Raw genomic sequence first — 57,214 nt, 5'->3', positions numbered from 1 at the left:
TGGTCAGCTTCACGCGCGAGTTGCCGATCGGCGAGCCGCCGAACTTGTGCAGGACGTGAGCCTGCTTGCGAGCCTCGTCGTCGATCTCGATCTTGTTGCCCGTCAGCAGGCCGTGGTAGCCGTGCAGGTAGGCAATGATCTCGATCTCGGGGTCGAGCTCGGTGTAACGCTCGATCAGACCGCCGACCGAGGACGACAGGCAGGGCGCGAAGCCGCCGGCGGTCAGCAGGGCCACACGACGAACAGCCATCGGAGGAGCACCTCTCATCAGGGAACTTTCGGGGGCGCCGCCGCCGGCGATCGCCCGCGCGGCACCCTTCGTCGTCATCCTACTGAGCGCCGGGGGCAGCGCTCGGCACGTCCGGTGACTGAGCACGTCCGGACGGGCGCTGTCGGACGGCGTCCCGCGCATGAGAGAATGGCGGTGAGCCTCCCGGCGCCCAGCGGCCCGGGAGGCTTTCCGTTATGACGAACTCACCACGCACGGCGAACTCACCAGGCACGACGAACTCACCGCAGACCCCGCCGGCACGACTGACGATCCGGCCCACCACCAGCAGCGACCAGCCGGTCCTGGAGCGGCTGTGGCTCCTGTTCCGGCACGACATGTCCGAGGTCTCGGGCGCGCTGCCCGATGCGACCGGTCAGTTCCGGCGCGAACGGCTGGACGCGGCGTTCACCGACCCGGGCTGGCGCGGCGTCGTCGCGCACCTGGAGCCCACCGGCGCGGCGCCGTCGCCGGTCGGATTCGCCCTGGTGCGCGGGCTCGACGGGCCGACCCGCGTGCTCAGCTCGTTCTTCGTGGTGCGCGGCGTGCGGCGCATCGGCGTCGGGCGGGAGCTCGCGGCCCACGTGCTGGCCGCGTTCCCCGGCCGCTGGGACGTCGCTTTCCAGGACGCCAACCCGCCGGCGGTGCGCTTCTGGCGGGCGGTGGCCACGGACGCCGTCGGCGCGGCCTGGACCGAGGAGCACCGCGCCGTCCCGGGCCGCCCGGACCTGCCGCCGGACACCTGGATCTCGTTCACGACGAGCTGACCCCGCCCGCTTCAGACACGCCTCAGACACGTGTCAGACCCACAGGTCACCCAGGTGACCTGTGGGCCTGACACATGCTCCGACACGAGCGAGGGTCGGCCGGCCTCAGTTGAGGAGGTGCAGGCTGTCCTTGTTCTTGTCCGCGTACAGGCGCTCGACGTCGGCGTCGAAGTCCTTGAGGAACACCGCCCGCTTCACGCTCTGCTTGGGGGTGAGGTACCCGTTCTCGATCGTCAGGTCGCCCGCCAGCACCGTGTACTTGCGGATCGACTCGGCCTTCGAGACCGCCTTGTTCGCCCGCTGCACCGCGCCGTCGAGGGCCGCGAGGACGTCCGGGTCCTTGCGGGCCTCGTCGACCGACATCACCGGCTTGCCGTGCATCTTCAGCCAGCCCGGCAGGCCCTCGGCGTCGAGCGTGAAGAGCGCCCCGATGAACGGCTTGCCGTCACCGACGACGACGCACTGGCTCACCAGGGCGTGCGCGCGGATGCGGTCCTCCAGCATCGAGGGCGCCACGTTCTTGCCGCCCGCCGTGACGATGATCTCCTTCTTGCGGCCGGTGATCGTGAGGAACCCGTCGTCGTCCAGCACGCCCAGGTCGCCCGTGCGGAACCAGCCGTCCTCGGTGAACGCCTCCGCCGTGGCGGCCTCGTTCTTGTGGTACGCCCGGAAGATGTGGTGGCCCTTGAGCAGGATCTCGCTGTCCTCGGCGATCTTGACGCCGCAGCCCGGGAGCTGCAGGCCGACCGAGCCGATCTTCGTCGCCGTGGGACGGTTCACGCTGGTCGGCGCGGTGGACTCGGTGAGGCCGTAGCCCTCGAGCACCTTGAGGCCCAGGCCCCGGTAGAAGTGGCCGAGCCGCTCGCCGAGCGGGCCGCCGCCGGACACCGCGAACTCCGCGCGCCCGCCGAGCTTGGCGCGCAGCTTGGAGAAGACCAGCGCGCTGGCGACCGCGTGCTGCAGCCGCAGGCCCAGCCCCGGGCCCGACGGCGTGTCGAGCGCCCGCGACCACGCGATGCCCGTCGCCGTGGCCCAGTGGAAGATCTTGGCCTTGCCGCCGGCCGCCGCCGTCTGCTCGGCCGTGTTGTAGACCTTCTCGAACACGCGCGGCACCGCGAGGATGAAGGTCGGCTTGAACTCGCCCAGGGCGTCGACCAGCGTGGACGTGTCGCCCCAGTGCCCGGTGACCACACCGCCCGCCACCGCGAGCACGTGGATGTAGCGTGCGAACACGTGCGCCATCGGGATGAACAGGAGGGTGCGTCCGCCCTCCTTGGCGAACACCTCCGGCACGGCCTCGACGGCGTTCACGGCGAGCGACGCGAAGTTGCGGTGCGTCAGCTCGGCGCCCTTGGGGCGACCCGTGGTCCCCGAGGTGTAGATGATCGTGGCCAGGTCGTCGAGCCCGGAGAGACCCCGGCGCCGGGCGATCTCGTCGTCGGGCACGTCCGCACCCTCGGCCGCGACCGCGTCGAGCGCACCGTCGTCGATGACGAGCACGTCGGTCACGAGCGGGACCGCGTCGCGCACCTCGGCGACGGTGGCGGCGTTGGCCGGGGTCTCGGCGAAGACCACCTTCACCTCGGCGTCGGACAGGATCCACTCGACCTGCTCGGCCGAGGACGTCTCGTAGACCGGGACGGGCACCGCGCCCGCGGCCCACGCCGCGAAGTCCAGCACGGCCCACTCGTACCGCGTGCGGCACATGATGCCGACGCGGTCCCCGGGCTCGATCCCGCGGGCCACCAGGCCCTTCGCCACAGCGACCACCTGGGCGTCGAACTCGCCGGCACTGACGACCCGCCAGGGCTCGCCCTTCCCCGCAGGAACCTCCATCATCGGCTTGTCGGCGCCGGCGCCGACCCGCTCGGCGAGCACATCGTTGAGATTGGAGGTGGGGGGCAGCTCGATGAGGATCGGGCTGAAGATCTCGTCCATTCTGACTCCAGTGGCAGTACTGACCGTGCCTGCAAAGATACCGGGAAACGGACTCCGCGTGTTGCACTCCTCGCGGTCGCTACCCTGGGTGTGCGCACCTTCTCGGTGCAGCCCCCTTCTGGACGGTCCTCGCGGCCGTCGCGCAACGAGAGAACGTGAGGACGAATGCACGCCATCGGGGTCGACATCGGCGGCACCAAGATCGCTGTGGGAGTCGTCGACGAGGAGGGCAAGATCCTCGCCCAGGTGCGCCGGGAGACCGACGCCGACGACGTCGCGCACATCGACCGGGCCATCGCGGACGCGTGCAACGAGCTCGTCAAGGAGCACGAGGTGGGAGCGATCGGCCTGGCCGCGGCCGGCTTCGTGAGCCCCGACCGCACATCGGTGAACTTCGCGCCCAACATCGCCTGGCGCGAGTACCCGCTGGCCGCGAAGGTCGCCGAGCTCGTCGACGCCGACCTGCCGATCGTCGTGGAGAACGACGCCAACGCCGCCGGCTGGGCCGAGTTCCGGTTCGGCGCGGGCCGCGAGGCCACCGACATGCTGATGCTCACCGTCGGCACCGGCCTGGGCGGCGCCGTCATCTCCGAGCGGGAGCTCGTGCGCGGCAAGTGGGGCATGGCCGCCGAGGTGGGGCACATGCGCGTCGTGCCGGAGGGCCACTACTGCGGGTGCGGCCACGAGGGCTGCTGGGAGCAGTACGCGTCGGGCAGCGCCCTGGAGCGTGACGCCCAGCACGCCGCCGTCGCCCGGGTGGACCAGGCGGACCGCCTGCTGGAGCTCGCGGGCGGCGACCCGGAGAAGATCCGGGGCAAGATGGTGACCGAGGCTGCCCAGGAGGGCGACGAGCTGTCGATCGAGCTGCTCGCGACCCTGGGCCGCTGGATCGGCGAGGGATCCGCGTCGGTCGCGGCCCTGCTGGACCCCGAGCTCATCGTGATCGGCGGCGGCGTCGGCGCGGCCGGCGACCTGCTGCTCGGCCCGGTGCGCCGCGGCTTCGAGGCGCAGCTCTCCGCGATGGGCCACCGGCCCGTGGCCAAGATCGAGCTGGCCGAGCACGGCAACGAGGCCGGCATCGTCGGCGCGGCGGACCTCGCCCGGCGCTAGTCCCCCCTGGGCCCGTACCGGCCCGGAACGAGTCAGACCCACAGATCACCCGGGTGATCTGTGGGTCTGACTCGTTGCAGCCTGCGGCTCCGCTCCGGGCGAGATGCCTCGTTCCTCGGCCCTCACCCTGCGCTGCGCCTCCGGCTCACGCGATATTTTCTGTCGTCCGAACCTGCGGCTCCGCTCCGGGCGAGATGCCTCGTTCCTCGGCCCTCACCCTGCGCTGCGCCTCCGGCTCAGACGACGGCACCCGGTCCGTCGTCGTCGGGGTCGCGCTGGTGCGGCATCCGCCAGATCAGCACGCCCAGGCCGGCGACGAACAGGCCGAGCCCGATCTGACCCGCCAGCGGCGGGATCGAGACGGCCGGCACCGCCGCGGAGACGATCATGCCGATCACCGCGAGCACGGGCACGCCGACCACGAAGCTCCACGCCATGGTGAGCAGCGGGTCGCGCGACAGCAGCGCGGGCGGCTCGGGCGGCGTGAAGTGGGACTCCGCCTCCTCGAGCGCCTCGGCGTCGGGCGACAGGGGCCAGTCGCGCGGGCCCGAGGGCGTGCGCGACCCGGACGCGTCCGACGACGAGCCCGGTCCCGTGCCCGGTTCGTCGGCCGCGTCACCCGTGCTCGTCCAGTCGCCGCCGGCCCAGCCGCCGTCCGACCAGCCGCCCACCTGGCGGCCCTTGCCGACGCCCCGGTCACCGGTCTCGTCGTCGGCCCGGGTGCCGGGCGCACGACCGCGAGCGCCGTCGTCGTCGCTGCCCTCGTCACCGGGTCGCGATGTCTGAGAGGATTCGGCGGACTTCTCCGCGCCGTCGGTGTCCCCGTCGGCCCGAGAGACGTCCATGTCGCCAAGCGTGGCGACGATGTCGGCCCAGCGCGATGCCACGTCGTCGTCGCCCAGCTCGCGTGGGGTGTCGCCGGGCACGTCGTCGTCTCGGTCGTCGGTGTTCGATGCGGCCATGGGCACACTCTATTGTCGTCAGGGGGCCCGCGGGGGCGGGTCTTGAGGAGGAATCTTGTTCTACTGGGTGATGAGGAACGTGCTGGTCGGCCCGCTGCTGCGCCTCGCGTACCAGCCGTGGGTCGTCGGCGGCAAGAACGTGCCCCGGACCGGCGCCGCGATCGTGGCCAGCAACCACCTGGCGGTGATCGACTCGTTCATCCTGCCGCTCCTGATCTCGCGCCGCGTGACCTTCCTCGGCAAGTCCGACTACTTCACGGGCAAGGGCCTCAAGGGCAAGATCGTGGCCTGGTTCATGACCGGCATCGGCGTCATCCCCGTGGACCGCTCCGGCGGCGCCGCCAGCGAGGCCGCGCTGCGCACCGGACTGCGCGTGCTGCGCGAGGGCAGCCTGTTCGGCATCTACCCCGAGGGCACCCGCAGCCCCGACGGCCGCCTCTACAAGGCGAAGACGGGCGTGGCCCGGATGGCGCTCGAGTCGGGTGCCCCGGTCATCCCCGTCGCCATGGTCGACACCGACGTCGCCCAGCCGGTGGGCCGGACCATCCCCACGTTCATGCCGCTGGGCGCCGTGATCGGCGAACCCCTCGACTTCAGCCGGTACAAGGGGATGGAGAGCGACAAGTTCGTGCTGCGCGCCGTCGCCGACGAGATCGAGTACGCGATCCTGGCCCTGTCCGGTCAGGAGTACGTGGACGCGTACGCGGCCAGCGCCAAGGAGCGCGCGGCCCGCGGCGAGCCCGCGATCCCGACGGCGGAGGAGGGCCCGGGCGGCCTGCCCCTGCCGGAGGTCGAGAAGCCGCGCCGGCCCAAGCGCTGACCGGCCCGGCCTCCGGCCCGAACGCCGCTCCCCCTACTTGATGCCCGTGGTCGCGATCCCCTTGACCAGGTACCGCTGTCCGAGCAGGAACGCGAGGAACAGCGGCACCAGCGACAGCACCGACATCGCGAACATGCCGCCGAAATTCGACTCCGACGTCGCGTCGAGGAACGCGCGCAGCGCGAGCGACACCGTCCAGTTCTCCTGCGACGTCAGGTAGATCAGCGGCCCGAAGAAGTCCGACCACGTCCAGATGAACGTGAAGATCGTGGTGGTCGCCAGCGCCGGGACCATCAGCGGCAGGATGATCTGCCCGAAGATCCGAAGGTGGCCGGCGCCGTCCAGCCGGGCGGCGTCGTCCAGCTCGCGCGGGATGCCGCGGATGAACTGGACCATCAGGAAGACGAAGAACGCGTCGGTGGCCAGGAACTTGGGCACCACGAGCGGCAGGAACGTGTTGATCCAGCCGAGCTGGGCGAAGATCACGTACTGCGGCACGATCACCACGTGGACGGGCAGCATGATCGTCGCCAGCATCACCGCGAACCACAGGGTGCGCAGCGGGAACCGCAGGCGCGCGAACGCGTAGGCCGCCAGCGAGCAGGAGATCAGGTTGCCGAGGATCGCCCCGACCGAGAGCACCGCGGAGTTCAGGAAGTACCGGGTGAACGAGTACCGGTGGGCGTCCCAGCCGGAGGCGTAGTTCTCGGCGGTCGGGTCGGTCAGGAGGATCGAGAGGTCGCGGAAGATCTCGTCGTCGGGCCGCAGCGACGCGACCACCAGCCAGATCAGCGGGTAGACCATCAGCAGCGAGAGCACCAGCAGCCCGGCGTGCTTGAGCACGCTGCGGACCTGGCGGCGCAGCACCGGTGGCCGCGGCGCGGGCACCCGCGCAGGCGCCGACCGGGAGACAAGGGCGGGGTCGGTCGTCTCAGTCGTCATAGAACACCCAGAACCTCGACAGCCAGAAGTTGAACGCCGTGAAGGCGCAGATGATGGTGAGCAGGAACCACGCCATCGCGCTCGCGTAGCCCATGTTCAGGTTCCCGAAGCCCTCGCGGTACAGGTACAGCGTGAAGAAGAGCGTCGAGTCGCTCGGCCCGCCGGTGCCGCCCGAGACGATGAACGCCTGCGTGAAGGTCTGGAACGCGAAGATCACCTGGAGCACCAGGTTGAAGAAGATGATGGGGCTGAGCAGCGGCAGCGTGATGGACACGAACCGCCGGCCGGGCGAGGCGCCGTCGACCTGCGCGGCCTCGTGGTACACGGCCGGGATCTGCCGCAGGCCTGCCAGGAAGATCACCATCGGTGACCCGAAGGTCCAGATGTGCAGCACGATGATCGTGCTCAGCGCGGTGGACGGGTTGGAGATCCAGCCCGGGCCGTCGATGCCCACCAGTGCCAGCACCCAGTTCACCAGCCCGTCCGTGCCGAACACCTGGCGCCACAGGATGGCGACGGCGACCGACCCGCCCAGCAGGGAGGGCAGGTAGAAGACGGACCGGTAGAACGCCAGCCCCCGCATGCCGCGGTCCAGCAGCAGGGCGATCGCGAGCGCCAGCGCGAGCTGGAGCGGCACGGACACCACCACGTAGACCACCGTGACCCGCAGGGAGGCCCACAGCCGGCGGTCGCCGAGCATGTCCGCGTAGTTCTCCAGCCCGATGAACTGGGCGGGCTGGAGCAGGTTGTAGTCGGTCAGCGACAGGTACGCCGAGGCCAGGATCGGGCCCACGGTGAACGTCACCAGACCGATCAGCCAGGGGGTCAGGAAGGCGTAGCCCGCCTTCGCGTCGGGGTAGCGGATCTTCCGGGCGGCGGTCCCGTCCGGCCCGGGTGCCGGACGGCGCCGTCCACGCGCCAGGGTGCGCAGCTCACCGATGCTGCTCACGCAGGACCTCCTCGTCCTCGACGTGCCCCCGTTCTTGGGCGCCCGCCTTCGAAACCGTTCTGGATAACGATTGCGGGAAGTGAAGCACAGATCGTTGACACGATTCAATAGCCCCGCATACGTTGACGCCCACCATCACGGACCCGATCGCAATGAAGCGAGGCGCAGGGATGCGAAAAGCACGTGCAGGTTCCAGGCGCACGACGACGGCGCTGGTCGCCGCCGGTGCGACGCTCACCCTCCTGACGGCCGGCTGCGCCGTCGACCCGGCCGGAGCCGGCGGAGGCGGGGGCGGCGAGTACGACCCCGACGAGGAGGTCACGCTCCGGCTGAGCTGGTGGGGCGAGGCGGACCGGAACGCGACCACAGACGACGTCGTGGCCGACTTCATGACCGAGCACCCCAACATCACCGTCGAGACCGAGCCCAGCGACTTCGAGTCGTACTTCGACAAGATCGCCACCTCCACCGCCGCGAGCGACGCGCCCGACGTCATGGCCCTCGGCGGCGCCTACCCGCTGGAGTACGGGGCCAAGGGCGCGCTCGTGGACCTGGGCACCCTGGGCGAACAGCTCGACATGTCGGCCTTCAACGAGGCCGCCCTGTCCGGCGCCACGTACGAGGACGCCGTCTACGGGGCCCCGACCGGCGGCAACGCGATCGGCCTGCTCGCCAACCCCCGGATCTTCGAGGAGGCCGGCGTCGAGCTGCCGGACGACGAGACGTGGACCTGGGACGAGTTCGCCGACCTGGCCGCCGAGATCTCGGACGAGCACCCCGACGACGACACCTACGGGTTCGAGATGCAGGTGACCGACATCCTCGGCAGCTACGCCGGGCAGCGCGGCACGGGCATCTACGACTGGGACGGACAGCTCGCCGTGGACACCGACACCCTCGTGGACTTCTGGGACCTGGAGCTGGGCCTCGTCGAGTCGGGCGCGCAGCCGTCCGCCGAGGTCACCACGGAGTTCCAGGGCCAGTCCCCCGAGCTCACGCTGATGGGCACCGGCAAGGCCGCGATGGGCTTCGTCTACTCCAACCTGCTGGGCACCTACGCGGACGCGTCCGGCGACGACCTGGTGCTGCTGAAGATCCCCGGCGAGCAGGAGTTCGAGCACCCCGGCGTCACCGTGCTGCCCTCGCAGTACTGGGCCGTCTCGTCCCAGTCGGAGCACCCGGAGGCCTCGGCCCTGCTCGTGGACTACCTGGTCAACAGCCCGGAGGCGGGCAGCAAGATCCTGGCCGACCGCGGCCTGCCGTTCAACACCGAGGTGTTCTCCGCCATCGAGGGCGACCTCTCGCCCAAGGACGCGGAGTCCGGCGCGTACGTGCAGGAGATCGGCGAGACGGCCGAGCCCGCTCCCCCGCAGCCGGAGGGCGGCTCGATCCTCAACGACACCACGATCCTGTACGACTCCGAGGTGCTCTTCGGCACCATGACACCGCAGGAGGCGGCCGAGGCGTGGACCGCGGACATGTCGGCGGCACTCGAGTAGCCCGGTGCCCCTGACCCCCGAACGGCTCGCCGCCGGTACGTCTCTGCGCGTCACCGGCGGCGAGCGCGCCGCGGCGCTCGCCGCCACGTGGCACGCGGCGCTGACCGACGTCGCCGCGTGCGTCCGCCCGCTGCCCGGCTCTCCCGCCGGGGCGGACGGCGGCGCGCCCACCGAGCCCCTCACCGAGCCCCTCACCGCGGCCCTCACCGAGGGCGGCCCCTACCCGGGCTGCTGGCTGGAGAGCACGGGCAGCATCAGCACCGAGGTCCTGGGCCGGTTCGCGCCCGGCGTCGCCCGCGACACCCACCTGCTGCTCGCCCGCGGGGCGCGTGACGACGGCCTGCTGCCCTACAAGGTGACGGACGACGGACCCGCCCACGCGCAGATCCAGCGCGTCACACCGCTGGCCAGGAGCGTGTGGGAACAGTACCTGCGGACAGGATCGGGCCCCGGGGACAGCGGCGCCGGAAATCGCGACACCGACTACCTGCGTGAGATGTACGCGGCCCTGGCCGCGGACGACGCCTGGGTCGCCGAGCACCGGGACACCCGCGGCACCGGCGGCGTCGAGGCGTTCTGCACCTACGACACCGGGCACGACGCCTCGCCCCGGTTCTGGCACGTCCCCGACACCTGCCCGGACGGCGACCCCGCGTGCTTCGACGCGGCGCACCCCCTGCTCCCGTTCGTCGCCCCCGACCTGACCGCCGAGGCCTACGCCCGCCGCGTCCATCTCGCCCGGGCCGCCGAGGATCTGGGCGAGGACCCGCGCCCGTGGCGGACCGCGGCGTCGGACAGCCTCGCGGCGCTGGACCGCCTGTGGCACGCCGGCGACGAGACCTGGTACGACCGGGACGCAACGGGCGAGCCGGTGCGGATCCGCACGGACGTGCTGCTGCGGGTCCTGGCGTGCGGGGTGGGCGACGACGCGCTCTTCGACCGGCTGCTCCGCCGGCACCTGCTGAGCACCCGCGGGTTCCTGGCACCGGCCGGGTTCACCTCCGTGGCCCTGGACGACCCCCGGTTCGACCGCGACGCGACGCGCAACTCGTGGGGCGGGCCCGTAAACTTCCTCGCGCTGCTGCGCGCCCCGCGCGCGTTCGAGGCGCACGGGCGCACCGCCGAGCTGGCCCGGGCGCTGCGCGGGGCGTTCGACGCCCTGCTGCGGGCCGACCGGTTCCCCCAGACCCTCGACCCGTGGACCGGCGACGCCGGGTACGGGTCGGGCTACTCCCCCGCCGCGCTGTTCTTCCTGGACGCGGTCGAACGGTTCTTCGGCGTCCTGGAGCTGCCCGACGGCGGCGTGCTGTGCACCGGCCTGTCCGCCGCCGACCCGGGCCGGTGGCCGGGCGTGGAGTCGCTGACCTACGAGCGGCCCACGCGCTCCGGCGTCTGGGCACAGACCGTCGCGGGCGACCGGGTCGCGGTGACCCGCGACGGCTCGCCGTGGCTCGCCTTCCCGGTGGGCTGGCGGGTCGAGCTGGCGCCGTCGGGCGAGGTGGTGGCGGTGACCGGGGTGTCCGGCCGCCCCGTCGCCGGGACCCTCACCCTGCCCGACGGCACCCGCACGGACCTGACCCTCGCCCCGAACGAGCGCGTGGCGCCGCGCTGACCGCGCCGCGCCGCGCCGCTGCCAGAAGAACCGCCGGCCTAACGAACCGGCGCCGCGGTGGAGCTCCGCACCACGAGGCTGGTCGCGAGCTCGGTGCGCAGGGTGTGCCCGCTCGCGGTGCGGGCGCGGTACACCAGGTCGACGGCGGTGGCGCCCATCTCGGCGAGCGGCTGGCGCACCGTGGTGAGCGCGGGGTCGATCCACGGCGCGATGGGCAGGTCGTCGAAGCCCACGAGCGAGACGTCGCGCGGCACGACGAGCCCGGCCTCGCGCAGGGCCCGCAGCGCCCCGAGCGCCGTGTCGTCGCTGCTCGCGAAGATCGCGGTGGGCGGGTCGTCCAGGCCCAGGAGCCGCTGCGCGCCCTCGTACCCGGAGGTCACGCCGTACGCGCCCACGTGGACGAGGTCGTCGTCGGTGGTCAGACCCGCCCGGATCATGGCGGCGCGATAGCCCGCGAGCCGCGCGATGGCGTTGTCCTGCTCCAGCGCGCCGGTGATGGTGGCGATACGCGTGTGGCCGAGGGACAGCAGGTGCGCCGTCGCCTCCAGCCCGCCCTGGAAGTTGGTGGCGCCCACGCTGAGCATGCCCTCCGGCGGGCGCTGCCGCGGGTCGACGACGACGAGCGGCGTGCCGGTCTGCTCCAGGGCGCGCCGCGCCTCGGCGTCGGGCACCGCGACGATGCTGACCAGGCCGTCCGTCCCGCGTTCCAGCGCGTGCCGCACCCAGGCGCTGCAGTCGTCGGGGTCGGGCTCGACCGCCAGGACCACGTCGAGCCCGAACCGGCGGGCGCCGGCCACGGCGCCGCGGACCACGGCCTCGGACCACGTCCCCTCGAAGTCGACGATGCGGACGTCGATCATGCCGGTGGGCTTGGCCTGCGGCGGGCGCACCTCGTAGCCGTGCCGCGCCAGCGCCTCGGTGACGCGGGCCCGGGTCTTGCCGGACACGTCGGGCCGGGCGTTGAGGACCTTGGAGACCGTCGGGACCGAGACGCCCGCCTCGGCCGCCACGACGGCGAGCGGGATGTGCGGCTGGTCGGTTGCCATGGGTCCTCCGTCGGACATCGGTGAAGCAAGCGTTTCCGAAATCAGGATGGTAGCCCATCCCGTCGCATGCCCCTGTAAACCAAGCGGTCGGAGGCTAGCGGCCGATTGACACCATCCGGCGGCCCGTCTAACCTCCCGGGGTCTTTCCGAGATTCGGCTTCGAAATTTCGGAAGCAGGTCAACAAAGGAGTGATCGTGAACAGGACACCTCGCCTCGCCGCAGCGGCGACGGCGTCGACCCTCACGCTGGCCCTCGCCCTGACCGGGTGCGGACGCAGCGACGAGGCCGGCACCACGGCAGACAGCGCCAGCAGCATCTCGGAGGGTCCCGCGACGGGCACCGTCGAGGTCTGGGCGATGGGCACGGAGGGTGAGCTGCTGCCCGAGCTCGCCGAGCAGTTCGAGGCCGACAACCCGGACGTCACCGTGAACGTGACGCCGGTGCCGTGGGAGTCGTCCACCGAGAAGATCAACACCGCCATCGCCACCGGCGAGGTGCCCGACGTCATGCAGGTCGGCACCACCCTGATGAGCGGCTTCGTGGGCCTGGACGGCCTGGCGCCCACGCCCGAGGACATCGACTCCTCGGCGTTCTTCCCGGGCGCCTGGGAGACCACCGAGGTCGACGGCACCTCGTACGGCGTGCCGTGGTACGTCGAGTCGCGCGTGCTGTACTACCGCACCGACCTCGCCGAGGAGGCCGGTGTCGAGGCGCCCGCGGACTGGGCGGGCCTCACCGACTTCGCGGCCGGGCTGCAGGACGCCGGGGCCGAGCACGGCATCGCGCTGCAGACGCGCGGCAACTCGACCGCGCTGATGTACTTCCCGTTCTACTGGCAGGCGGGCGGCGAGATCCTGGACGACGCCGGCGAGTTCACGCTCGACAACGACGCCCAGGTCAAGGCGCTGGAGTACTACTCCTCGTTCATGCGCGACGGGCTCGCCCCGCCGGTGCTCGTCGAGGAGGAGAAGGTGCAGAACTTCATCGACGGCAAGCTCGGCTCGTTCGTCTCGGGCCCGTGGGAGCGCGCCAACCTGCTGACCACCGCGGGTGACGACTTCGCCGACAAGTTCGGCGTGGTGCCGCTGCCCGCCGACGAGGCGACGGCGTCGTTCATCGGCGGCTCCAACCTCGCCGTCCTCGCGGACGCCGCGAACCCCGACTCCGCCTGGAAGTTCGTGCAGTTCGCCACCGACCCGGCCACCCAGGTCGACTGGTTCGGCATCTCGAACGACCTGCCGGCCGTCCAGGCCTCGTGGGAGGACCCGGCGCTGGCCGACGACGAGGCCGTAGCCATGTACCAGGGCGTGCTGGAGACCGCGCGCTCCACCCCCGCGATCCCCACCTGGTCGGAGATCGAGCACGAGCTCGACCTCATCATCGAGCAGACCATCGCGGGAGACCTGACCCCGGAGGAAGCCGCCGCCAAGATGCAGGAAGCGGCCACCTCGATCGGGACGGGCCTGGACTGACCCGTGGCTATCTCCGCACGCCGCCGCCGCACGGGCCTCGCCGCCTGGGGCTTCGCGCTGCCCTTCACGATCCTGTTCGCCGTGTTCATGCTGGTCCCGGTGGCGTCCTCGCTGTACATGGCGTTCACCGACATGCACGGCGCGGACCTCCGGACGCCCTGGGCCGTGAACTTCGTGGGGTTCGACAACTTCGCGGCCGCGCTGGCCGACCCGAAGTTCCAGCAGGCCGCCGGCAACACGCTCTACTTCGTCGGGGTGGCCATGCCGCTCACGCTCGGGGTGGCGCTGCTGCTGGCGGTCCTGCTGAACTCGGGCCTGGTCTGGTTCCGGTCCGTGTTCCGCGTGGGCTTCTACGCCCCGGTCGTGACGTCGATCGTCGCGGTGGCGGTGGTGTGGCGGTTCCTCCTGCAGCCCGACTTCGGGCTCGTGAACTCGGCCCTCGGCCTGGTCGGGATCGACGGGCCGCGCTGGCTCACCGACGAGGTCTGGGCCATGCCGTCGCTGATCATGATGGCGACCTGGCGCAACGTCGGGTACTCCATGGTGATCCTGCTGGCCGGGCTGCAGGGCATCCCGCGCGACCTGTACGAGGCCTCGGCCATCGACGGCGCGGGTGCCGTGCGGCAGTTCCGGTCCATCACGGTGCCGCTGCTGCGGCCCACCCTGCTGTTCTGCGCCGTCATCACCGGCATCGGCTACCTGCAGTTCTTCGAGGAGCCGTTCGTCATGACGCAGGGCGGGCCGCTCGGGGCCACCAACTCGGTGGCCTACGAGGTCTTCAACCAGTTCGGGTTCGGGAACTACGGCCTGTCGGCCGCGATGAGCTACGTGTTGTTCGTCGCCATCGTGATCCTGTCCTACCTCCAGTTCCGCCTGCTCAGGACGGAGAAGTGATGACGGTCCTGTCCGAGCGGTCCGGCACGCGCCGCACCGCCCCGCGCCCCTCCGCCCCCAGCCGGCCCGCCGCCCGCCGCTTCACGCCGCGCGCGATCCTCCTCAACGTCGTGCTCCTGCTGGGCCTCGCGGCCTCGTTCGGGCCGCTCGTGTGGATGATCGTCTCCTCGGTCAAGCCCGAGGGTGAGATCCGGCAGTTCCCGCCGACCCTGTTCCCCGAGCAGCCCACGTGGGACAACTACACCGAGCTGTTCGCGACGCTCGACTTCCCGCGGTTCTTCGCCAACTCGGTGGTCGTGGCGCTGGTCGTCACCGCCGGGTCGGTGCTGTTCAGCGCCATGGTCGGCTACGCCCTGGCCAAGCTCGACTTCCCCGGCCGCCGCGCCCTGTTCCTGCTGATCATGGGCACGCTGATGGTCCCCGGCATGGTCACGTTCGTGCCGCTGTTCGTGCTCGTGGCCAACCTGGACCTCATCAACACCTACGCGGCGCTGATCCTGCCGTTCCTGGCGGCGCCGTTCGGCGTGTTCCTGATGCGGCAGTTCATGCTCGACATCCCGGACGAGCTGCTCGACGCCGCCCGCGTCGACGGCGCCGGCGAGTTCCGGACGTTCTTCGCCGTCGTGCTGCCGCAGACGAAGCCCGCGCTGGCGACGCTCGGCATCCTGACGTTCCTCGGGTCCTGGAACAACTTCCTGTGGCCCCTGGTCGCCGTCCAGTCGGCCGACAAGTACACGCTGCCCGTGGCGCTCGCCCTGTACTCCACGGGCCAGAACACCGTGCAGTACGGCCTGCTGGTGGCGGGCGCGACCGTCATCGTGCTGCCCATCCTCATCGTCTTCCTGGCCCTGCAGCGCCACATCGTGCAGGGCATCTCGACCACCGGGCTCAAGTAGCCGCACCACCCAGCCCCACCACGCCAGCCGCACCACCCGAGGAGTTTCTTCCGTGACCGAACAGATCACGCTGCCCACCGCACCCGAGTTCCTGTGGGGCGCCTCGACCGCCGCGCACCAGATCGAGGGCGGCAACACCAACAGCGACTGGTGGGCCAAGGAGCACGTCGCCGGGTCGCTGTGCGCGGAGAGCTCCGGCGACGCCGTCGACAGCTACCACCGCTACCCGGAGGACATCCGGCTGCTGGCCGACGCCGGCCTGAACGCCTACCGCTTCTCGATCGAGTGGGCGCGGATCGAGCCGGCCGAGGGCGAGTTCTCGCGGGCGCAGCTCGACCACTACCGGCGGATGATCGACACCTGCCTGGAGGCGGGCGTGACGCCGATGGTGACGCTCCTGCACTTCACGCTCCCGCGGTGGTTCGCCGAGCGCGGCGGCTGGTTCGCGCCCGACGCCGTCGACCTGTTCAGCCGCTACGTCGAGACGGCCAGCCAGATCCTGGGCGACGTCCGCCACGTGGTGACCATCAACGAGCCCAACATCACCTCGATGATGCTCGGCGCGAGCCGGCGCACCAACCTGGACGCCGCCGGGCTCGCCGCCCCGGACCAGGCCGCCTCCGAGATCCAGGCCACCGCTCACCGGCGCGCCGTCGACATCCTGCACGGGCTGGGGCACGTCAAGGCCGGCTGGACCATCGCGAACCAGGTGTTCCAGGCGGCGCCCGGCGCCGAGGAGGCCCGCGACGCCTACGCCTACCCACGCGAGGACTTCTTCCTGGAGGTCGCGCGCGGCGACGACTTCGTGGGCGTGCAGAGCTACCTGCGCACCATCATCGGGGCGGACGGCGAGCCCATCCCCTTCGGCGACGACGTCGAGAAGACGCTGACCGGCTGGGAGTACTACCCGCAGGCGCTCGGGGAGGCGCTGGAGTACACCCACAAGATCACCGGCGGCGTGCCGATGATCGTCACCGAGAACGGCATGGCCACGGCCGACGACGCCCGCCGCATCGACTACACGACCGGCGCCCTGCAGGGCATGGCCCGCGCGATGTCCGCGGGCTGCCGGGTGGACGGCTACCTGCACTGGTCGCTGCTCGACAACTACGAGTGGATGAGCGGCTTCCGGCCCACGTTCGGGCTGATCGCCGTGGACCGCACCACCTTCGAGCGCACGCCCAAGCCGAGCCTCGCGTGGCTCGGCAAGGTCGCGCGCACCGGAGAGCTGCCCGCCTGACCCGCCCGGCACCGCCGGGCTGATGCACCGCTGGACCGCTGGACCGCACAGCACTGCCCCGAACTGTCACGACTACGACGACGTAGAAGGAGACACACCATGAGGAGAATTCGGACAGCGGTCGCCACCGCCGCCGTCGCCGCGCTGGCGCTCACCGCCCTCCCGGTGAGCGCCACCGGCGCGGCGCCGGACCGGGGCGCGGCCCAGGCCGAGGCGCAGGCCGAACGTACGGCCCAGGCCGCGGGCGCCGCCCAGGACCGCCGCCAGCTCCGCACCTGGGCCGCCGACACCTGGCGCTCGTTCGAGGCGCTGGTCGACGAGGAGACGGGCCTGCCCGACGACAACATCGGCGGCGACCTGGACCCGGCCAGCCGGGGCGGCTACACCTCGCCGACCAACATCGGCGCGTACCTCTGGAGCACCGTCGTGGCCCGCGACACGGGCCTGATCGGGCGCAAGGAGGCCCGCGAGCGCCTGGCCACCACGCTGCACACCGTGGCCGGGCTCGAGAAGCACGAGCCCAGCGGCATGTTCTACAACTGGTACGACCCGGCCACGGGCGCCATGCTCCTGACGTTCCCCACGAGCGGCGACCCGATCAAGCCGTTCCTGTCGAGCGTGGACAACGGCTGGCTCGCCACGGGCCTGCTGCTGACGAGCCGCGCGGAGCCGTCGCTGGCCGACGAGGCGGACGCCGTCCGCGAGGCCATGGACTTCGGCTGCTACTACGACGCGGCGCAGAACCAGATCCGGGGCGGGTTCTGGGACGTCGACCCGCAGGAGACCGCGCCGGTGGCCGGCGACTACTGCGAGATGGGCGCCGACGTCTGGTACACGGGCCACCACTACGGCGCGTTCAACACCGAGCCGCGGATCGCGTCCTACCTGGGCATCGCCGAGGGGCAGATCCCGGCGGAGCACTACTTCGGCACCTACCGGACGTTCCCCGACACGTGCGACTGGTCGTGGACCGAGACCCGGCCGGTCGGCGAGTGGGCCGAGTACCTGGGGGTGCCGGTCTTCGAGGGGGCACTGCCCTACCGGGGCATGCGGGTGGTCCCGACCTGGGGCGGCAGCATGTTCGAGGCGCTCATGGTGCCGCTGTTCGTGCCCGAGGAGAAGTGGGGTCCGCGGTCGTGGGGCCGCAACCACCCCCTGTACGTGCAGGGGCAGATCGAGCACGGCCTGCGCGAGGCGGACTACGGGTACTGGGGCTTCTCGCCGTCGAACAACCCGGCCGGCGGGTACCGCGAGTACGGTGTGGACCAGCTCGGGCTGGACGGGCCGGGCTACACCTCCGACCAGGAGCGCACGACGGTCGACCAGCCGTACGAGGGCTGCCGCGAGGGCTCGCCGGAGCCCACGGCGTACGGCGACGGCGTGGTGACCCCGCACGCCTCGTTCCTCGCCCTGCGGTACGCGCCGCGGGAGGCGATGACCAACCTGCGGAACATCGCCACCGACTTCGACGCCTATGGCCCGGGCGGCTTCTACGACGCCGTCGCCGTGCGCAGCGGCCAGGTCTCCCAGCGCTACCTGTCCCTGGACCAGGGCATGATCATGGCCGCGCTCGGCAACGAGCTGGCCGACGACGCGATGCGCCGCTACGTCGCGCCCGGCGCCCTGGAGCGCGAGGTGCGACCGCTGATGGCGATGGAGACGTTCGCCGTCGGCCGCGACTGAAACCCCCGACGTGTCAGACGCTCAGGTCACCGGAGTGACCTGAGCGTCTGACACGCTGGACCTCCCGCACCATCTACGAAGGGGTAGTTCCTTGGCCTCCGTCGACCTCGCCCCGCGCCTCGGGCGCACCGTGCTCTACCAGATCTACCCGCAGTCCTTCGCGGACGCGAACGGCGACGGGATCGGCGACCTCGCCGGGATCACCGAGCGCCTGGACTACCTCGCCTGGCTCGGGGTGGACGCGATCTGGCTCAGCCCGTGCTTCGTCTCGCCGTTCGCCGACGCCGGGTACGACGTCGCGGACTTCCTCACCGTCGCCCCGCGCTACGGCACGAACGAGGACATGGCGCGGCTGACCGAGGAGGCCGGGCGCCGCGGCATCTCCGTGCTGCTCGATCTGGTGGCGGGCCACACGTCGGACCAGCACCCCTGGTTCCGCGCGTCGGCCGACGACCCGGACGACCACCGGTTCGTGTGGAGCGACGTGCCCGCCGAGGGCTTCCAGCCCGGGCCGGGCGCACGCGGCGGGTACTACAAGCCCAACTTCTTCCCCGTGCAGCCCGCGCTGAACTTCGGGTACGCCCGCCTCGACCCGGCAGAGCCGTGGCGGCAGCCCGTCGACGCCCCCGGTCCCCTGGCCAACCGCGCGGCGTTGCGCGAGATCATGGCGCACTGGTTCGGCCTCGGCGTGGCCGGGTTCCGCGTGGACATGGCGGCGTCGCTGGTCAAGGACGACCCCGGCCACGTGGAGACGGCCAAGCTGTGGCACGAGATGCGCGCGTGGCTGGACCGCGAGTTCCCGGGCCGCGTGATCATCAGCGAGTGGGGCGAGCCGCGGGTCGCGGTCCCGGCGGGTTTCCACGCGGACTTCTTCCTCCAGTTCGGCGGGGACGACGACGGCCTGCCGCTGCGGTCGCTGTGGAACAACGGCGCGGGCACGGTGAGCCCCGGCTGGGGCGAGCTGTCCCCTTGGGCGGGTGCGGACGGGACCGGCGACGCCGCCACGTTCGTCCAGGCGTGGCGGGCCGCGACGGACGCCATCGCGGCGGCCGGCCGCGGCGGCGTGGTGGGCCTGCCGACGTCGAACCACGACTTCACGCGGCTGGTCGCGGGCCCACGCGACGCCGAACAGGCCCGGGTGGCGCATGTGCTCACGATGACGTGGCCCGCCATGCCATCCGTCTACTACGGCGACGAGATCGGCATGCGGTACGTGCCGGGCACGCCGACCCTGGAGGGTTCCCGGCTGGGGCCCGCCTACGACCGGGCCGGCTCGCGCACGCCGATGCAGTGGGGTGACCTGCCCGCGGACCCGTACGGGCCCGGCAAGCCCGCGACGTCCACGTACCTGCCGCAGGACCCCGACCCGGACCGGCCGACGGTCGCCGCCCAGGTCGACGACGCCGGCTCGCTGCTGCGCCTGGTCCGCGACCTCATCGCGCTGCGGCACGACGACGAGCGCCTCGACGTGGCCGCGCCGGTCGAGGTGCTCGCCACCGGGTACCCCCTGGCGTACGTGCGCGGCGGCACGCTCGCCGTGGTGCTCAACCCGGGCCGCGCGGCCGTGGAGCTCCCGCTGGACGGCGCCGGGAAGGCGCGGCCGCTCGTCGCCCGGGGCCTCCGGGTCGAGGCGGGCGACGGCGCAGCGGGCGACGGCGGACCCGACGTCGTGCACCTGGACGGCCACGGCTACGCGGTGCTCGACCTGGCGGGCGCGTAGGGCGCACGACGCTGGTACGCGCACCGGTCCGGTGCGCGTACCGGGTTAACCTTGGGCCCGTGGAACTGATCCGGAAGGGCAAGGTTCGCGAGGTCTACGCGGACGGCGACGATGTGATCCTGGTGGCCTCCGACCGCGTGTCGGTGTACGACGTCGTGCTGCCCACGGCCGTACCCGACAAGGGCGCGATCCTGACCCAGCTCTCGCTGTGGTGGTTCCGCCAGTTCGCCGACCTGGTGCCCAACCACGTGATCAGCGAGGACGTGCCCGAGGAGTGGGCGGGCCGCGCGATCCGCTGCAAGAAGCTGGACATCGTGCCGGTCGAGTGCATCGCGCGCGGGTACCTCGCGGGCGGGGGGCTGGACAGCTACAACGCCACCGGCAGCGTGTCCGGCGTGGCGTTCCCCCCGGGCCTGGTCGAGGCCGACCGCCTGCCGCAGCCCGTCTTCACGCCGTCCACCAAGGCGGACGAGGGCCACGACGAGTACATCTCCGTCGAGGAGATCGCCAAGGACCTCGGCACGGAGACCACGGACCGGCTGCGCGAGCTGACGCTCGCGATCTACGACCGTGGCGCCGAGATCGCGCGCGAGCGTGGCGTCATCATCGCCGACACGAAGCTGGAGTTCGGGTTCGACGCCGACGGCGTGCTGACGCTCGCCGACGAGGTGCTCACCCCGGACTCCTCGCGCTTCTGGAAGGCGAGCGAGTACGAGCCCGGCCGCGGCCAGTGGTCCTACGACAAGCAGTTCGTGCGCGACTGGTCCTCGACCCTGACCGACTGGGACCGCACCTACCCGGGCCCCGAGATCCCGGACGACGTGGTCAAGGAGACGCGCGCCCGGTACGTCGAGATCTACGAGCAGCTCACCGGCGAACGCTGGGCCTGAGCACTCTCGGCCGCCGCGGTGCCGGAGAGTGTCAGTGGCACGCGCTAGCGTGCACGCCGTGAGCACCGCGGCATCCGTCCAGCAGTCGGCCTACCAGGCCACCTTCGAGGAGCTCGGCACGCCGCTGCGTGACGTGACCTTCGTCGTCGTGGACCTGGAGACCACGGGGACCAACGCCAAAGAGGGCGGGATCACCGAGATCGGCGCGGTCAAGGTGCGCGGCGGCGAGGTGCTGGGCGAGTTCCAGTCGCTGGTCAACCCGGGGCAGCCGGTCCCCGCGTTCGTCGCCCGGCTGACCGGCATCACGAATGCCATGGTCGCCACGGCGCCGGACATCGCCCTCGTCCTGCCGAGCTTCCTGGAGTTTGCGCACGACACGGTGCTCGTGGCGCACAACGCGCCGTTCGACGTCGGCTTCCTCAAGGCGATGTGCGCCCGGCTGGACTACCCGTGGCCCGGGTTCACCGTCGTGGACACGGTGCCGCTGGCCCGCCGCCTGGTGACGCGGGACGAGGCGCCCAACCACAAGCTCTCCACGCTGGCGAACCTGTTCCACGCCACCGTCTCCCCCGACCACCGGGCGCTGGCCGACGCGCGCGCGACCGTCGACGTGCTGCACGCCCTCTTCGAGCGCCTCGCGCCGATGGGCGTCACGCACCTGGAGGACCTCGCCACGGCGGCCGACCCGGTGCCGCCCGAGGTGCGCCGCAAACGCCACCTGGCCGACGGCCTGCCCGAGTCGCCCGGCGTCTACCTGTTCCGCGGCCCGGGGGACGAGGTCCTGTACGTCGGCACGTCGGTCAACATCCGCAAGCGGGTGCGCTCGTACTTCACCGCCGCCGAGAAGCGAAAGCGGATCACGGAGATGGTGCGCATCGCCGAGCGGGTCACGCCCGTCGCCTGCGCCACGCCGCTGGAGGCCCAGGTGCGGGAGCTGCGGCTCATCACCGAGCACGCGCCGCGCTACAACCGGCGCTCCAAGTTCCCGGAGCGGCACTCGTGGGTGCGCCTGACCGACGAGGCCTACCCGCGCCTGTCGGTCGTGGGCGGCGTCGTACCGGGCGCCGCGCACATCGGCCCCTTCGGGTCCCGGCGCACTGCCCAGGAGGCCGTGCACGCCCTCCACGACGCCCTGAACCTGCGGCAGTGCACCGCCCGCATCCCGCTGGTCTCCAAGCGGCCCGGCAGCCCGTGCGCCCTGGCGGGGATGGGCCGCTGCTCCGCCCCGTGCGTGGCCACGGAGGCGCCCGACGCGTCCTACGCCGACGTCGCCGACGCCGCGCGCGACGCCCTCACCGGCGACCCCGCCCCGGTGGTGCGGGCGCTCTCCGACCGGATCGCGACGCTCGCCCACCAGGAACGCTACGAGGAGGCGGGCGAGGTCACCCGGCGCCTGCGCGCCTTCGTGCAGGGCGCGCACCGGGCCCAGCGGCTCGGGCCCCTGGCCAGGTGCGCCGAGCTGGTCGCCGCACGCCCGTCGGGGATCGGCGACGCCCCGGGCAAGCCCGGCGGCTGGGAGATCGTGGTGATCAAGCACGGCCGGCTCGCCGCCACCGACGTGTCGGCGCCGGGCGCCAGCCCGCTCCCCCTCGTGTCCGCCCTGCGCACGACGGCGGAGCACGTCGAGCCGCCCGTCGCCCCCGCGCCCGCCGCACACCCCGAGGAGACCGACCTGCTGCTCGCCTGGCTCGACTCCCCCGGCGTCCGGCTGGTGCACGTCAGCGACACCTGGGCGTGCCCGGTGCGCGCGGCGGGGGCGCACGCCGACCTGACCTGGGCGTCGGAGCGGGTGCGGACGGAGATCGCCACGGCGGAGGGTTCGGCCGACGCGGAGCCCTCCACGGACGGAACCGCCGTCGTCCCGGGACCCGAGAACCCGCGGCACGTGGATACGATGACGGCATGCTGACCGCGATCGTCCTCATCGACGCCGAGACGTCCCGCATTCCCGAGGTCGCGCAGGAGGTCGCGAACATCGACGGTGTGAGCGAGGTCTTCTCCGTGACCGGCAAGACCGACCTCGTGGCGATCGTGCGCGTGCCCGAGCACGAGCAGCTCGCCGGCGTCGTGTCCGACACCGTGAACAAGGTGCCGGGCGTGCAGAACACCGAGACGCTCATCGCGTTCCGTGCCTTCTCCAAGGCGGACCTGGAGCAGGCGTTCGCCCTGGGGCTCGACGACTAGCTCGCGCCCCCGACCGCGGCTCCCCCGTTACCGCGGCTCCTCGCCCGGCCCCGCGGCGCCCTCTCCGGAGGTACGCGGCCCGGCCGTCCGCGGGCCGGACGTGCCCTGCCCGGCGGTGCCGGGCCCGACGGCCGCCGGGGTCCTGGCCTCGATCTCGTCGTGCTCGCCGTGCGAGTGGGCGGCCGCGAGCTCCGCGGGCCTGGCCGGCTCCACGCGGTCCTCGTAGAAGAACTCGGACAGCCGCTGCCAGCGCCGGTCGGACCGGTAGCCCTGGCGCCTGACGCCGCGGGCGTCCGTCGCGGGTCTGATCTCCAGCGGCCTCGGGGACGTGTGCTGGGTGCGCAGCCACACCTCCTGCGGGTCCAGCGGGGTGTGCACCTCGACGTACTCGCCGTTGGCGAAGCGCACGATGCGGCCCGACTCGTGACCGTGCAGCACCAGCTCGCGGTCCTTGCGCTGCAGCCCGAGGCACACCCGTTTCGTCACGAAGAACGCGAACACCGGCCCCACGAACAGGAGCACGCGCAGCACCCAGGTGATCGCGAAGATGCTCAGCGAGAAGTGCGTGGCGATGATGTCGTTCGTGGCGGCCAGGGCACAGACCAGGAACGCGACGAACAGTGCGACACCGATGCCGGTCCGCACCGGCCGGTTGCGCGGCCGGTCCAGCACGTGGTGCTCGCGGTGGTCCCCGGTCACGCGGGCCTCGAGGAACGGCCACGCGAACAGGATGGTGAACAGGATGCCCGGCACGACGACCGCCGGGATCAGGATGTTCATGCTCAGCGTGTAGCCGCCGATGACCCACTCCCAGCCCGGTCCCGGCATGAGCCGTAGGGCGCCGTCGACGAAGAGGATGTACCAGTCGGGCTGTGTGCCGGCGGAGACCGGTGCCGGGTCGTACGGGCCGTAGTTCCAGATGTTGTTGATCGCCATCGTGCCGCCCATGAGGGTCAGCACGCCGGCGATGATGAAGAAGTTGCCCGTCATCTTGGCCACGTACACCGGCAGGGCCGGGTAGCCGACGACGTTCTTGTCCGTGCGGCCGCCGCCCGGGTACTGGGTGTGCTTCTGCAGCACCATGAGGAACAGGTGCAGCGCGATCAGGGCGATCAGGATCCCGGGGATCACGAAGATGTGCAGGGTGAACAGCCGCGGGATGATGTGGCTGCCCGGGAACTCGCTGCCGAACACCAGGAACGACATGTACGAGCCGATCACCGGGATGGACTTGACCACGCCGTCGATGATGCGCAGGCCGTTGCCGCTCAGCACGTCGTCGGGCAGCGAGTAGCCGGTGAAGCCGGCCGCCAGGGCCAGGATGAGCATGGTCAGTCCGACCAGCCAGTTGATCTCGCGCGGCTTGCGGAACGCGCCGGTGAAGAAGATCCGGAACATGTGCAGCACGATCGAGCCGATGAAGATCAGGGCCGACCAGTGGTGGATCTGCCGCATCAGCAGACCGCCGCGCACCTCGAACGACATGTCCACGGTGGAGCTGAACGCCGCCGACATGAGCTGCCCCTGCATCGACGGCGGATAGTCGCCCTCGAACCGCACCAGCGCCATGGACGGCTCGAAGAACATCGTCAGGAAGAACCCGGACGCGATCAGCACCACGAATGAGAACAGGGCGATCTCGCCCAGCATGAAGGACCAGTGGTCGGGGAAGACCTTGCGCGCCAGCTCCTTGACCAGCACCCCGATGGTGGTGCGCTGGTCCAGGTAGTCGGCTGCCTTGCCGACGGCACTCGGACGCTGCTTCGTTGCCACGTCATCACCCCTGATTTCGGCGGCGCGGGCTCTACCGTTGACATCCAGTAGACACCGTGCCGGGCTTTGCTTCCACCCTCGCCGACGAATCAGGGCGCCGGAACGTGACACGACAGATCCGGCGCACCCGCGGGAGAAATCTCCCGGAGCGCGCCGGATCTGGTCCCGTCAGGCTGTCACGCCGAGGCGACGACGAGACCCGCGGTCTGCGTCTTCGCCCGCGCCAGGCGCTCGGAGACGTTGCTCCACGACACCAGGTTCCACCAGGCCTTGATGTAGTCCGGGCGGACGTTCAGGTAGTCGATGTAGTAGGCGTGCTCCCAGCAGTCCAGCATGAGGACCGGGGTGAGCGCGAAGGGGATGTTGCCCTGCTGGTCGAACAGCTGCACGACGACCAGCTTCTGGCCCACGGAGTCCCAGGCCAGGACGGCCCAGCCGGAGCCCTGCACACCGGCGGCGACGGCGGTGAAGTGCGCCTTGAACTTCTCGAACGAGCCGAAGTGCTCGTCGATCGCCGCAGCGATGTCGCCGGTCGGCTCGCCGCCGGCCTCCGGTGCCATGTTCGTCCAGAAGATCGAGTGGTTGATGTGACCACCGAGGTTGAACGCGAGGTCCTTCTCGATCTTGTTGACGCCTCCGAGGTTGCCCGTCTCGCGGGCCTCCTCGAGCTGCTCCAGGGCAGTGTTGGCACCCTTGACGTACGTCGCGTGGTGCTTGGAGTGGTGCAGCTCCATGATCTTGCCCGAGATGTGCGGCTCGAGCGCGGCGTAGTCGTAGGTCAGGTCAGGGAGCGTGTAAACAGCCATTGCTGAGGTACCTCCAGGATCGGTCCGCACACCGGACGGTGCGCAGGGGTGGGACGCCGTCCTGGTCGTGCGCCGGTGTGGTGCCCGCCGGGACGGCAATGGCCCGTGTCCCTGGCCGCAGATGCGGACCAGGAGACACAGGCCATCGCTTGGTGTCGCAGGTCGCTCAGTGCTCCCGCGAGGTGGTTCCCGCGCCTGCCTCGACGGCCTGGCGCTCGGAGCCGGACAGCTCGTCGTGCTCGCCGTGCGAGTGCGCGGCGGCGACCTCGGCCGGGGTGACGGGCGAGACGCGGTCCTCGTAGAAGAACCGGGACAGGCCCTGCCAGCGCTTGTCGGCGCCGTAACCCTTGCGCTTCACGCCGCGGGCGTCCGTCTTCGGGGCGATCGCCAGCGGGGCCGGCGCCTCGAAGTTGACGCGCAGCCAGCGCTCCTGGTCGTCGAGCGGGGTGTGCACCTCGATGTACTCGCCGTTGGCGAAGCGCACGATGCGGCCCGACTCGTGACCGTGCAGCACCAGCTCGCGATCCTTGCGCTGCAGCCCGAGGCAGATGCGCTTGGTGACCCAGTACGCGAACACCGGCCCCACGAAGAACAGGACGCGGAACACCCAGGTGATCGCGTTGATCGACAGCGCGAAGTGCGTGGCGATGAGGTCGTTCGACCCGGCCAGGGCCAGGATGATGAACGCCGTCAGGAACGCGACGCCCAGGCCGGTGCGCGCCGGCTTGTTGCGCGGGCGGTCCAGCACGTGGTGCTCGCGGTCGTCGCCGGTCACCCGCGCCTCGAGGAACGGGTAGACGATCAGGAACGTGAACAGGATGCCGGGGATCACCACAGCGGGGATCAGCACGTTCAGCGGCAAGGTGTAGCCGAAGATGACCCATTCCGTGCCCTGGCCCGGCATCAGGCGCAGCGAGCCCTCCAGGAACAGCATGTACCAGTCCGGCTGGGCACCCGCGGAGACCGGCGACGGGTCGAACGGCCCGTAGTTCCACACGTTGTTGATCGACATCGTGGCACCCATGAGCGCCAGCACGCCGAAGACCATGAAGAAGTTGCCGGTCATCTTGGCCACGTACACCGGCAGGGCCGGGTAGCCGACGACGTTCTTGTCGGTGCGGCCGCCGCCCGGGTACTGGGTGTGCTTCTGCAGCACCATGAGGAACAGGTGCAGCGCGATGAGCGCCAGCAGGATGCCCGGCACCACGAAGATGTGCAGCGTGAACAGGCGCGGCACGATGTGGTGGCCCGGGAACTCGCCGCCGAAGATCATGTACGACATGAACGAGCCGATCAGCGGGATCGACTTGACCACGCCGTCGGTGATGCGCAGGCCGTTGCCGCTCAGGACGTCGTCGGGCAGCGAGTAGCCGGTGAAGCCGGCCGCCAGGCCCAGGATCATGAGCAGGATGCCGACGATCCAGTTGATCTCGCGCGGCTTGCGGAACGCGCCGGTGAAGAACACGCGCATCATGTGCACCACGATCGAGGCCATGAAGATCAGGGCCGACCAGTGGTGGATCTGCCGCATGAGCAGACCGCCGCGCACCTCGAACGACATGTCGAGGGTCGAGGCGAACGCGACGGACATGAGCTGACCGTGCATGGTCGCGGGGTGCTCACCCTCGTAGGTGGTGAGCGCCATCGACGGCTCGAAGAACATCGTCAGGAAGAATCCCGAGATGATCAGCACCACGAACGAGAACAGTGCGATCTCGCCGAGCATGAAGGACCAGTGGTCCGGGAAGACCTTGCGCGCGAACTCCTTGACGGCGACGCCGATGGAGGTGCGCTGGTCGAGGTAGTCCGCCGCCTTGCCGACGGTCGTCGTCGGCTTGGCCGGTGCCTCACGCTTGGTGTCGTGGGTCGCGGTGCTCACTTCAGGCGCTCCCAGAAGCTCGGGCCGATGGGCTCGGCGAAGTCGTCCTGCGCCACGAGGTAGCCCTCGTCGTCGACCGTGATCGGCAGCTGCGGCAGCCGGCGGTTGGCCGGGCCGAAGACGACCTTCGCGCTGTCCGCGATGTCGAACGTCGACTGGTGGCAGGGGCACAGGAGGTGGTGGGTCTGCTGCTCGTACAGGGCCACCGGGCAGCCCACGTGCGTGCAGATCTTCGAGTAGGCGACGATCCCCTCGTGCGACCAGGTCTCGCCCTCGGGCGACTGGTCCGTGCGGAGGTCCTCCGGGTTGAGGCGGACCATCAGCACCACGGCCTTGGACTTCTCGTTGATCCACTCGTGCGTGGAGCGGAACTCCTCGGTGGTCTCCGGGATCACGTGGAAGACGGAGCCGACGGTGACGTCGGCGGCCTTGATGGGCCGGCCCGAGGGGTCGATCGCCAGGCGCGTGCCGTTCTTCCACATCGTGTGCTTGAACTTGGAGACGTTCCAGTCGCCGCCCACGGAGCCGATCAGCGGCACCGCGATGGCCAGCGGGAACAGCGCCAGGGCACCGAAGAAGGCGCCCTTGAGCACGCCCCGGCGTCCGACGACGCCCGAGTCGGCGAGGCCCTCGTTCAGGTCCTGGACCGCGATGGCGCGGTCCTCCTCGTTCGTCGCGAGCGGGTGCCGCTCCTGGACCATCTCCTTGTCGCCCATGAGCGACTTGGCCCAGTGGATGCCGGCGATGCCGATGCCCAGCAGCGACACCGCGAGGCAGAGGCCGAGCAGCAGGGTCGACAGGCGGACACCCGAGGTGGTGCCGTCCGGCGGGACCATCACGTAGGCGACGATCGAACCGACCGTGCCCAGGATCGACAGGACGAAGAGGATGGTGACGGTCCGCTCGGCGCGCTTGGCGGCGCGCGGGTCGGTGTCCGTCAGACGGTGCTTGTGGTCCGGGACGCCCGGGTCCGGGAACCGCTCCGGGTGCCCGACGGCGGTACCCGCCTCGGGGGTGACCGTCACCTCGTGCGAGGTGTCGGCGGGGTTGTTCTGGTTCTCGCTCACGAGGACTTCGCTCCGATCCACACTGCGGCGCCGATGAGCAGGCCGAGGCCGATCACGAAGGCCCAGAGACCTTCGGACACCGGTCCGAGGGCGCCGAGCGCGTTACCGCCGGCCGAACCCTCGCGCTGCTCGACGAGGAACGACACGATGTCGCGCTTCTCGTCCGGCGTGATGTTCGCGTCGTTGAACACCGGCATCGACTGCGGGCCGGTGAGCATCGCCTGGTAGATGTTCCGCTCCGACGTCTCCCAGAGCGCGGGGGCGAACTTGCCCTCCGAGAGTGCGCCGCCGGCGCCCACGGCGTTGTGGCACATGGCGCAGTTGGTGCGGAAGAGGGCCATGCCGTTCGAGGGGTCACCCTGCGTCGGGTCGACCTGCTCGTCGGTCGGGATGGCCGGGCCGGCGCCCAGCGAGGCGACGTACGCGGCCAGCGCCGCGGTCTGCTCCGCGTCGAACTGCGGCGGCTTGGCCTCGGCCTGCGGGCCGTTCATCTGCATCGGCATGCGGCCGGTCGACACCTGGAAGTCGACGGCGGCAGCGCCGACGCCCACCAGGGACGGCACGCCGTCGGTGCCCTCGGCGTTCGCGCCGTGGCACGTCGCGCAGTTGGCCTGGAACAGCTTCTTACCGGTCTCGATGTCCGCGGTGCTGACGGTCTCGGCCTTAGCCGTGCTCGGAGCCAGGGCGGCGTAGACGCCGCCCGTGGTCAGCAGCGCCAGCAGCAGGAGTACGACCGGCGCCAGCCGGTGGTGCCTGCGGGCGGCGAGTGCCTTCACGAAAATTTCCTCGTCTCGCTGTGAGTGTTGAGCTTCTCTGTTATGAACCTATGCCACCGCACGTGGCCGTGAGGCGCGGCTGCCCGGGGGCGACCGCGCGACCGGTCAGCGCAGCAGGTAGATCACCGCGAAGAGCGCGATCCACACCACGTCGACGAAGTGCCAGTAGTAGGACGTGACAATCGTGGTGGTGGCCTCGTGGTGACCGAAGCGCTTGGCGGCGAACGAGCGGCCGAGCACGAAGAGGAAGGCGATCAGACCGCCGGTCACGTGCAGACCGTGGAAGCCGGTGGTCATGTAGAAGACCGACCCGTACGCGCTGGACGAGATGGTCAGACCCTCGTGCACCAGCTCGGTGTACTCGAAGATCTGGCCGCCGATGAAGAACGCGCCCATGAGGTAGGTCATGGTCAGCCACTCGTGCATGCCCCAGGTCCAGAACTGGAAGAGCTTCCCGGAGCGCGACGGCTTGAACTGCTCGGCCTTGAAGACCGCCCACTGGCAGGTGAAGGAGGACAGCACCAGGACGATCGTGTTGATCGTGGAGAAGGTGATGTTCAGCTTGTCCGCCTGCAGCGCCCACTCCTCGGCCGGCATGGTCTGCCGGACGGTGAAGTACATCGCGAAGAGCGCTGCGAAGAACATGAGCTCGCTCGCGAGCCAGACGATCGTCCCGACCGAGACCGGGTTCGGACGATTGACTGTCACGTGCTGGTGCGTGGGGGTGGCTGCAGCCGTTGCGGTCGACACGACAGCCATTATGGCCGACGTTCGCGTGTCCCGAACGCCGAACCGTCACGGACGCTCGCGTCGAATCTCACAAAGTCCACTCAACGCCCTACCTGGGGCGTCTCTTGCTGACGCCATTCTGCAGAGTGCCATGAAAAGGGCGTGGACATATCTGCCGTCGGAGCGGGGTCTGTGCCACGATCGACGCATGACCGGCATGACGACGGAAGTGACCAGCGCAGGCACGAGCGGTACGCCCTCCCCCAGCGCGACGTCGAGCCCGCGAGTCCTCCTGTACAGCGACGACCGGACGGTGCGTGAGCAGGTACGCCTCGCCGTCGGCCCCCGCCTGCACGCGGGCGCGCCCGACATCGTGTGGGCCGAGGCCGCCACCGCGGCCGCCGTGGTGGACAAGGCCGACAACGAGACGTGGGACCTGCTCGTCCTCGACGGAGAGGCCGACCAGGCCGGCGGCATGGGGCTGTGCCGCCAGCTCAAGAACGAGATCTACGAGTGCCCCCCGGTGCTGGTCCTCACGGGCCGCCCGGCGGACGCCTGGCTCGCGACCTGGTCCCTGGCCGACGGCGTGGTGGCGCGCCCGCTCGACGCCATCAAGGTCCAGGAGGCCGTCGCGCGCCTGCTCGCCCCCTCGACGGCGGGTACCGCGTGAACCTCGAGGCACCCACCTGGTCCGGTCTGCTCGCCGGGCTCATGACCGGCACCGACCTGAGCCAGCAGGAGGCCCGCTGGGCGATGGACCGGGTGATGACCGGTGAGGTCTCCCCCGTCCAGCTCGCCGGCTTCCTCGTGGCGCTGCGGGCCAAGGGCGAGACCGTCGAGGAGCTCGCGGGCCTGACCGACTCCATGATCGAGCACGCGGTGCGCATCGACGTGCCCGGGCCGTCGGTGGACATCGTCGGCACCGGCGGCGACCGCGCGCACACCGTGAACATCTCCACGATGGCCTCCGTGGTCATCGCGGGCGCCGGCCTGCGGGTGGTGAAGCACGGCAACCGGGCGGCGTCGTCGTCGTCGGGCAGCGCGGACGTGCTGGAGGAGCTCGGCATCCGCCTGGACCACCCGCCGGAGCGCGTCGCGCAGATCGCGCGCGAGGCGGGCATCACCTTCTGCTTCGCCGCGGCTTTCCACCCGTCCATGCGCCACGCGGGCGTGACCCGCAAGGAACTGGGCGTGCCCACGGTCTTCAACTTCCTGGGCCCGCTCACGAACCCGGCCCAGCCGCGCGCGGCCGCCGTGGGCTGCGCCGACGCGCGGATGGCGCCGCTGATGGCGGGCGTCTTCGCCGAGCGGGGCAAGTCCGCGCTGGTCTTCCGCGGGGACGAGGGCCTGGACGAGCTCGCCGCGACCGCGGGTGCCACCGTCTGGGAGGTGTCCGGGGGCACGGTCACCGAACACCGCATCGACCCCGCCGACGACCTCGGCCTGACGCGCATCAAGGTCGAGGACCTGCGCGGCCACGACGCCGCCTACAACGCGGGCGTCGCCCGCGCCGTGCTGGCGGGCGAGTCCGGTCCGGTCCGCGAGACCGTGCTGCTCAACGCGGCCTCGGGCCTCGTCGCCGACGGCACGCTGCCCGGTACCGGCTCCGGCACGCTCGTGGAACGCCTCACCGCCGGCATCGGCCTCGCGGCCCAGGCCGTGGACTCCGGGGCGGCGCAGGCCACCCTGGAGCGCTGGGCCCAGGCCGCGAGGTAGCACAGCAGCGCAGGGGATCAGCCGAGCATGCCCTCGGTCAGCTCGTCGATGCTCACGAGCTGGTCGCCGGTCGGGGCGGCCACGTCGACGGGCTCGCCCCAGCCGGTGAAGGTGCCGCTGGCCACCAGGGGCTTGCCCTCGACGTCCATCGTCATGACCAGCGCACGTGCCAGGTTGTCCTCGTCCACGTGGTAGACGATCTCCATCTCGCCCATCTGCGCCAGCATGTCCTCGGGCAGGTCCTCCACCTGGGGGCCGGTCATCTTGGTCGGGTCGACGAGCAGCGTGTAGACGTCCGTCTCGACGCCGTCGACCGTCTCCGGGCCGGACTTCTCGAACGACGTGATGGCCCCCTCCATGCCCTGGAGCTGCGCGGCCGGGTCCATGTCCTCCAGGCTGCTCCGCATGGCGTCGCCCATGCCCTTGAAGAGCGTGCCCATCGGGTTGTCGGACTCGCCGGCCTCGGTCAGGCTCAGGAACTTGCCGGACGTCGTCTCGCCCATGTTCATGTAGAAGTCGCCGTCGACGAGGACCATGTCAGCGGTCTCGCCCTCGATTTCCATCGTCATCGCCATCGCCGGGTTCTTCGGGTCGGCCAGGTCGATGTCGGCCTCGAGGGGAGCGCCCGCCAGCCCGGCTTCCTCGGCCCCCGCGCCCGAGTAGCCCATCGACATGTGGACGGTGCCCGCCTCGGTCTGTGCCGCGGAGAGCTCCTCGACGAACGAGGCCTGGGTCAGCTCGACCTGGGTCTGCGCCGCCTCGGTGGGGGCAGCCTCGTCAGCGGAGCCGCTCGAGGTTGCCGCGCAGCCGCCGAGGCCCACGGCGAGCACGCCCGCCGTCGCCAGCACCACCGTCTTGGAGTAACGCACTGTTGGCCTTCCTGCTCGCCCTCCGGCCGACGCACAGGTTGCCTCGGGGAACCGGCCAGCGAACAGTCGATCTCACCACGGTGGACTCCCAGGACACCGTCGGCAGCGGGTGAACTACCGGGTGAAAACGAAGCGACCCGGCGTCGGGGCACACCCTCGCACGAGGGCACGCTCCGACGCCGGGTCGGCCGTGAAAAGCAGTGAGGACGAGCTCAGTGCGAGTGGATGCCTCGCGAGTACTCGAACACCCAGCCCACCAGCGCGATGATCGCCACGCAGAAGCCGATGTAGAGCACCCACCAGCCCACGGCCAGGCCGAGGAAGCAGATCGCGGCGGAGCCCGCGATCGCGAGCGGCCACCAGCTCCAGGGCGCGTAGACGCCCTGGTCGCCCGCGGCGTCCTCGATGTTGCCGTTCGGGTCGTCCTCGGGCCGGGCGTCGATGCGCCGGGCCGTCAGCGTCAGGTACGCGCCGATCATCGCCACCAGGGCGCCGACCAGCGGCATGCCCAGGTAGCCGACCGGCTCCTGCCAGTCCGTCATGAAGCCGTAGACGACTCCGGCCAGGACGAAGAAGGGCGTGCCCCAGAGGAACAGGCGACTCTCGATCTTCACTTGCTGGTCCCCTCGTCCGGCTGGTCAACGATGGTCGTGCTGCTCTGACCCGACTCGCCGCCGCCGTGCGCGGCGCGCTGCTGGGCCTGCTTGTCCTGACCGCGCCGGTCCGCCTCGCCGTAGATGTTGTCGAGCACACCGCGGTTGTACTCCGGGTGCTCCATCGCGACGACCTCGGGGTGGTGCAGGTCGAACGCCGGCGACTCCGAGCGGATGCGCGGGAGCGAGGCGAAGTTGTGCCGCGGCGGCGGGCAGGACGTGGCCCACTCCAGGGAGCGGCCGTAGCCCCACGGGTCGTCGACCGTGACCTTGGGCGCCTTGCGCCAGGTGATGTAGACGTTCCAGAGGAACGGCAGGGTGGACGCGGCGAGGATGAACGCGCCGATCGTGGACACCTGGTTCTCCCAGGTGAAGCCCTCCTGCGGCATGTAGTCCGCGTAGCGGCGCGGCATGCCCTCCACACCCAGCCAGTGCTGGATGAGGAACGTGGTGTGGAAGCCGACGAAGAGCATCCAGAAGTGCACCTTGCCCAGGCGCTCCGACAGCATGCGGCCGGTCATCTTGGGCCACCAGAAGTAGAACCCGGCGAACATCGCGAACACGACGGTGCCGAAGACCACGTAGTGGAAGTGCGCCACCACGAAGTACGAGTCGGAGAGCTGGAAGTCCAGCGCCGGGCTCGACAGGATGATGCCGGTCAGACCGCCGAAGAGGAAGGTCACGAGGAAGCCGATGGACCAGAGCATCGGTGTCTCGAACGTGAGTTTTCCTCGCCAGAGCGTGCCGATCCAGTTGAAGAACTTCACGCCGGTCGGCACCGCGATGAGCATCGTCATGAACGCGAAGAACGGCAGCATGACGGCGCCGGTCACGTACATGTGGTGCGCCCACACCGTCACCGACAGCGCGGCGATGGCGATGGTCGCGTAGACCAGGCCCGTGTAGCCGAAGATCGGCTTGCGGCTGAAGACCGGGAAGATCTCGGACACGATGCCGAAGAACGGCAGCGCGATGATGTACACCTCGGGGTGACCGAAGAACCAGAAGAGGTGCTGCCAGAGGATGGCGCCGCCGTTCTCCGGGTTGAAGATCTGCGCGTCGAGACGGCGGTCGGCACCCAGCGCGAACAGTGCCGCGGCCAGGGGCGGGAACGCCATCAGCACCAGGAGGCTGGTGACCAGCGTGTTCCAGGTGAAGATCGACATCCGGAACATGGTCATGCCCGGCGCACGCATCGTGATGATCGTGGTGATGAAGTTGACCGCACCGAGGATCGTGCCGAAACCGGCCAGCGCCAGGCCGAAGACCCAGAGGTCTCCTCCCAACCCTGGACTGTAGGTCGTGGTCGACAGCGGCGCGTAGGCGAACCAGCCGAACGACGCGGCACCCTGCGGGGTCAGGAAACCGGCCACCGTGATGAGGCCGCCGAACAGGTACAGCCAGTAGGCGAACATGTTCAGCCGCGGGAACGCGACGTCGGGCGCGCCGATCTGGAGCGGCATGATCACGTTCGCGAAACCCGCGAACAGCGGGGTGGCGAACAGCAGCAGCATGATCGTGCCGTGCATCGTGAAGAGCTGGTTGTACTGCTCCTTGCTCTGCACCAGCTGGATGCCCGGCGCGAAGAGCTCGGCCCGGATCAGCAGGGCCATCAGGCCGCCGATGCAGAAGAAGATGAACGACGTGATCAGGTAGAGGTACCCGATCGTCTTGTGGTCAGTGGACGTGATCCACTTGATGACGGTCCGGCCGAGCGTCTGCCTCCCGGGCGCCAGGCCCGGGATCAGCTCGGTCGTGGTCGCTGCGGCCATCAGTGCCCAGCCTCCTCTTCCAGTGTTTCTGCCGGGTCCTCCACCGGGCCGGCGGTGCGGGCGAGGTCCATGCCGAGCGAGCCGGTCTGACCCTTCGCCTCGAGCTCCGCCATGTGGGCGTCGTACTCCTCGGCGGACACGACCTTCACGTTGAAGAGCATGCCGGAGTGGAACTCGCCGCAGAGCTCGGCGCACTTGCCGGCGTACGTGCCCTCACGGGTCGGCGTGACCTGGAACGTGTTGGTCCGGTTCGGGATCATGTCCTGCTTGTACAGGAACGCGGGGATCCAGAACGAGTGGATGACGTCGCGCGAGTCGAGCGTGAACTCGACCGTCTCGTTCACCGGCAGGTAGAGCGTCGGGAAGGACGTCGAGGTGCCGACGGCGCCGTCGAGCTCGTCCTCGGCCGTGACGCTGCCGGGGTCCGCCTCGTGCTCGCCGTAGTCGTACACGTCGGCGTCGAGGTAGTTGAAGTCCCAGCTCCACTGCTTGCCGATGACCTGGATGTGCTCGGTCGCGGTGCCGTCGACGGTCTTGATGGCCGTCACGTCGCGGTCGGTGTACCAGAACAGCACCAACACCATGATGATCGGCACGGCCGTGTACATGAGCTCGAGCGGCAGGTGGTAGCGCGTCTGCACCGGGAGCTGGTGGTCGTCCTTGCGCTTCCGGTAGGCCGCGATGCACCACAGCATCAGGCCCCAGGTCACGATGCCCACGGCGAGGGCAGCGATCCACGAGCCCACCCACAGGTCGGTGATGCGCTCGGTCTGGTTAGTCACCTCCCCGTCGCTGTAGCCGGGCAGGTATCCGCGCTGGACGGATTCACTTGCGCAGCCGGAGGCCAGCACTGCGACTGCGGCGGCAAGAGCCGACGCACGCAGGATGGCCCGCCGGGTGCGGGTAGGTGGCTTCGAGTGCAAGGGAGGCCTTTCACGTCTCGTCCGGCGCGTCGCACCGGTTTCCTCCCGAGCTCCACGCAGAACCTTCGTCCTCGATGGGATGCAGCCTAGCGCGCTCCGGGGCCTGATGATGCCCGGAAGGCGCCCGCGGGAACGTGACGCACTCCGCACCTGGGGCACACATCGACGCTGTTCAGGACACCCACCCAAGTCGTGTCAGAACGATCGTCACGAGGCACCGCGGCAGGGGTGCGAGGATCGGGTGGACGGCACAAGGAGCAGGAGGACGTGTGAGCCACGCCACCCCAGGTGTCCCCGAGCGGGTCTACCTCGACAACGGCGGGCGGGCCCCGTGGCACCCGCTCGCCCGGCAGGCCTTCGAGCAGGCCCTCGCCGACGGCTGGGCCGACCCCCGCCGGCTGCACGCCGAGGGCCGCCGCGCGGCCCGGCTGCTCGACGGCGCCCGCGAGGCGATCGCCGCCGTGCTCGGCGCGCGGAGCCAGGAGGTCCGGTTCACGCCGAGCCACACGGCCACTCTCCACGCCGCGGTCGCGTCGGCGGCCGCCGCCCGACGGCGCGCCGGTTCCGCGGTCGTCGTCGGCGCCGTCGAGCGCGCCGCCGTGCTGCACGCGGCGACGCTCGCCGCGGGGGATACCGGTCCCGTGCCCGTCGACCGGCTCGGTCGGGTCGACGTCGACGCCATGGTCGCCGCGGTCGGGGCTCCCGGCGTCGCGCTGGCCGCGCTCCAGCACGCGAACGGCGAGGTGGGCACGGTCCAGCCGGTCGAGGCGGTGCACGAGGCGGCCCGCGCGGCCGCCGTCCCCCTGCTGGTCGACGCCGGGGCGAGCGTCGGGCACGTGGCGGTGCCCGACGCCTGGGACCTCCTCGCCGCCGACCCGGCCGACTGGGGCGGGCCCGCCGGCGTCGGCGTCCTCGCCGTCCGGCAGCGGGTGCGCACCGCGCCCGTCGGGCCCGAGGACGAGGACCCGTGGGCCCCGGGCGGCGTGAGCGTGCCGCTCGCGTTCGCCGCCGCGGTGGCTCTGCAGGCGGTCGAGTCCGACCGCGTGGCGCAGGAGGCGCGCCGCCGGGCGCTGGTGGAGCGCGTGCGTGCCGCGGTGGCGCGCATCCCCGACGTCGAGGTGGTGGGCGACCCGGACGACCGGCTTCCCCACGTGGCCACGTTCTCGTTCCTCTACGTGGACGGCGAGGCGCTCGTGACGGAGCTGGACCGGCACGGGTTCGCGGTCGGCTCGGGCTCGGCGTGCACCGCGAGCACGCTGGAGCCGTCGCACGTGCTGGCCGCGATGGGCGTGCTCACGCACGGCAACGTGCGGATCGCCCTGGACCGGTCCACCACGGCCGACGAGGTCGACCGCTTCTGCGCGGTGCTCCCCGGCGCGGTGGCGAAGGTCCGGGAGATGCTGGGCGTCGGCGGCCTCTGACTCCCCTCGTCCGTGTCAGACGTACGGGTCACTAGAGTGACCTGTGTGTCTGACACGCTGGTGGACGCTCGCGGGCTGCGCTGCCCGCTGCCCGTGATCCGGCTCGCCGCGGCGGCGAAGGGCCTGCCCGCCGGCACGGAGCTGACCGTCCTGTCGACCGACCCCGCGGCCAAGCTCGACGTGCCCGCGTGGTGCCGGATGCGCGGCCACGAGCACGTGGGGACCCGGGAGCACCGGGCCGCGGCCCCGGAAGCCGGGGACGAGGCCTGGGACGGCTGGGCCGTCACGGTCCGCCTCGGCTGACGCACGCGGCTCCGGCGCCCCTTCCGGGAACGACGACGGGCCGGTCACCCTGAGGTGACCGGCCCGTCGTGCCGAGAACTACGCTCGGCGAGCTTCGATCAGGAGAACGACCCGCCGCAGGCGCATGCGCTGCCGGCGTTCGGGTTGTCGATCGTGAAGCCCTGCTGCTCGATGGTGTCCTTGAAGTCGATCGTGGCGCCCTCGAGGTACGGCACGCTCATCTTGTCCACGACGACCTCGACGCCGTCGTAGTCGCGCAGAGCGTCCCCGTCGAGCACCCGCTCGTCGAAGTAGAGCTGGTAGATCAGCCCGGAGCAGCCACCCGGCTGCACCGCTACGCGGAGGCGCAGGTCGTCGCGGCCCTCCTGCTCGAGCAGGCTACGGACCTTGCCCGCGGCGACGTCGGTGACGTTGACGCCGTGGGTTGCGATGTCCGTGGTGGTGTCGGTCATGTCATCTCCCGATCGTGTTCGACATACCGGTTGTCGATCCTTGAACGTTGCCAACCGATGAGCTGGTCCGTCTGTTCCCGCGTTCCGGTCTGTTCTCAGATCGTACGCCCAGGTCTCGCCCGAGCCCATCACCGTTCCGCCTGCGCGGCACGGTGAGCGCTGTCAGTCTGCCCAGCCCGGGGACCACGTCCGGGCCACGCGCGCGACGTCGTCGTCCGCCACCTCGTGCACCCCGCTGAGGCCCGCCGTGGACCACTCCCGCCTGCTCACCTGGCTGCGCCCGGTGAGCACGACGACGGGGACGGCGTGCGGCGCGGCGGCGGCCGCCGCCTCCACGACGACCCCCCGGTGCAGCCCCTCGCCGTCGAGCAGCGTGACGTACGCCACTACGACGTCGGCGCGTGCGGCGGCGTCGCTCAGCGCCGCCTGCTCCGCCCGCGGCAGGGCCGACGGGGCCGGCCCGGGCGGGGTCGGCCCCGGGTGGGCCGGCCCCACGTCCTGCGGCCCGACGGCGGCCGGCCGGCCCACCGGGATCGCCGGACCCGCCAGGAGCACGCCACGGCCCGCACCCTCCTCGTGCCCGTTGCCGGAGCCGCCGCCCGGCGCACCGCCCGGACCGCCCGTGGACGCGGCGGCGGCCGCCGGCACCCGGACCACGCGCGCCTCGGTGCCGGCGTGCGGCGCGGCGGCATGCCACGCGGAGGCCAGTCGCTCGGCGTCGGGCAGGGTCTCGGCAAGCAGCAGCACGTGCACGAGACGCATCGTGGCACCGTCCTGACCGGGTGTCATCACCGCGTGTCATGATGGTGACCGTGAGCACCCTGCTGGCTGAATACTCCGGCTTCTCCGAGCCCGCCTCCTCCCCGTTGCTGTTGCTCGGCCAGGGTCGTGACCTGGCCTCCGAGCGCGGCGTGGAGTGTACGGGCGAGCTTCCCGCACCGAGCGACCCGGACCTGGTGGACCGGGCCCGCGCCGCACGGGCCGCCCTCGGCAGCCGCGCGTTCGTCCTGGGCCACCACTACCAGCGCGACGAGGTCATCGACTTCGCCGACGTGACCGGCGACTCCTTCAAGCTCGCGCGCGAGGCAGCCGCCCGCCCCGAGGCCGAGTTCATCCTGTTCTGCGGGGTGCACTTCATGGCCGAGAGCGCGGACATCCTCACGTCCGACGCGCAGCAGGTCGTGCTGCCGGACCTCGCGGCCGGCTGCTCCATGGCCGACATGGCCGCGATCGGCCAGGTCGAGGAGGCCTGGGCCGTGCTGCAGGACGTCGGCATCGCCGACTCCACGATCCCCGTCACCTACATGAACTCGTCGGCCGCCATCAAGGCGTTCACCGGGCGCCACGGTGGCACCGTCTGCACCTCCTCCAACGCGGAGGTCGCGCTGCGCTGGGCGTTCGACCAGGTGGGCGGCATCGACGGCACCGGCAAGGTCCTGTTCCTCCCCGACCAGCACCTGGGCCGCAACACCGCCGTGCTGGAGCTGGCGATGTCGCTGGACGACTGCGTGGTCTTCGACCCGCGCAAGCCGAACGGCGGGCTGACCGACCAGGAGCTGCGCGACGCCCGGATGATCCTGTGGCGCGGGCACTGCTCGGTCCACGGCCGCTTCTCGGAGCAGAACGTCACCGACATCCGCGCGGCGGTGCCCGGCATCAACGTGATGGTGCACCCCGAGTGCAAGCACGAGGTCGTCACCGCCGCCGACTACGTCGGCTCGACGGAGTACATCATCAAGCAGCTCGACGCCGCCGAGCCCGGCTCCTCGTGGGCCATCGGCACGGAGCTCAACCTCGTCCGCCGGGTCGCCCGCGCGCACCCGGACAAGCAGGTGCACTACCTCGACTCGACGGTGTGCTTCTGCTCCACGATGAACCGCATCGACCTGCCCCACCTGGTGTGGGCCATGGAGTCGCTCGTGGAGGGGCGCATGGTGAACCGGATCGTCGTGGACGCCGACGATGCCCACTGGGCGCGCGTGGCCCTCGACCAGATGCTGGCCCTTCCCGGAATCTGACCGGGCTGAGCGTGTGAGCGGCAACGGCGGGCTGCGCATCGGGATCTTCGTCTTCGACGGGGCGGAGGAGCTCGACGTCGTCGGACCCTTCGAGGTCTTCGCGGAGTGGGGCTCGCACTCGCAGCTGCGGCCCACCGTGAGCACGTTCTCCTGGGACGGCTCCGGCGTGCGGCTCGCCAAGGGGCTGCGGATCCTGCCCGCGCACGGCGCGGACGACGTGGGCCCGCTGCACGTGCTGGTCTACCCGGGCGGCATGGGCACGCGGCCGCTGCTGGCCGAGCCGGGGCACCTGGAGTGGCTGCGCCAGATCCGCAAGCAGACCCCGATCATGGCGAGCGTCTGCACGGGTGCCCTGCCCCTGGCCGCCGCCGGGCTGCTCGCGGGGCGACCCGCCACCACGCACCACGAGCACTACGACGAGCTCACCGAGCTGGACCCGAGCGTGCTGGTGGACACCGAGGCGCGGTACGTGGACGACGGCGACGTGATCACGTCCGCCGGCGTCTCGGCGGGCATCGACATGGCGCTCCACCTGGTCGAACGCCTGGAGACCCCGGCCGCGGCCCGGCTGGTGCGCAACGCGATCCAGCACCCGCCGACGGCGCTCGGCGCGCCCGGACCAGGGACCGGACCGGGTATCTGATACTGCCAGTTTCCGGTATAACCTCGGGCGCATGGCTCGCATGCTCCAGCTCACCTGGACCGGACTCTTCCCGCGCAAGGCCCGCCCCGGACAGACCCTGCTCGACCCCTCGGTCACCCGGATGCGCGTCGGCCCCCTGGACCTCGACTCCTACCTGCACGTCAACAACGGCACGTACCTGCAGATGATGGACGTCGCCCGGAACAACCAGATCGCCGACCTCGGCATGTTCCCGGTCGCCAAGGAGAAGGGCTGGGCCCCCGTGGTCGCGGCCTCGACCATGAAGTACCGGCGCTCCCTGCAGCCGTTCGACCGGTTCGAGATCACGACCCGGATCCTGGGCTGGGACGAGCGCGTCTTCTACCTGGAGCAGGTCTTCACGCGGGGCGACACGCTGTACGCCCGCGGGATCGTCGCGAGCCGGTTCCTGGACCGCAGGGGCAACCGGATCTCGGCGCTCGACGTCGTCCGGGACGCCACGGGGCAGGACCTGCCCTCCCCCGCCCTTCCCGAGGACGTCGCGGCCTGGGCCCGCGCGATGGATGTCGCACCGCGCGAGCCCTCCGCGAAGAACTAGAGGGACGGGCTGGAGGGACGGGCTAGAGCCCTTCGCCGATCTTCGTCAGCAGCAGCGCCTCGGCCAGGACGACGTTCTGCAGCTCCCCGAGGTGCACCGACTCGTTCGCGCCGTGCGCCCGCGAGTCCGGGTCCTCGACGCCCGTCACGAGGATCGCGGCGTCCGGGAAGATCTCGAGCAGGTCCGCGATGAACGGGATGGACCCGCCCACGCCGACGTCGACCGGCGGGGTGCCCCACGCCTCGGTGAAGGCGGCACGGGCCGCCCGCATCGCCGCCGTGTCGCCCGGGGCGAGGAACGGCTTGCCCTGCTCGCCCGAGCGCCACGTGACCTGTGCGCCGAACGGCGCGTGCTTCGCGACGTGGGCGGCGAGGGCGGCGTCGGCCGCGGCCGGGTCCTGGCCCGGCGCGAGCCGCAGCGAGATCTTCGCGGTGCAGCGCGGCGCGATCGTGTTGGACGCCTCGGCCACCGAGGTGACGTCCATGCCGATGACGGACAGCGCGGGCTTGGACCACAGGCGCCCCGACAGCGTGCCGGTGCCGGCGAGCTCCGCGCCGTCGAGCAGCGAGGAGTCGGCACGGAACTCGGCCTCGGAGTAGTCGACCTCGGGCTCGGGCGCGGTGACCAGACCCTCGACCGCGACGTCGCCGGCCTCGTCGTGGAACGTCGCCACGAGGCGCGACATCAGGGTGACGGCGTCCAGCACCGCGCCGCCGAACATGCCGGAGTGCACCGCGTGGTCCAGGACCCGCAGCTCGATCTCGCCGTCGACGAGGCCGCGCAGCGACGTCGTGAGGGCGGGGACGCCCACCTTCCAGTTCGTGGAGTCGGCCACGACGATGACGTCGGCCGCGAGCAGGTCGCGGTACTGCTCCAGGAAGGCGCGGAACGACGGCGACCCCGACTCCTCCTCGCCCTCGAGGAACACGGTGACGCCCACGGGCAGGTCGGCACCGTCCGGCAGGCCGAGGGTGCGCAGGGCGCCCAGGTGGGCCACGATGCCCGCCTTGTCGTCGGCCGCGCCACGGCCGTAGAGCCGCTCCCCCACCTGCGTGGGCTCGAACGGCTCGGTGTCCCAGGTCGCGGGGTCGCCCGGCGGCTGCACGTCGTGGTGTGCGTACAGCAGCACGGTCGGCGCGCCCTCGGGCGCGGGGCGGCGCGCGACGACGGCGGGCGCGCCGGGCGTGCCGTCGGGGCGCGGGGCGGACAGGATCTGGACGTCCGGCAGACCCGCGTCGCGCAGGAGCTGCGCCGTGGCGGCGGCGCTGGCGGCCACGTGCGCCTGGTCGAACGCGGCGGCCGAGACGCTCGGGATGCGGACGAGCGCCTCGAGGTCGGCCTGCAGAGCGGGGAACAGCTCGGTGACGCGGGCCCGGAGGGCCGCGGTGGTATCGATGGTCACAGCCCCACGTTAACGGCTCGGAACCGGCCGCCGCCGGGAGCGATTAGGCTGGGAGGGTGTTCTCCCGCAGCAAGACTTCGACTCCAGACGGCGTGACCCCCGTGGGCGACTCCCCGGACGAGGTGACGCCGACGTCCGACACGACGTCGGGTGCCGCCGCCGGCAAGGGCCGGCCGACGCCCAAGCGCAACGTCGCGCAGGCCGCGAACAAGCGTCCCCTGGTCCCGGACGACCGCCGGGCGGCGCGCAAGACCCAGCGCGAGAAGTCGCGCATCGACCGGGAGCGCTCCTACCAGGCGATGCAGACCGGCGACGAGCGGTACATGCCGGCCAAGGACAAGGGCCCGGTGCGCCGGTACGTGCGCGACTTCGTCGACGCGCGCTGGAACCTGGGCGAGTTCTTCCTGCCGGTCGCGTTCATCTTCCTGTTCGCGACGTTCTTCACGACGCAGTACCCGCAGCTCAGCATCTTCGTGATGCTCGGCCTGTACGGGTTCCTGTTCCTGACGATCATCGACGTGTGGCTGCTGTGGCGTTCGCTGAAGAAGCGCCTGACGGCCAAGTTCGGTGAGGTCCCGCGCGGCCTCGTGATGTACACGGTCACCCGCGCCTACCAGCTGCGCCGCTCGCGGCTGCCCAAGCCGATGAGCAAGAAGCGCGGCAACTACCCGGAGTGATCCTGCGGCCGCTGCGGCAGAACCGCTGAGAGACCTGTGGCGAGACGGAACCGGCTGGTTCCGTCTCGCCACAGGTCTATCCGGGCGGACCCGGGGAGGTCAGGCGAGGCGCTTCTTCGGCATGCCCTCGAGGGTCTTGGCCGGGTCGCGCTCGACGACGCCGTCGAGGGCCTCGTCGATCTGCTTGAGCAGCTCGTCCGGGATGGTCACGCCCGACGCCTTGACGTTCTCCGCGACCTGCTCGGGGCGGGACGCGCCCACGAGCGCGGCGGCCACGTTGTCGTTCTGCAGCACCCAGGCCACGGCGAGCTGCGCCATGGACAGGCCCAGCTCGTCGGCCACCGGCTTGAGGTTCTGCACGGCGGTCAGGGTCTCGTCGCTCATGAAGCGGCTGATCGTCTGCGCGCCGCCCTTCTGGTCCGTGGCCCGCGAGCCGGCCGGCGCGGCCTGGCCCGGCAGGTACTTGCCGGAGAGCACGCCCTGCGCCATGGGCGACCACACGATCTGCGAGACGCCGACCTCCTTCGAGGCGGGCACGACCTCGTCCTCGATGACGCGCCACAGCATCGAGTACTGCGGCTGCGACGAGATGAGCTGGAAGCCGAGCTCCTTGGCGAGCGCGGCGCCGGCGCGGATCTGGTCGGCGGTCCACTCGGAGACGCCGATGTAGAGGGCCTTGCCCTGGCGGACGACGTCGGCGAACGCCTGCATCGTCTCCTCCAGCGGCGTCTCCACGTCGTAGCGGTGCGCCTGGTACAGGTCGACGTAGTCGGTGCCGAGCCGCGTCAGGGAGCCGTTGATCGACTCCAGGATGTGCTTGCGCGACAGGCCCGTGTCGTTGGGGCCCTTGGGGCCGGTGGGCCAGTACACCTTGGTGAAGATCTCCAGGGACTCGCGGCGCTCGCCCTTCAGCGCGTCGCCGAGCACCTGCTCCGCGACCGTGTTGGCGTAGACGTCCGCGGTGTCGAAGGTGGTGATGCCGGCGTCGAGGGCGGCGCGGACGCACGCCGTGGCGACGTCGTTCTCGACCTGCGAGCCGTGGGTGAGCCAGTTGCCGTAGGTGATCTCCGAGATCTTGAGACCACTGTTGCCGAGGTACCGGTAGTTGACCATGGCATCACCCTATGACAACGGTCGAATCGCTTTGACCCACTTTCACGCACCGGAACGACCACGTGCACCCAGGATGCCGATCGGGGCCCGGTCCCGGCGCTCAGGGCTCGAACCTGGCCCGGTACAGCGACGCCGTTCCGTCGCCCGGGCTCTCCACGTGCCAGGCGACGAGGTCGCCCGCGACCGCTGCCGAGACCGCGCGATCGTTCGGGACCACCCCGAAGTGGTCCACCACCTGGGGCTGCCCGTCGCCGACCGCGTCGGCGACCAGGTAAACGGTGTCGCCCTTGTTCCCCGCCGTGCTCCACACCACGTCGCCCGCCGACACGTCCAGCGAGGTCACGACCTCCCCGGCGGTCTCCGGTCCGAAGACCCGCTCCCGGCCCGTCTCACGGTCCAGGACGTGGACCATCACGCCGTCGTTCCAGGCCACGAGCCGGTCGGACACCGCGAGCTCGCGCCCCCAGTAGGCACCGGTGCCGGGCCTCGCCGGGGCGGCGGGCCGAAGTGTCTCCGTGCGCCCGTCGTCCCGGTGGGAGGTGATGGCGTACCGCATCGTCCCGTCGGCGACCCGCTCCACCGTAGTGACCACCAGCTCGTCGTCGTGGGTCGCGAACGTCCGGACGCCCGTCGCGACGACCTGCTCGGGGCCGGTGCCGTCCACCGCCGTCGCCGAGACGGTGCGCACGAGCTCGCCGTCCGGTCCGGGCGCCTCGGTCAGCCAGGCGACCCGTCCGGCGGTGAGCCCGAGCGACGGGTCACCGAGGACCGCGCCGTCCGCCGCGTGATCCGAGGCGCGGTGCTCCGCCACGGTGAACCGAACCGATTCCGGTCCACGCACGCGGATCGCCCACACGCCCGGGTCGCCCTCGGTGACGGGCGAGTCGACCCAGGCCAGCCAGCTGTCCTGGCGCACCGCTGAGAGGACCACGGTGCTCAGGCCGCCGAGCGCGCTCGAACTCTCGTACTCGCCGGCATGCGGAATCCCGTCCTCCTGGATCTCCACGATCTCGATCACGGACGAACCGGCACTCCCGGCCAGGTCAGGGTTCCCGGACTCCGCGAACGACTTCACCATGAAGTACGAGCCGTCCTCGGCGAGCGTCGCCGTGGCGGTCCCGTCGCCCGACACGGCGAAGGTCTCGCGCAGCGGCTCCACCTCGGCGGAACCGACAGGCGCGGCGGTCAGGCCTGGCCCGGGTGCCGCGTCGTCACGCCGTTCGAGCAGCCGCTCGATGCCGGTCACCTCCCGGAACCACTCGCTGCCCGGCAGGGCGACCTCCCCCAGGCCCGGCACGCGCACCGGCCCCGCCAGGAACCACACGAGCAGGAGCGCGGCGACGCCCGACGTCGCGCCCTGCGCGGCCCGACGACGGCGCAGCGACGCCTTGCTGCCCCGCAGCACCGCGGCGGCGTCCAGGGCGGGCGCGTCGACCGCCTCCAGGTCCGCCTCGGTGACGAAGCCGCGCAGCCGCTCCAGCGCGCGGGCGTTGGTCGCCTTGACCGTGCCGACGCTCCGGCCGAGCTCCGCCGCGACGTCCGCCTCCGAGAGGTCCAGCAGGTGCCGGAGCACCACGACGCGCCGCTGCTGCGGCGCGAGCCGCGCGAGGGCGCGGACGAGCGCGTCGCGGAGCTCCACCTCGCCGGCCCGGTCCGGGGTGGTCCCCACCGGGAGGCGGTCGTCGCCCGGCACGACCTCGCGCCGGGTGTGCCGCCACGTGTCGATGCGCAGGTTGACCAGGACCCGCCGGGCATAGGCGCGCGGCTCGCGGTCCCGTACCCGGTCCCAGACGCGGTAGGTGCGCTCGAACGCGGTCTGCACCAGGTCCTCGGCCCGGTGGCTGTCGCCGGCCAGGAGGTACGCGGTGCGGTACAGGTAGGGTCCGGCCGTCTCGACGAACGCGACGAAGTCGTCGTCGCGCGCCCGGGCCACGCGGACCGTGGCGCGCCCGGTCTCGGTCTGCCCGGTCTCGGCGTGCCCGGCCTCTTCGGTGTCGGTGCTCATGTCCCCCACCACGGTCACCGAGGCTCGCAGGTTTACCGGCCGACGGCGAGGGCGGGCCGCGCGACCACCCCACGAGACTCACCCCATGACACTCACCCCATGAGGCTCACCCCACGAGGCCGCGCGGCGCGAGCCACCGCGCGGCGACCTGGACCACCGGGCCCACGCCGAAGGCGAAGACCACGGTCGCCCACCCGAACGTCCCGCCCAGCAGCACCCCCACCACGACCACCGTGACCTCGATGACGGTCTTCACCAGCCAGACGGGCCAGCCTGTGCGCTGCACGATCCCGGTCATCAGCCCGTCCCGCGGCCCCGGCCCGAGCCGCGCCCCGACGTAGGCCGCCGTGCTCACCCCGAGCAGCACCGTCCCGCCCAGCGCCAGCACGATCCCGGTGGCGAGCGCCGGCTCGGGCAGCAGCCGTTCGAGCACCCACAGCGAGGGGTCGATGACGAGGCTGATCACGATGATGTTGGCGATCGTGCCGATCCCCGGCTTCTGGCGCAGCGGGATCCACGCGAGCATCACCAGCAGCCCGACGCCGAGCACGACCCAGCCGTACGCCAGCCCGGTCCGGTCCACGATGCCCTGGTCCAGGACGGCCCACGGCATCGCGCCCTGGCCCGAGTGGAGCATCAGCGCCGTGGCGACGCCGAAGCCCACGAGCCCGAGCAGGAGCTGGACGCCGCGGCGCACCGGGTGCATCAGGACCGGGGCGCCGGGCGCGGCAGCGGCGATCGCGGTGTCGGTCGCAGGGGCAGGCTCGGCCGGGCGGCCGGTGGTCGTCGTCATGTCCCCATGGTGCGGGGCCATTGGCCTTGTCATCCAGGGCCAATCGCGCAAGAGTGGCCCCTATGTCCGCCGCGACCCCGACCGTGCTGCGTCAGCTCTCCCCCGCCACGACCGCCCGCCTGCTCGGCTCGTGGCACGCGGGCGGGCCCGCCTACGTGGCCCTCGCCGACGCCCTGCGCGCCGCCGTCCTGTCCGGCACGCTCGCCCCGAACACCCGCCTGCCCAGCGAACGTGAGCTCGCGGCGACGCTCAAGGTGTCGCGCACCACGACGTCGGGCGCATACGCGCGGCTGCGCGAGCTGGGCTTCGCGGTCAGCCGCGTCGGGTCGGGCACGGTCGCCACGCTGCCGCAGCGCAGCGCCGATCCCGCCCCCGGCCGGCCGGCCGGGGGCGACGCCCCGGTGGCCGACGACGCCCTGCGGGCCGTGACGCCCGCGGGCCTGCCGTCCGGCGTCGGGCACCTGGACCTGTGGCAGGCCACCCCGCCCGCGCCACCAGAGCTGCACGAGGCCTTCGCGCGGGCCCTGGAGCGCCTGCCCGCCTACCTCGACTCGGGCGGCTACGAGCCGCACGGCCTCACGCCGCTGCGCGAGGCCGTCGCCGCGCGCTATCGCGAGCGCGGCGTGCCGACCACGGCCGACGAGATCCTGGTGACCACCGGCGCCCAGCAGGCGATCGCGCTGCTGGCGCACACCCACCTGCACCCGGGCGATCGGGCGGTCGTGGAGTCGCCCACCTACTTCCATGCCATGGAGTCGATGCGCGACGCCGGGGGCCGGGTGGTCGGCGTGCCCACGGGTCCGCTCGACGTCGACCTGCTCGCCTCCACGGTGCGGCGCGCCCAGCCGCGGCTGGTGTACCTCGTGCCGGACTTCCAGAACCCGACGGCGTTCGTGATGTCCGCCGGCGAGCGTGCGGCGGTCCGGGAGATCGCCGACCGGTACGGCGTCACGGTCGTGGGCGACGAGACGCTCGTCGAGCTCAACCTGTCGGACGTCGAGCTGCCGCCCGCGTTCGCCGGGGACGGGACGTCACCGCACGTGGTGACGGTGGGGTCGGCCTCGAAGGCGTTCTGGGGCGGGCTGCGCGTCGGCTGGGTCAGGGCGCACCCGCAGGTGATCGCCCACCTCGCGCGGGCGCGGCAGTCGGCGGACATCGCGACGGCCGTGCTCGAGCAGCTCGCCGTGGTGGAGCTGCTCGGGCGCCACGAGGAGGTCATGGCCGGCCGGCGCCGGATGCTGCGCGAGCGGAGGGACCTCCTCGTCCACCGGCTCCGGGAGGCGTTCCCCTCCTGGGACGTGCCGACGCCGCAGGGCGGGCTGTTCTGCTGGGTCGACCTGGGCCGGCCGGTCGCCCAGGCGTTCGCCGCCGCGGCGGCCGCGGAGGGCGCGCTCGTGGCGGCCGGGCCGATCTTCAGCCCCGAGAGCACCGGCTCCGCGTCCCGCGTGCGGCTCACCTTCACGCGGTCACCGGCCGAGCTGGCCGACGCCGTGCCGCGGCTCGCCCGGGCCTGGAGCCGGGTGGTGCCGTCCGGCAGGGCGAGGCGCTAAGCCGAGGCGCTATGCCGAGGCGCTGACCCGAGGCCGCGGGGCCTCAGGGGATCCGCAGCTCCACACCCGGCGCGGCCTGCGTGCCGTCGTGCAGCAGGCTCGCCAGCACGGCGCCGGCCGTGGCCAGCTCGCGCCAGTGCTCACCGAGCCACTGCTCGGCGTCGTACTGCGCGGTGAAGACGGGCGTGACGGGGTCGCTCAGGCGACGCCCCTCGGCGTCGTCCAGGGCCCACTCCCACTGCGGACGGATCACTCGTACCTCCCACTAGCCGTCGAGCCGGCCGACCGGGTCAGGGCGCGGTTGATCTCCGACGCCCACAGCGGCCCCTCGTAGACGAACGACGTGTACCCCTGGGTCAGGTCGGCGCCGGCGCGCAGGTACGCGCGGACGTCGTCGGCCCGGGTGATGCCGCCCACGCCGATGATGACGGGGCCCGTGCCGAGCCGCTCGCGCAGGCGCGCGACCACCTCGATGCCCCGGCCGAGCAGCGGCGGGCCGGACAGCCCGCCCGGGCCGCGGTCGTGCCCGATGGTCGTGTTGACCGCGACCACGCCGTCGAGCCCCAGCTCCAGCACGAGGTCGGCAACGGCGTCGACGTCCTCGTTCGCGAGGTCGGGGGCGATCTTCACCAGGAGCGGGATCCTGCGGCCCGTGCCCTTGCCCGCGGCCGTCCCGGTGGTGGCCTCGTCGGCGGCGGCGCGGACCGCCTCCAGGATGGGCCGCAGCGACTCGGTCGCCTGCAGGTCACGCAGGCCGGGGGTGTTCGGCGACGACACGTTGACCACGAGGTAGTCCGCCCAGGGAGCCAGCAGCCGGGCCGACGTCGCGTAGTCGGCGGCGGCGAACTCGGGCGGCGTCACCTTGGACTTGCCGATGTTGGCGCCGACCACGATCGCCCGGCCCGCGGCGGTGCGGCGCAGCGCGCGCAGCCGGTCCGCGGCCGCGGCCGCGCCCTCGTTGTTGAAGCCCATCCGGTTGCGCACGCCCCGCACGTCGAGCTCGCGCCACATGCGCGGCTTGTCGTTGCCGGGCTGCGGGCGCGCGGTGACGGTGCCGATCTCGACGAACCCGAAGCCGAGCATCGTCAGGCCCCGGACGGCGCGCGCGTTCTTGTCGAACCCGCCCGCCAGGCCGAACGGCGCGGGCACCACGCGGCCGAAGAGGCGCACGCTGCCCGGGCCCCCGGCGCGCTGGCCCAGGTACGGGGCGAGCGCGCCCTGCGCGACGTCCCGCAGGACCGGCACCTTCCCGGCGCGCTCGATCAGCGAGAACGCGATCTCGTGGGCACGTTCCGGGTCCATCCGGCGGAAGACACCGTTGAACAACAGCGAGTACGGCCAGCTCATGCAGTCCTCTCCTCGGACGTGCTGCGCGACGTCCGCCACAGCCACCACAGCCCCACGAAGGGCAGGACCAGGGGCACGTAACCGTAGCCCTGGCCGAATCCGGACCAGACGGTCGACTCGCCGAACACGTCCGGGTCGGCGAGCGACAGCGCCCCGATCGTGACCACGCCGACCGCCTCGATCCCGACGGTGATCCACGCCGTCACGCGCCAGGCGGGCGTGCCGATCGCGAGAGCGAAGGTCGCGACCACGTAGACCGCGGCCGCGAGCGTGGAGAGCGTGTACGCCACGGGCGCCTCGCCGAACTTCACGACGAGCTCGTAGGACGAGCGGCCGAGGGCGGCGAACGCCAGGATCCCGTAGATGGTCACCAGGACGCGGCCGAAGCCCCGCCCGGTCCGTCGTCCGGCTGTCCGTTCCGTCATCGCCATCAGGCCCCCGTCCAGATCTGCCACATGCGCCACTCGAGGAAGGCCACCGTCAGGGACGCGACGAGCAGCACCACCGAGCTCCACTTCGTGCGCTCCGCGAAGGCCCACGCGGCGGCGACCGGCAGGATCACCAGTGTCGTGGCGAAGTACCCCCAGAACAGCACCGGGTCGCTCGCACCGCCGCCGCCCGCACCCTGGACGATCGCGACGACGCCCTGCACGAGCAGGAAGAACTCGATGACGGCGCCGCCCCAGAGCTGGTTCAGGATGACCGCGCGGTCGCGGGCGACGAACCACCCGGCCCACCCGGCCAGGACCACGCAGAGCGCGACCACGAGGAGCAGGAGGGCAGGGATCACGTCCTGCAGACTACCGGGCGGTCCCGGTGGGGCGGCAATCGGATCGTGCGTGACCTGCGCCTCCATGAGGCCGGGCGAGGGCGTGTACGGGCGGCGTGCGGGGCAGTGCACGGGCCCCGTCCCGGCCCGAGGTCCGGCTGTCGGAGGCCCGGGATACCATCGGCTGCGTGACCGACGTGACCCTCTCCAGCAAGAATCCCACCGCCGTGAAGGCCGAAGCGCTCGTGGTGGCGACCGCCCAGACGTCGGACGGCGTAGCCGTCGTGTCCGACCAGCTCCCCACGGACCTCCTGACGCAGCTCGAGACGCTCGCCCCGCAGCTCGGCGTCACCGGCGCGCGCGACGAGGTACGCAAGATCCCGGCCGGCGACAAGCTCGCCGCCGACGTCCTCGTCCTGACGGGCCTGGGTGAGCGCGCCGAGGACGGCACGTTCGCCGCCGAGACGCTGCGCCGCGCGGCAGGCGCGGCGACCCGCGAGCTGGTGGGCCTCAAGTCCGCCGCGATCGCCCTGCCCGCGTCCGACGACGCGGAGATCACCGCCGTCACGGAGGGCGCGCTGCTGGGCGCCTACACCTTCAACCGGTACCGCACCGCCGGCAAGGACGCCGCGAACGGTACGAAGGACGCGAAGAGCAACGGCAAGGACGCCGCGAAGAACGGCAAGGACCCGGTCGCCGCGATCGAGATCCTCACCCCGCTGCACAAGAACGCGAAGGCCAAGCTGGCCGCCGAGCGCGCCGAGATCCTCGCCGCGGCGGTCCACGCCACGCGCGACCTGGTCAACACCGCCCCCAACGAGCTGTACCCGGCCACGTTCGCCGACGCCGCGAAGGCCGCGGCCAAGGACGTGAAGCACGTCAAGGTGACGGTGCTGGACGACAAGCAGCTCGCGTCGGGCGGCTACGGCGGCCTCACGGCCGTCGGGCAGGGCTCGTCGCGCGGCCCGCGCCTGGTCAAGGTCGCCTACGCGCCCGCCAAGCCGGACGCGAAGGTCGCGCTCGTCGGCAAGGGCATCACGTTCGACTCGGGCGGCATCTCGATCAAGCCGGCCGCCGGCATGGAGGCCATGAAGTCCGACATGGCCGGCGCCGCCGCCGTGCTGTCCACGGTGATCGCCGCCGCCAAGCTGAACCTCCCGGTCGCCGTCACCGGCTACCTCTGCCTCGCCGAGAACATGCCGGGCGGCAACGCGCAGCGTCCCGCCGACGTCATCACGATCTACGGCGGCAAGACCGTCGAGGTGCTCAACACCGACGCCGAGGGCCGCATCGTCATGGCCGACGGCCTCGTGTCCGCCGTCGAGGACGGCCACGACGTGGTGCTCGACATCGCCACCCTCACGGGCGCCCAGATGGTCGCGCTCGGCAACCGCACGTCCGCCGTCATGGGCACCGACGAGGTGCGCGACGAGGTCAAGGCCGCCGCCGACGCGTCGGGCGAGCTCTTCTGGCCCATGCCGCTCCCGGAGGAGCTCAAGGCCAACATCAAGTCCAAGGTGGCCGACGTCGCCAACTCCGGCCCGCGCTGGGGCGGCATGCTCAACGCCGGCCTGTTCCTGCAGACCTTCGTGGGCGACCACCCGTGGGCGCACCTGGACATCGCCGGCCCCGCCTTCAACGAGGGCGGCGCGCACGGCTACACGTCCGGGGGCGGCACCGGCGTCGGCGTCCGCACCCTCCTGGGCTTCGTCGAGGGCCGGGCCGCCGCGAAGTAGCTACTTCTTGCGCTGGGCGCTGTTCCAGTCGCGCATCCGCTGGGGGTAGCCGGTGAACCGTACGTTGTACACCGGCACCCCGAGCTGGTTCGCGATGTCGAACGCGGTGCGCTCGTCGGGCACCCGGCGGCGCGTCCACTCACCGGTGCTCGCCACGAGCAGGATGGTGCTGGGGATGTCGGTGGTCGGGGGCTCCACGTAGGCCTCGACCCCGACGCGCGAACCGATGAACTCACCGAGGTGCGCCAGGGTCTGGCGGCGCGCGTCGTTGCCGGTAGGGCGGGATCCGCTACCGGGTGCGGAGCGTCGCTGGAAGAAGCGCGCGAGCGAGCTACGGGACTGGCGGGGCATGCACCGAGGGTACTAGCGAGACCGGCGCTGTCCTAGGCATCTCCACGCACATCGCAGGAAACTCGCACCTTCTCGCCGCCGACCGTCCCAGCACGGACCGGGCACGGAGCGGGCACGGACCGGGCACGCCGTCCTGTCACAGGGCCGCCGGAGCGTCAATGTCGCCACGGTCACACCCGACAAGCCGCGTACACGATTGGGGCCACGCCCGCTGAAGTGTCAAGATGGCATGCGGCGACAACCCACGCAGCCGACGAAGCCGAGCGGTCACCGCCGCAGAGTCAACGAGGAGCCAGCACGTGCCTACGCATGACAGTCCGACCACGTTCGACGTCGTCGTGCTCGGCGGGGGAAGCGGCGGCTACGCCACCGCGCTCCGCTCCGCACAGCTGGGCCTGAGCGTGGCCCTCGTGGAGGAGGGCAAGCTCGGCGGAACGTGCCTGCACGTGGGCTGCGTCCCCACCAAGGCGCTGCTCCACGCCGCCGAGGTGGCCGACGCCGCCACGCACGGCGCGCAGTTCGGTGTGCGCACCTCGCTGGACGGCATCGACATGCCCGGCGTGCTCGCCTACAAGGACTCCGTGGTCGCCGGCCTCTACAAGGGCCTGCAGGGGCTGATCGCCTCGCGGAAGATCACCGTCGTCGAGGGGCACGGCACGCTCGCCTCCCCCGGCGTCGTCGAGGTCACCGCCGCGGACGGCGCGAAGACCAGCTGGACCGGCACCCACGTGGTGCTCGCGACCGGCTCGTACGCGAAGACGCTGCCCGGCCTGGAGCTCGGCGGCCGCATCCTCACCTCCGACCAGGCGCTCACGCTGGACACCGTGCCCAAGTCGGTCGTGGTGCTCGGCGGCGGCGTGATCGGCGTGGAGTTCGCCAGCGTCTGGAAGTCCTTCGGCGCCGACGTGCAGATCGTCGAGGCGCTGCCCCACCTCGTCCCCAACGAGGACGTCGCCCTCTCGAAGGCGCTGGAGCGCGCGTTCCGCAAGCGTGGCATCAAGTTCTCCCTGGGCGAGCGCTTCGCCCAGGCCAAGCAGTCCGACGACGGCGTCCAGGTCGAGCTGGAGTCGGGCACCACGTTCGACGCCGAGCTTCTGCTCGTCGCCGTCGGGCGCGGAGCGCGGACCGCCGACCTCGGCTACGAGGCCGCCGGTGTGCGCGTCGACCGCGGGTTCGTGCTGACCGACGAGCTGCTCCGCACCGGCGTCCCGACGCCGGCCGGCGGGCAGGTCTGGGCCGTCGGTGACATCGTGCCCGGCCTGCAGCTGGCCCACCGCGGGTTCGCGCAGGGCATCTTCGTGGCCGAGCAGATCGCGGGCCTGTCGCCCGCACCGATCGACGAGGCGACGATCCCGCGCGTCACCTACTGCGAGCCGGAGGTGGCGTCGGTCGGCGTCACAGAGGCACGGGCCGCCGAGCTGTACGGCCCGGACGGGGTGGAGACCATCGAGTACAACCTGGCGGGCAACGGCAAGAGCAAGATCCTGGGTACCCAGGGCTTCGCGAAGCTCGTGCGCCGCAAGGACGGACCCGTGGTCGGTATGCACCTGATCGGCTCGCGCGTGGGCGAGCTGATCGGCGAGGGCCAGCTCATCGTGGGCTGGGAGGCGTTCCCTGAGGACGTCGCCTCGCTCGTCCACGCACATCCCACCCAGAACGAGGCACTCGGAGAGGCACACATGGCACTGGCCGGCAAGCCTCTGCACGCCCACAACTGACCATAACGACAAAGGAGACCCCACAGGTCATGTCTGAGAACGTGCAGCTGCCGGCCCTCGGCGAATCCGTCACCGAGGGCACTGTCACCCGCTGGCTCAAGGCTGTCGGCGACGAGGTCGCCGTCGACGAGCCGCTGCTCGAGGTGTCGACCGACAAGGTCGACACCGAGATCCCGTCGCCGATCGCCGGCGTGCTCGAGCAGATCCTCGTCCAGGAGGACGACACCGTGGAGGTCGGCGCCACCCTCGCCGTCATCGGCGACGGCTCCGGATCCGGTGCCGCCCCGGCAGCGCCTGCCGCCGAGCCCGCCGCTGCCGAGGCCCCCGCCCCGGAGGCGACGCCCGAGCCGGCCGAGGCCGCTCCCGCCGAGGCACCCGCGGCGGAGTCGCCCGCCCCTGCCGAGGCTCCGGCCGAGGCGCCCGCGCCGGCTCCGGCCGGTGCCGGCACCGACGTGCCGCTGCCCGCGCTGGGCGAGTCGGTCACCGAGGGCACCGTGACGCGCTGGCTCAAGGAGGTCGGTGACGACGTCGCCGTCGACGAGCCCCTGCTCGAGGTCTCGACCGACAAGGTCGACACCGAGATCCCGTCGCCCGTCGCGGGGACGCTCCAGGAGATCCTGGTCAAGGAGGACGAGACCGTCGAGGTCGGCGCCATCCTGGCCCGCGTCGGTTCCGGCGCCGCCGCTCCGGCTGCTGCTCCGGCGCCTGCTGCTCCGGCTCCGGCCCCCGCCGCTGCTGCACCGGCCGCCGCTCCGGCTGCTCCGGCACCCGCTGCCCCAGCACCCGCTGCCCCGGCGCCCGCTGCTCCGGCTCCGGCACCTGCCCCCGCGCCTGCCGCGCCGGCACCGGCCGCGGCCGCTCCGGCGCCTGCTGCTCCGGCGCCCGCCGCCGCTGCTCCCGCCGCCGCGGGCGGTCGCACCATCGGCTCGTACCTGACCCCGCTCGTGCGCAAGCTCGCCGCGGAGAAGGGCGTCGACGTCGCGGAGGTGAAGGGCACCGGTGTCGGTGGCCGCATCCGCAAGGAGGACGTGCTCGCCGCCGCCGAGGCCAAGGCCGCCCCGGCACCCGCCGCCGCTGCCGCACCTGCTGCGAAGGCGCCCGCCGCGACCAAGCTCGAGGTGTCGCCGCTGCGCGGCACCACGGAGAAGATGTCGCGCCTGCGCAAGATCGTCGCCGAGCGCATGCTCGAGGCCGTCCAGTCGCAGGCCCAGCTGACCACGGTCCTGGAGGTCGACGTCACCCGCGTCGCGAAGCTCCGGGGGAAGGCCAAGGAGTCGTTCGCCGCGCGCGAGGGCGCGAAGCTGACCTTCCTGCCGTTCTTCACGCTGGCCGCCGTCGAGGCGCTCAAGGCGTACCCGAAGATCAACGCCACGATCGACACCGAGAAGGGCGAGATCACCTACCACGGCTCGGAGAACGTCGGCATCGCCGTCGACACCGAGCGTGGCCTCGTGGTCCCGGTCATCAAGAACGCGGGCGACCTGAACCTGGCGGGCATCGCCCGGCAGATCCAGGACCTGGGTGCGCGCACCCGCGCCAACAAGGTGACGCCGGACGAGCTCTCGGGCGGGACGTTCAACATCACGAACACCGGCTCCGGCGGCTCCCTCATCGACACGCCGATCGTGCCGCTGGGCCACGCGGCCATCCTGGGTACGGGCACCATCACCAAGCGCCCGGTCGTGGTGACCGACGCGGAGGGCAACGAGAGCATCGCGGTGCGCTCGATGGCGTACATCTTCCTGTCCTACGACCACCGCCTGGTCGACGGTGCGGACGCCGCGCGCTTCCTCACCGCGATCAAGAACCGGATCGAGGAGGGCGCGTTCGAGGCCGAGGTCGGTCTCTGACGACGTCCCACGGGTCGGCCGGGTAGCTCACGCACCTGACGCCGACCCCGCAGCAGCGGGTGGTGGCCGGTTCCGGGTTCGGGACCGGCCACAGCCGTCTGTCCGCTGTCGGTGCCATGCCGTCGGTGCCCCGCCGTCGGGCAGGCTAGATTCGCGGCATGGACGTAGTCGTGGCCGGGTCGCACGGCCTCATCGGCTCCGCGCTGGTCGCGGACCTCGTCGCCCGAGGGCACGGCGTGCGCCGCCTGGTGCGGCGCGGGAGCGAGTCGTCCGGTTCCGCCGAGGCCGCCGCGGGCCCGCGCGGCGTCCGGCACGTGCCGTGGGACCCGCGCACCGGCGAGCTGGACCAGGCCGCGCTGGAGGGCGCGGACGCCGTCGTGAACCTGGCCGGGGCGGGGATCGGTGACCACCGCTGGACCCCGGCCTACAAGCAGAAGCTCCTGGGCTCGCGCACCACGACGACGAGCCTGCTCGCCCGCACGATCGCGCGCCTGGACGGCCCGCCGGTGCTGGTCAACGCGTCGGCGATCGGGGCGTACGGGGACCGCGGGGACGAGGTCCTGACCGAGGCGTCGGAACGTGGGGACGACTTCCTCGCGGGCCTGGTCAAGGCCTGGGAGAACGCCACGGCGC

The 57,214-nt window shown here is 71.7% G+C and carries 54 protein-coding genes (2 of these 54 running past the window's edge); 27 read left to right on the top strand and 27 right to left on the bottom strand.

Annotation, left to right across the window (positions count from 1 at the left end):
* A protein-coding gene (locus QRN56_RS14535; protein WP_108495681.1) for a pyrophosphate--fructose-6-phosphate 1-phosphotransferase crosses the window boundary here: on the bottom strand, positions 1-250 show its start. It extends 977 nt beyond the left edge of the window; 250 of the gene's 1,227 nt are visible here — the first part of the coding sequence; it begins with the start codon at positions 248-250; its stop codon lies beyond the left edge, outside the window.
* A 215-nt stretch (positions 251-465) separates the two neighbouring features.
* On the opposite strand from QRN56_RS14535, the gene QRN56_RS14530 reads away from it, so the two are divergent.
* Positions 466-1,035 carry a GNAT family N-acetyltransferase gene (locus QRN56_RS14530; RefSeq protein ID WP_285104377.1) on the top strand — a complete coding sequence of 190 codons (570 nt, stop codon included), beginning with the start codon at positions 466-468 and terminating at the stop codon, positions 1,033-1,035.
* A 105-nt stretch (positions 1,036-1,140) separates the two neighbouring features.
* On the opposite strand, the gene QRN56_RS14525 is transcribed toward QRN56_RS14530, so the two are convergent.
* A complete protein-coding gene (locus QRN56_RS14525; protein ID WP_285104376.1) occupies positions 1,141-2,973 on the bottom strand; it encodes an AMP-dependent synthetase/ligase in 1,833 nt (610 codons plus the stop codon).
* Positions 2,974-3,138: 165 nt separating this feature from the next.
* Between QRN56_RS14525 and QRN56_RS14520 the strand changes: the two genes are divergently transcribed.
* Positions 3,139-4,083 carry an ROK family glucokinase gene (locus QRN56_RS14520; RefSeq protein ID WP_285104375.1) on the top strand — a complete coding sequence of 315 codons (945 nt, stop codon included), beginning with the start codon at positions 3,139-3,141 and terminating at the stop codon, positions 4,081-4,083.
* Positions 4,084-4,319: 236 nt separating this feature from the next.
* On the opposite strand, the gene QRN56_RS14515 is transcribed toward QRN56_RS14520, so the two are convergent.
* Positions 4,320-5,045, bottom strand: a complete 726-nt coding sequence (locus QRN56_RS14515; protein ID WP_285104373.1) for a hypothetical protein — start codon at positions 5,043-5,045, stop codon at positions 4,320-4,322.
* Positions 5,046-5,100: 55 nt separating this feature from the next.
* Between QRN56_RS14515 and QRN56_RS14510 the strand changes: the two genes are divergently transcribed.
* Positions 5,101-5,865, top strand: coding sequence for a lysophospholipid acyltransferase family protein (locus QRN56_RS14510; protein WP_285104371.1), 765 nt, complete (start codon positions 5,101-5,103; stop codon positions 5,863-5,865).
* A gap of 33 nt (positions 5,866-5,898) precedes the next feature.
* On the opposite strand, the gene QRN56_RS14505 is transcribed toward QRN56_RS14510, so the two are convergent.
* Both QRN56_RS14505 and QRN56_RS14500 read right to left on the bottom strand, forming a co-directional pair.
* Positions 5,899-6,807 (bottom strand): carbohydrate ABC transporter permease, encoded by a 909-nt coding sequence (locus QRN56_RS14505; protein WP_285104368.1) that lies wholly within the window; start codon positions 6,805-6,807, stop codon positions 5,899-5,901.
* A complete protein-coding gene (locus tag QRN56_RS14500; RefSeq protein WP_502928803.1) occupies positions 6,797-7,672 on the bottom strand; it encodes a carbohydrate ABC transporter permease in 876 nt (291 codons plus the stop codon). Before QRN56_RS14500 ends, QRN56_RS14505 begins: the two co-directional genes overlap by 11 nt.
* Before the next feature lie 254 nt (positions 7,673-7,926).
* On the opposite strand from QRN56_RS14500, the gene QRN56_RS14495 reads away from it, so the two are divergent.
* Positions 7,927-9,255: an ABC transporter substrate-binding protein gene (locus tag QRN56_RS14495; protein ID WP_285104365.1), complete on the top strand. Its 1,329-nt coding sequence runs from the start codon at positions 7,927-7,929 to the stop codon at positions 9,253-9,255.
* Positions 9,256-9,259: 4 nt separating this feature from the next.
* Positions 9,260-10,867 (top strand): MGH1-like glycoside hydrolase domain-containing protein, encoded by a 1,608-nt coding sequence (locus tag QRN56_RS14490; RefSeq protein ID WP_285104364.1) that lies wholly within the window; start codon positions 9,260-9,262, stop codon positions 10,865-10,867.
* A gap of 38 nt (positions 10,868-10,905) precedes the next feature.
* Here QRN56_RS14490 and QRN56_RS14485 read toward each other — a convergent pair whose 3' ends face one another.
* A complete protein-coding gene (locus tag QRN56_RS14485) occupies positions 10,906-11,913 on the bottom strand; it encodes a LacI family DNA-binding transcriptional regulator (RefSeq protein WP_285104362.1) in 1,008 nt (335 codons plus the stop codon).
* 195 nt (positions 11,914-12,108) lie between these two features.
* Here QRN56_RS14485 and QRN56_RS14480 point away from each other — a divergent pair, with 195 nt between their 5' ends.
* From QRN56_RS14480 to QRN56_RS14440, 9 genes are all read left to right on the top strand, one after another.
* Positions 12,109-13,386 (top strand): extracellular solute-binding protein, encoded by a 1,278-nt coding sequence (locus QRN56_RS14480; RefSeq protein ID WP_285104360.1) that lies wholly within the window; start codon positions 12,109-12,111, stop codon positions 13,384-13,386.
* Between the two features lie 3 nt (positions 13,387-13,389).
* Positions 13,390-14,280: a carbohydrate ABC transporter permease gene (locus tag QRN56_RS14475; RefSeq protein WP_285104359.1), complete on the top strand. Its 891-nt coding sequence runs from the start codon at positions 13,390-13,392 to the stop codon at positions 14,278-14,280.
* Positions 14,280-15,176 carry a carbohydrate ABC transporter permease gene (locus QRN56_RS14470; RefSeq protein ID WP_285104357.1) on the top strand — a complete coding sequence of 299 codons (897 nt, stop codon included), beginning with the start codon at positions 14,280-14,282 and terminating at the stop codon, positions 15,174-15,176. The genes QRN56_RS14475 and QRN56_RS14470 overlap by 1 nt, the downstream gene beginning before the upstream one ends.
* 52 nt (positions 15,177-15,228) lie before the next feature.
* On the top strand, positions 15,229-16,416 hold the full coding sequence (locus QRN56_RS14465; RefSeq protein ID WP_285104355.1) for a glycoside hydrolase family 1 protein: 1,188 nt from the start codon (positions 15,229-15,231) through the stop codon (positions 16,414-16,416).
* Between the two features lie 99 nt (positions 16,417-16,515).
* Positions 16,516-18,099, top strand: coding sequence for a glucoamylase family protein (locus QRN56_RS14460; protein WP_285104353.1), 1,584 nt, complete (start codon positions 16,516-16,518; stop codon positions 18,097-18,099).
* Between the two features lie 91 nt (positions 18,100-18,190).
* Positions 18,191-19,819, top strand: coding sequence for an alpha-amylase family glycosyl hydrolase (locus QRN56_RS14455; RefSeq protein WP_285104351.1), 1,629 nt, complete (start codon positions 18,191-18,193; stop codon positions 19,817-19,819).
* Between the two features lie 59 nt (positions 19,820-19,878).
* A complete protein-coding gene (locus tag QRN56_RS14450; protein ID WP_502928801.1) occupies positions 19,879-20,709 on the top strand; it encodes a phosphoribosylaminoimidazolesuccinocarboxamide synthase in 831 nt (276 codons plus the stop codon).
* A gap of 49 nt (positions 20,710-20,758) precedes the next feature.
* On the top strand, positions 20,759-22,618 hold the full coding sequence (locus QRN56_RS14445) for a DEDD exonuclease domain-containing protein (RefSeq protein WP_285104402.1): 1,860 nt from the start codon (positions 20,759-20,761) through the stop codon (positions 22,616-22,618).
* On the top strand, positions 22,612-22,893 hold the full coding sequence (locus QRN56_RS14440; protein ID WP_253867636.1) for an Lrp/AsnC family transcriptional regulator: 282 nt from the start codon (positions 22,612-22,614) through the stop codon (positions 22,891-22,893). Before QRN56_RS14445 ends, QRN56_RS14440 begins: the two co-directional genes overlap by 7 nt.
* Before the next feature lie 27 nt (positions 22,894-22,920).
* On the opposite strand, the gene qcrB (QRN56_RS14435) is transcribed toward QRN56_RS14440, so the two are convergent.
* The 6 genes from qcrB (QRN56_RS14435) to ctaE form a co-directional block, all read right to left on the bottom strand.
* Positions 22,921-24,666, bottom strand: a complete 1,746-nt coding sequence (gene qcrB / locus QRN56_RS14435) for a cytochrome bc1 complex cytochrome b subunit (protein ID WP_285104349.1) — start codon at positions 24,664-24,666, stop codon at positions 22,921-22,923.
* Between the two features lie 176 nt (positions 24,667-24,842).
* The gene (locus QRN56_RS14430; protein WP_285104348.1) at positions 24,843-25,472 is read right to left on the bottom strand and encodes a superoxide dismutase; all 630 of its coding nucleotides are present in this window, start codon (positions 25,470-25,472) and stop codon (positions 24,843-24,845) included.
* A gap of 166 nt (positions 25,473-25,638) precedes the next feature.
* Positions 25,639-27,351 carry a cytochrome bc1 complex cytochrome b subunit gene (gene qcrB / locus QRN56_RS14425; protein WP_285104346.1) on the bottom strand — a complete coding sequence of 571 codons (1,713 nt, stop codon included), beginning with the start codon at positions 27,349-27,351 and terminating at the stop codon, positions 25,639-25,641.
* Positions 27,348-28,418 (bottom strand): cytochrome bc1 complex Rieske iron-sulfur subunit, encoded by a 1,071-nt coding sequence (gene qcrA / locus QRN56_RS14420; protein WP_285104344.1) that lies wholly within the window; start codon positions 28,416-28,418, stop codon positions 27,348-27,350. Before qcrA ends, qcrB (QRN56_RS14425) begins: the two co-directional genes overlap by 4 nt.
* The gene (qcrC, locus tag QRN56_RS14415; RefSeq protein WP_285104342.1) at positions 28,415-29,194 is read right to left on the bottom strand and encodes a cytochrome bc1 complex diheme cytochrome c subunit; all 780 of its coding nucleotides are present in this window, start codon (positions 29,192-29,194) and stop codon (positions 28,415-28,417) included. The genes qcrA and qcrC overlap by 4 nt, the downstream gene beginning before the upstream one ends.
* 105 nt (positions 29,195-29,299) lie before the next feature.
* Positions 29,300-29,953: an aa3-type cytochrome oxidase subunit III gene (gene ctaE / locus QRN56_RS14410; RefSeq protein ID WP_108495698.1), complete on the bottom strand. Its 654-nt coding sequence runs from the start codon at positions 29,951-29,953 to the stop codon at positions 29,300-29,302.
* Between the two features lie 178 nt (positions 29,954-30,131).
* On the opposite strand from ctaE, the gene QRN56_RS14405 reads away from it, so the two are divergent.
* Together QRN56_RS14405 and trpD are read left to right on the top strand one after the other, a co-directional pair.
* On the top strand, positions 30,132-30,593 hold the full coding sequence (locus QRN56_RS14405; protein WP_285104341.1) for a response regulator: 462 nt from the start codon (positions 30,132-30,134) through the stop codon (positions 30,591-30,593).
* Positions 30,590-31,639: an anthranilate phosphoribosyltransferase gene (gene trpD / locus QRN56_RS14400; RefSeq protein WP_285104339.1), complete on the top strand. Its 1,050-nt coding sequence runs from the start codon at positions 30,590-30,592 to the stop codon at positions 31,637-31,639. The genes QRN56_RS14405 and trpD overlap by 4 nt, the downstream gene beginning before the upstream one ends.
* 17 nt (positions 31,640-31,656) lie before the next feature.
* Here the strand turns inward: trpD and QRN56_RS14395 are convergent, their stop codons facing one another.
* The 4 genes from QRN56_RS14395 to ctaC form a co-directional block, all read right to left on the bottom strand.
* Positions 31,657-32,508: an SCO4651 family lipoprotein gene (locus QRN56_RS14395; RefSeq protein ID WP_285104337.1), complete on the bottom strand. Its 852-nt coding sequence runs from the start codon at positions 32,506-32,508 to the stop codon at positions 31,657-31,659.
* A 212-nt stretch (positions 32,509-32,720) separates the two neighbouring features.
* Complete coding sequence (locus QRN56_RS14390) at positions 32,721-33,122, bottom strand: cytochrome c oxidase subunit 4 (RefSeq protein ID WP_285104334.1); 402 nt, start codon at positions 33,120-33,122, stop codon at positions 32,721-32,723.
* On the bottom strand, positions 33,119-34,933 hold the full coding sequence (ctaD, locus tag QRN56_RS14385; protein ID WP_285104332.1) for an aa3-type cytochrome oxidase subunit I: 1,815 nt from the start codon (positions 34,931-34,933) through the stop codon (positions 33,119-33,121). The genes QRN56_RS14390 and ctaD overlap by 4 nt, the downstream gene beginning before the upstream one ends.
* The gene (ctaC, locus tag QRN56_RS14380) at positions 34,933-35,856 is read right to left on the bottom strand and encodes an aa3-type cytochrome oxidase subunit II (RefSeq protein ID WP_285104330.1); all 924 of its coding nucleotides are present in this window, start codon (positions 35,854-35,856) and stop codon (positions 34,933-34,935) included. The genes ctaD and ctaC overlap by 1 nt, the downstream gene beginning before the upstream one ends.
* Before the next feature lie 269 nt (positions 35,857-36,125).
* Here ctaC and QRN56_RS14375 point away from each other — a divergent pair, with 269 nt between their 5' ends.
* Together QRN56_RS14375 and QRN56_RS14370 are read left to right on the top strand one after the other, a co-directional pair.
* The gene (locus QRN56_RS14375; RefSeq protein ID WP_285104329.1) at positions 36,126-37,277 is read left to right on the top strand and encodes a cysteine desulfurase family protein; all 1,152 of its coding nucleotides are present in this window, start codon (positions 36,126-36,128) and stop codon (positions 37,275-37,277) included.
* Between the two features lie 45 nt (positions 37,278-37,322).
* Entirely contained in the window at positions 37,323-37,580 is a 258-nt protein-coding gene (locus QRN56_RS14370) for a sulfurtransferase TusA family protein (RefSeq protein ID WP_285104327.1), read from the top strand.
* 98 nt (positions 37,581-37,678) lie between these two features.
* Here QRN56_RS14370 and erpA read toward each other — a convergent pair whose 3' ends face one another.
* Both erpA and QRN56_RS14360 read right to left on the bottom strand, forming a co-directional pair.
* Positions 37,679-38,032: an iron-sulfur cluster insertion protein ErpA gene (erpA, locus tag QRN56_RS14365; RefSeq protein ID WP_020014294.1), complete on the bottom strand. Its 354-nt coding sequence runs from the start codon at positions 38,030-38,032 to the stop codon at positions 37,679-37,681.
* A 162-nt stretch (positions 38,033-38,194) separates the two neighbouring features.
* Positions 38,195-38,794 (bottom strand): hypothetical protein, encoded by a 600-nt coding sequence (locus tag QRN56_RS14360; RefSeq protein ID WP_285104325.1) that lies wholly within the window; start codon positions 38,792-38,794, stop codon positions 38,195-38,197.
* Between the two features lie 41 nt (positions 38,795-38,835).
* On the opposite strand from QRN56_RS14360, the gene nadA reads away from it, so the two are divergent.
* Genes nadA through QRN56_RS14345 form a run of 3 tightly spaced genes read left to right on the top strand, consistent with a single transcriptional unit; the run spans position 38,836 to position 41,270 of the window.
* Positions 38,836-40,050: a quinolinate synthase NadA gene (gene nadA / locus QRN56_RS14355; protein ID WP_285104400.1), complete on the top strand. Its 1,215-nt coding sequence runs from the start codon at positions 38,836-38,838 to the stop codon at positions 40,048-40,050.
* A gap of 13 nt (positions 40,051-40,063) precedes the next feature.
* On the top strand, positions 40,064-40,693 hold the full coding sequence (locus tag QRN56_RS14350; RefSeq protein ID WP_285104323.1) for a DJ-1/PfpI family protein: 630 nt from the start codon (positions 40,064-40,066) through the stop codon (positions 40,691-40,693).
* 31 nt (positions 40,694-40,724) lie between these two features.
* Positions 40,725-41,270, top strand: a complete 546-nt coding sequence (locus QRN56_RS14345) for an acyl-CoA thioesterase (RefSeq protein WP_502928800.1) — start codon at positions 40,725-40,727, stop codon at positions 41,268-41,270.
* Positions 41,271-41,292: 22 nt separating this feature from the next.
* On the opposite strand, the gene QRN56_RS14340 is transcribed toward QRN56_RS14345, so the two are convergent.
* Complete coding sequence (locus QRN56_RS14340; RefSeq protein WP_285104321.1) at positions 41,293-42,672, bottom strand: dipeptidase; 1,380 nt, start codon at positions 42,670-42,672, stop codon at positions 41,293-41,295.
* A 56-nt stretch (positions 42,673-42,728) separates the two neighbouring features.
* Between QRN56_RS14340 and QRN56_RS14335 the strand changes: the two genes are divergently transcribed.
* Complete coding sequence (locus QRN56_RS14335; protein ID WP_285104319.1) at positions 42,729-43,349, top strand: DUF3043 domain-containing protein; 621 nt, start codon at positions 42,729-42,731, stop codon at positions 43,347-43,349.
* A 99-nt stretch (positions 43,350-43,448) separates the two neighbouring features.
* On the opposite strand, the gene QRN56_RS14330 is transcribed toward QRN56_RS14335, so the two are convergent.
* From QRN56_RS14330 to yczE, 3 genes are all read right to left on the bottom strand, one after another.
* On the bottom strand, positions 43,449-44,462 hold the full coding sequence (locus tag QRN56_RS14330) for an aldo/keto reductase family protein (protein ID WP_285104317.1): 1,014 nt from the start codon (positions 44,460-44,462) through the stop codon (positions 43,449-43,451).
* 100 nt (positions 44,463-44,562) lie between these two features.
* On the bottom strand, positions 44,563-46,467 hold the full coding sequence (locus QRN56_RS14325; protein WP_285104315.1) for a SigE family RNA polymerase sigma factor: 1,905 nt from the start codon (positions 46,465-46,467) through the stop codon (positions 44,563-44,565).
* 106 nt (positions 46,468-46,573) lie between these two features.
* Positions 46,574-47,260 (bottom strand): membrane protein YczE, encoded by a 687-nt coding sequence (gene yczE, locus QRN56_RS14320; protein WP_285104313.1) that lies wholly within the window; start codon positions 47,258-47,260, stop codon positions 46,574-46,576.
* Positions 47,261-47,322: 62 nt separating this feature from the next.
* Here yczE and yczR point away from each other — a divergent pair, with 62 nt between their 5' ends.
* Positions 47,323-48,810 carry a MocR-like transcription factor YczR gene (gene yczR / locus QRN56_RS14315; protein WP_285104311.1) on the top strand — a complete coding sequence of 496 codons (1,488 nt, stop codon included), beginning with the start codon at positions 47,323-47,325 and terminating at the stop codon, positions 48,808-48,810.
* Between the two features lie 43 nt (positions 48,811-48,853).
* Here the strand turns inward: yczR and QRN56_RS14310 are convergent, their stop codons facing one another.
* From QRN56_RS14310 to QRN56_RS14295, 4 genes are read right to left on the bottom strand one after another with little or no spacing between them, the layout of a single operon-like run.
* Positions 48,854-49,063, bottom strand: a complete 210-nt coding sequence (locus QRN56_RS14310; protein WP_285104310.1) for a hypothetical protein — start codon at positions 49,061-49,063, stop codon at positions 48,854-48,856.
* A complete protein-coding gene (locus QRN56_RS14305) occupies positions 49,060-50,157 on the bottom strand; it encodes a quinone-dependent dihydroorotate dehydrogenase (RefSeq protein WP_285104308.1) in 1,098 nt (365 codons plus the stop codon). The genes QRN56_RS14310 and QRN56_RS14305 overlap by 4 nt, the downstream gene beginning before the upstream one ends.
* A complete protein-coding gene (locus tag QRN56_RS14300; RefSeq protein ID WP_285104306.1) occupies positions 50,154-50,582 on the bottom strand; it encodes a hypothetical protein in 429 nt (142 codons plus the stop codon). The genes QRN56_RS14305 and QRN56_RS14300 overlap by 4 nt, the downstream gene beginning before the upstream one ends.
* Before the next feature lie 5 nt (positions 50,583-50,587).
* On the bottom strand, positions 50,588-50,947 hold the full coding sequence (locus QRN56_RS14295; RefSeq protein WP_285104304.1) for a hypothetical protein: 360 nt from the start codon (positions 50,945-50,947) through the stop codon (positions 50,588-50,590).
* A gap of 167 nt (positions 50,948-51,114) precedes the next feature.
* Here QRN56_RS14295 and QRN56_RS14290 point away from each other — a divergent pair, with 167 nt between their 5' ends.
* Complete coding sequence (locus tag QRN56_RS14290) at positions 51,115-52,662, top strand: leucyl aminopeptidase (RefSeq protein ID WP_285104302.1); 1,548 nt, start codon at positions 51,115-51,117, stop codon at positions 52,660-52,662.
* On the opposite strand, the gene QRN56_RS14285 is transcribed toward QRN56_RS14290, so the two are convergent.
* Complete coding sequence (locus QRN56_RS14285) at positions 52,663-53,013, bottom strand: oxidoreductase (protein ID WP_285104300.1); 351 nt, start codon at positions 53,011-53,013, stop codon at positions 52,663-52,665.
* Positions 53,014-53,312: 299 nt separating this feature from the next.
* Between QRN56_RS14285 and lpdA the strand changes: the two genes are divergently transcribed.
* From lpdA to QRN56_RS14270, 3 genes are all read left to right on the top strand, one after another.
* Positions 53,313-54,731, top strand: coding sequence for a dihydrolipoyl dehydrogenase (lpdA, locus tag QRN56_RS14280; protein WP_285104298.1), 1,419 nt, complete (start codon positions 53,313-53,315; stop codon positions 54,729-54,731).
* A 29-nt stretch (positions 54,732-54,760) separates the two neighbouring features.
* Positions 54,761-56,581, top strand: a complete 1,821-nt coding sequence (gene sucB / locus QRN56_RS14275; protein WP_285104296.1) for a 2-oxoglutarate dehydrogenase, E2 component, dihydrolipoamide succinyltransferase — start codon at positions 54,761-54,763, stop codon at positions 56,579-56,581.
* Between the two features lie 158 nt (positions 56,582-56,739).
* A protein-coding gene (locus tag QRN56_RS14270; RefSeq protein ID WP_285104293.1) for a TIGR01777 family oxidoreductase crosses the window boundary here: on the top strand, positions 56,740-57,214 show its 5' portion. The gene runs 449 nt beyond the window's last position; 475 of the gene's 924 nt are visible here — the first part of the coding sequence; it begins with the start codon at positions 56,740-56,742; its stop codon lies off the right edge, out of view.

Origin of the sequence: Promicromonospora sp. MEB111 (assembly GCF_030209445.1) — a bacterium.
GTDB lineage: Bacteria > Actinomycetota > Actinomycetes > Actinomycetales > Cellulomonadaceae > Promicromonospora.
This window is presented reverse-complemented; position numbering and strand designations above follow the sequence as displayed.

What these genes read in the sequence shown, in the direction of transcription:
- QRN56_RS14460 (WP_285104353.1), top strand. Translation starts at nt 16,516, where the DNA reads ATGAGGAGAATTCGGACAGCGGTCGCCACCGCCGCCGTCGCCGCGCTG.
- QRN56_RS14505 (WP_285104368.1), bottom strand. Translation starts at nt 6,807, where the DNA reads ATGACGACTGAGACGACCGACCCCGCCCTTGTCTCCCGGTCGGCGCCT.
- QRN56_RS14405 (WP_285104341.1), top strand. Translation starts at nt 30,132, where the DNA reads ATGACCGGCATGACGACGGAAGTGACCAGCGCAGGCACGAGCGGTACG.
- QRN56_RS14300 (WP_285104306.1), bottom strand. Translation starts at nt 50,582, where the DNA reads ATGACGGAACGGACAGCCGGACGACGGACCGGGCGGGGCTTCGGCCGC.
- QRN56_RS14305 (WP_285104308.1), bottom strand. Translation starts at nt 50,157, where the DNA reads ATGAGCTGGCCGTACTCGCTGTTGTTCAACGGTGTCTTCCGCCGGATG.
- QRN56_RS14525 (WP_285104376.1), bottom strand. Translation starts at nt 2,973, where the DNA reads ATGGACGAGATCTTCAGCCCGATCCTCATCGAGCTGCCCCCCACCTCC.
- ctaD (WP_285104332.1), bottom strand. Translation starts at nt 34,933, where the DNA reads ATGGCCGCAGCGACCACGACCGAGCTGATCCCGGGCCTGGCGCCCGGG.
- erpA (WP_020014294.1), bottom strand. Translation starts at nt 38,032, where the DNA reads ATGACCGACACCACCACGGACATCGCAACCCACGGCGTCAACGTCACC.
- QRN56_RS14495 (WP_285104365.1), top strand. Translation starts at nt 7,927, where the DNA reads ATGCGAAAAGCACGTGCAGGTTCCAGGCGCACGACGACGGCGCTGGTC.
- QRN56_RS14530 (WP_285104377.1), top strand. Translation starts at nt 466, where the DNA reads ATGACGAACTCACCACGCACGGCGAACTCACCAGGCACGACGAACTCA.
- sucB (WP_285104296.1), top strand. Translation starts at nt 54,761, where the DNA reads ATGTCTGAGAACGTGCAGCTGCCGGCCCTCGGCGAATCCGTCACCGAG.
- ctaE (WP_108495698.1), bottom strand. Translation starts at nt 29,953, where the DNA reads ATGGCTGTCGTGTCGACCGCAACGGCTGCAGCCACCCCCACGCACCAG.
- nadA (WP_285104400.1), top strand. Translation starts at nt 38,836, where the DNA reads ATGGTGACCGTGAGCACCCTGCTGGCTGAATACTCCGGCTTCTCCGAG.
- yczE (WP_285104313.1), bottom strand. Translation starts at nt 47,260, where the DNA reads ATGACGACGACCACCGGCCGCCCGGCCGAGCCTGCCCCTGCGACCGAC.
- yczR (WP_285104311.1), top strand. Translation starts at nt 47,323, where the DNA reads ATGTCCGCCGCGACCCCGACCGTGCTGCGTCAGCTCTCCCCCGCCACG.
- QRN56_RS14430 (WP_285104348.1), bottom strand. Translation starts at nt 25,472, where the DNA reads ATGGCTGTTTACACGCTCCCTGACCTGACCTACGACTACGCCGCGCTC.
- QRN56_RS14360 (WP_285104325.1), bottom strand. Translation starts at nt 38,794, where the DNA reads ATGCGTCTCGTGCACGTGCTGCTGCTTGCCGAGACCCTGCCCGACGCC.
- QRN56_RS14345 (WP_502928800.1), top strand. Translation starts at nt 40,725, where the DNA reads ATGGCTCGCATGCTCCAGCTCACCTGGACCGGACTCTTCCCGCGCAAG.
- QRN56_RS14485 (WP_285104362.1), bottom strand. Translation starts at nt 11,913, where the DNA reads ATGGCAACCGACCAGCCGCACATCCCGCTCGCCGTCGTGGCGGCCGAG.
- QRN56_RS14470 (WP_285104357.1), top strand. Translation starts at nt 14,280, where the DNA reads ATGACGGTCCTGTCCGAGCGGTCCGGCACGCGCCGCACCGCCCCGCGC.
- QRN56_RS14325 (WP_285104315.1), bottom strand. Translation starts at nt 46,467, where the DNA reads ATGAGCACCGACACCGAAGAGGCCGGGCACGCCGAGACCGGGCAGACC.
- QRN56_RS14520 (WP_285104375.1), top strand. Translation starts at nt 3,139, where the DNA reads ATGCACGCCATCGGGGTCGACATCGGCGGCACCAAGATCGCTGTGGGA.
- QRN56_RS14330 (WP_285104317.1), bottom strand. Translation starts at nt 44,462, where the DNA reads ATGGTCAACTACCGGTACCTCGGCAACAGTGGTCTCAAGATCTCGGAG.
- QRN56_RS14515 (WP_285104373.1), bottom strand. Translation starts at nt 5,045, where the DNA reads ATGGCCGCATCGAACACCGACGACCGAGACGACGACGTGCCCGGCGAC.
- QRN56_RS14285 (WP_285104300.1), bottom strand. Translation starts at nt 53,013, where the DNA reads ATGCCCCGCCAGTCCCGTAGCTCGCTCGCGCGCTTCTTCCAGCGACGC.
- QRN56_RS14440 (WP_253867636.1), top strand. Translation starts at nt 22,612, where the DNA reads ATGCTGACCGCGATCGTCCTCATCGACGCCGAGACGTCCCGCATTCCC.